We start from the raw sequence: 57671 nt of genomic DNA, 5'->3' as shown, positions 1-57671 counted from the left end.
TTCTCCACCTTGACCATGAAGGTGTCCTCCTCGCCGCGCCGCTCGGTCTGGGAGCAGGACCCGCCGATCCTCCACACCTGGCGGTAGAAGCTCAGCTCGGCCTCGTAGCGGCGTCGGATGTTCGCGGCCAGGCGGAAGCCGTGCCCCTCACCCTGGAAGACCTCCAGGGCCACCGGCGCGCCGGCCGCCTTGAGGGCCTCGTACATGGCGGTGGCCTGATCCACCGGGACGATCGGGTCCTCCGAGCCCTGGATGAGCAGCAGCGGGACACCGATGTCCTCGATGTGGTTGATGGGGCTGCGCTCGTCCAGAACCGGGTCGTCGATGTCCTGGGTGCCCATGAGCTGGCCGATGTAGTGCGACTCGAACTTGTGGGTCGTGCGCACCAGCCGCTTGAGGTCGGTCACCCCGAAGCAGGAGCTGGCCGCCGTGAACACCGTGGAGTGGGTGATGGCCGACAGCACCGTGAAGCCTCCGGCCGAGCCCCCGCGGATCGCGATGCGGCGCGGATCCACGAGCCCGGCGTCCACCAGGTGCTGGGCGCCGCTGACGCAGTCGTCGACGTCGTAGACGCCCCACTTGCCCTCCAGGGCCTTGCGGTAGCCGGTCCCGTAGCCCATGGAACCGCGGTAGTTGACGTCGAGGTAGGCGAAGCCCCGGCTGGTCCAGTACTGGATGCGCAGGTCGTATCCGGGCACGGCCGTCGCCGTCGGACCGCCGTGGACGTTGACGATCAGGGGCGGCAGCTCGTCCTCACCCCCCACGTGGGAGGCCGAGGTCGGCGGGTAGTAGAAGCCGTGGGCGGTCGCGCCGTCACTCGTGGGCCAGGAGACCGGGTCGGGGAAGGACACCCCGATGCCCTCGGGCTCGAACTCGCCCGAGCCGCGCAGCACCTGGACCGTGCCGTTCTTGACCTCCACGATGCTCGGCATCGCCATCTCGTTGGAGGCCAGCATGACGACGCGGCCGGCGCTGGAGGCCACGTTGCCGATCGGCTGCCATCCCACGTTCCACTCCTCGAGCTCACCGTTGGCGAGCCTGATGGTCCCCAGGTGCGACACCGCGTCCCGGGCCCAGGAGGTGATGATGTGGTCGGCGTCGAGCACGTCGAAGGAGTGCGGTCCCAGCTGCCAGGCGGGGTTGGTGAAGGTGGCCTCGGCCGGGTGCAGGGGCCGGGTGCGCAGGTTCTCGGACCAGCCGGGACGGTTGGTGCCCCGTACCGGGAAGCCCTCGGTGCGGTAGAGGTTCCAGAAGCCCGAGGCGTTGGAGCCGTGAACCAGGTCGCACTCCTCGGTCCAGCGCGGCTCGGAGACCGAGTGCCCGTCCCCGCCGTCGACCAGCGCCTGCTCGCCGAGCGTGCCGTCCGGGCCCAGGTCGCCCACGTGCAGGGCGGCATTGTCCCAGGGCATCCCCGGGTGGTCCCAGGTGATCCAGGCCAGGTGCTCGCCATCGGGCGACAGCGTCGGGGCCACCACGAAGTCCGTTCCCGACACCAGCGTGCGCACGCGCGAGTCGTCGCGTGCGGCCGAGCCGTCCAGGGGGATCGCCACCAGGGTGTTGACGGCCTCGCCCTGGCCGCGGTGGTCCTCGCGGACCGCGTAGACAAGGCCCCGCCCGGTGTCGATCTCCAGGTCGCCGTGACGCACGTCGCCGTAGATCGTCAGCGGGACCAGTCCACGCAGGCGGTGCGCCACGTCGTAGCGGTAGAGGCGCCCGTCCCCGGCGTGGGAGACCACGATGATCCCGCCGTCGACGGCGTAGGCCCTCCCGCCGTACTCATGCACCCGGGTCCGCACATCGACCAGCTCGTCGGCCGGCGTCAGCGGAAGCACCTCACCGGTCTGGCCGTCGCCGTCGCGGCGCAGCAGGACGTTACGCCCGGCCTGCGAGGCGCGCTGCTCCACCCAGTAGGTGTCACCACCGTCCACACGGACCTGGGACAGCAGGACCGTCCGGGTCGTGATCGTGCCTGGAGTGATGGGCGAGGGCCAGGTGCCGAAAGGGGCTGTGGTGCTCATGGTTCCTCCTGGAGGGCTGTCCTGAGGGCGGTCGGGCGATCGGGAACGATGCCGCGGACCGGCGGGGGCGAACGGTTCCGCCGGTCAAGGCATACAGTACGTGCTCATCCGTGACCCGCGTGACACGTGACCGCACGCCGATCAGGACGGCCCTATGCTGAGGGATGCCCCGGAGCGTCCTGGACCGCTATGAACCGCCGTCGAGCGGCGGTACCGGAGGAGGACCTCCACAGGAAACCTCCCCCGGGCCCAGCGGCTACCCTTTCCCGGGTGCCGCTTCGGCGCCTCGCCGCCCCAGGTCGTGATCGGGGCGTCCGGGGCGTCCGAGGCATCCGAGACATCACTGCATGAACGACTCGTCATCACCTTCACCCTCGACCACACCCTCAACAAGGAGGCGCACCGTGCCAGCAGCTGAGCACCCTGGGCGGCCCGCCGAGCAGACCGGCAGAGCGCTCCTGTCCTCTGTGCGAAAGCCCGCCGACCTCAACCGGCTCACCAGTGAGGAGCTGGTGGCGCTCGCGGCCGAGATCCGCCGACACCTCGTCGCCTCGGTGGCGCGCACCGGCGGTCACCTGGGGCCCAACCTCGGTGTCGTCGAGCTGACGATCGCCCTGCACCGGACCTTCCGCTCGCCGCGGGACACCATCGTGTTCGACACCGGCCACCAGGCCTACGTTCACAAGCTGCTCACCGGCCGCCAGGACTTCACCCACCTGCGCGAGCGGGGCGGGCTGTCCGGCTACCCGTCACGGGCCGAGTCCGTCCACGACGTCGTGGAGAACTCCCACGCCTCCACCTCGCTGTCCTGGGCCGACGGCATCGCCAGGGCCAACCATCTTCAGGGGCACGACGAGCGCCACGTCGTGGCCGTCATCGGTGACGGAGCCATGACCGGGGGCATGGCCTGGGAGGCCCTGGACAACATCGCCGACTCCTCCGACCGCCACCTGGTCATCGTCGTCAACGACAACGGCCGCTCCTACGCCCCGACCATCGGAGGCCTGGCCCATCATCTCGACGCGCTGCGCACCAACCCCGGCTACGAGCGCGTCCTGTCCGGGGTCAAGCGCACGCTCCTGTCCCAGGGCGCTCCCGGCCGGGCCGCCTTCGACGCCCTCCACGGCCTCAAACGGGGGCTCAAGGACGTCCTGGTGCCCTCGGTCTTCTTCGAGGACCTGGGGATCAAGTACACCGGACCGGTCGACGGTCACGACATCACCGCCATCGAGTTCGCCCTCACCCGGGCCCGTGAGTACGCCGAGCCGGTCATCGTCCACGTCATCACCGAGAAGGGGCGGGGCTACACCCCCGCCGAGGAGCACGTCCCCGACCGCTTCCACGCCGTGGGACGGATCCACCCCGAGACCGGGCTGCCGGTCGTGGCCGAGCGCTTCGGCTGGACGACCGTCTTCGCCGAGGAGATCCTCTCCCTGGCGCGTAGCGACGAGCGGGTCATCGGGGTCACCGCGGCCATGCAGGCGCCGGTGGGCCTCCAGCCACTGGCCGACGCCATGCCGGAGCGGGTCATCGACGTCGGCATCGCCGAGCAGCACGCGCTCACCTTCTCGGCCGGGCTCGCCTTCGCCGGCATGCACCCGGTGGTGGCGCTCTACGCCACCTTCCTCAACCGCGCCTTCGACCAGGTCCTCATGGATGTTGCCCTGCACCGTGCGGGTGTGACGATCGTGCTGGACCGGGCCGGGATCACCGGAACCGACGGAGCCAGCCACAACGGCATGTGGGACATGGCCCTGCTGGCTCATGTCCCGGGCCTGCGCCTGGCCGCGCCCCGGGACGAGGTGACGCTGCGCGAGAGCCTGCGCCTGGCCGTGGGCGTCGATGACGCCCCGACCGTCGTGCGCTACCCCAAGGGCGCCCTGCCCGAGCCATTGGCGGCGGTGCGCCGCCTCGGGGCGGCCCGGAAGGATGCCGGGCGCGGCGATGAGCGGACGGGGGAGGAGGCCTTGGCGGGGGAGTTGTCCGTCTTCGACGTCGTCGACGTGCTGCTCGAGAGCGACCGGCCGGCCGGCACCCCGCGGATCCTGCTGGTGGGCGTCGGAGCCATGGCCGCCGAGACCCGTCAGGCCGGCCGGATCCTCGAGCAGGAGGGGCGCCGTGTCACCGTGGTGCACCCGCACTGGGTCATCCCGCTGCCGGGTCCTCTCGTCGAGGACGCATCCCAGGCCGACGTCGTCGTCACGGTCGAGGACGGACTGGTCGACGGCGGCATCGGGTCCCAGCTGCGCGACGCCGTCGAGAGTAATCAGGCCGCCCGTCCCGGTGCAGCCGGCTCACCGGTCTTTCGTCGCATCGGCATCCCGCGTCAGTTCATCGACACGGCCACCAGGGCCCAGCTGCTGGAGGACTTCGGCATGCGGGCCGCCGATATCGCCGAAGCGGCTCGGACGGCGGTCGATGGACCTCCCGGCCTCCCCGGTCCTCCCGATGCCCCGACCGGCCGGGACCTTGGGGCCGACTAAGGGTGCAGCAGCATCGCTCCGAGCCGTCCGGCCCACCCGTTCCCGAGATCGCAGCCGGCCGTTGCTGGGACACCCGTCCTAATCGTTGCGATAGGTTCTCAGCCGGGAGCCGCGTTCCCGTTTGCTGATATTGCCGAAGGCAGGATGGTGTTGTTCCCGGGTGACGACCATCTTTCCGGGCGGTAACCATAGGGACTTATGTCCTAGTTTGGGGTGGTGTCGATCAGCCTGTGAGTCATCACACCGGCCCTTCTTGGGACCAGTGGCCCACAAGGCCTTCTCGGAGTTCTAGTCTGAGATCGACGGCGCGCCGATGTGCCGCCTCGCCTCGCAAGGGCGATAACAACCGGGTGGCCCTCCGGTCACCCACACGAGGAGGGCACGGATGACCACTGAGGTCACAACATCTGCCACCACGGTGAGCGGCAATGACGCCTGGGAGGGCTTCGTTACCGGCCCGTGGACCGAGGACATCGACGTCCGCGACTTCATCCAGCGTAACTACACCCCCTACGACGGTGACGCCTCGTTCCTCGCGGGCGCCACGGACAAGACCCTGCGCCTGTGGGACACCCTGGAGAAGGACTACCTCTCCGAGGAGCGCAAGGTCCGCATCCTCGACGTCGACACCCATATCCCCGCCGACATCGACGCGTTCCCGGCCGGGTACATCAGCGAGGACGATGACGTCATCGTTGGCCTGCAGACGGACTCCCCGCTGCGTCGCGCCATGATGCCCAACGGCGGCTGGCGCATGGTGGAGACCGCCATCAAGGAGGCGGGCAAGGAGGTCGACCCCGAGGTCAAGAAGATCTTCACCCGCTACCGCAAGACCCACAACGACGCGGTCTTCGACATCTACACCCCCCGCATCCGCGCGGCGCGCTCCAGCCACATCATCACCGGCCTGCCCGACGCCTACGGCCGCGGCCGCATCATCGGCGACTACCGCCGGGTGGCGCTCTACGGCGTCGACTTCCTCATCGAGGAGAAGCAGCGGGCCAAGGACGCAGTGGCGGACAAGCCCTTCTCCGAGCACTGGGCCCGCTACCGCGAGGAGCACTCCGAGCAGATCAAGGCGCTCAAGAAGCTCAAGGTGATGGCCGCCTCCTACGGCTACGACATCTCCGGCCCGGCCAGGAACGCCCACGAGGCCGTCCAGTGGACCTACTTCGCCTACCTGGCCTCCGTGAAGTCCCAGGACGGCGCCGCCATGAGCATCGGTCGCCTCTCCGGCTTCCTGGACATCTACTTCGAGCGCGACCTGCGCAACGGCGTCATCGACGAGACCCGTGCCCAGGAGCTCATCGACAACATCGTCATGAAGCTGCGCATCACGCGCTTCCTGCGCACCATCGACTACGACCAGATCTTCTCCGGCGACCCCTACTGGGCCACCTGGTCCGACGCCGGCTTCGGTGAGGACGGTCGGGCCCTGGTCACCAAGACCTCCTTCCGCCTGCTGCAGACGCTGCGCAACCTCGGTCCCGCCCCGGAGCCGAACATCACGATCTTCTGGGACGAGAACCTGCCGCAGGGATACAAGGACTTCTGCGCCCTGATCTCGATCACGACCTCCTCCATCCAGTACGAGGCCGACGAGCAGATCCGCGAGCACTGGGGCGACGACGCCGCCATCGCCTGCTGCGTGTCCCCGATGCGTGTGGGCAAGCAGATGCAGTTCTTCGGCGCCCGCGTCAACTCGGCCAAGGCCCTGCTCTACGCCATCAACGGTGGACGTGACGAGATGACCGGCAAGCAGGTCGTCACCGGGCTGCCCGGCGTCGAGGGCGACGGCCCCCTCGACTTCGACGAGGTGTGGGACAAGTACGAGAAGATGCTCGACTGGGTGGTGGCCACCTACGTCGAGGCGCTCAACATCATCCACTACTGCCACGACCGCTACGCCTATGAGTCCATCGAGATGGCGCTGCACGACTCCGACATCGTGCGCACCATGGGCTGCGGCATCGCCGGCCTGTCGATCGTGGCCGACTCCCTGGCTGCCATCAAGTACGCCAAGGTGACCCCGGTGCGTGACGAGACCGGCCTGGTGGTCGACTACATCACCGAGGGCGACTTCCCGATCTACGGCAACGACGACGACCGCGCCGACGACATCGCCGCCACCGTTGTCCACACCATCATGTCGAAGATCAAGGCCCAGCCCTTCTACCGGGACGCCATCCCGACCCAGTCGGTGCTGACGATCACCTCCAACGTCGTCTACGGCAAGGCCACTGGCTCCTTCCCCTCGGGGCACCAGAAGGGCACGCCCTTCTCTCCGGGCGCCAACCCGGAGAACGGGATGGATACCCACGGCATGGTCGCCTCGATGCTCAGCGTCGGCAAGCTCGACTACAACGACGCCCTCGACGGGATCTCGCTGACCAACACGATCACCCCGCAGGGTCTGGGCCGCACGCTCGACGAGCGCGTCGCCAACCTCGTGGGCATCCTCGACGCCGGCTTCGTCCCCGACGACTGCGCCGAGATCTGATCCAGCCGTCCATCCGGCTGATCGCACCGCAGCAATTTTTCTCACATCGATAACACCACCTCAGAAAGGGGCCACCATGGCCACGTACGAAGAGCGCCTCGCCTCCATGAAGGCACAGCGTCAGGACAATGGCGGCGTTAAGGGCCTGTACCACGCCAACATCAACGTTCTGGACCGCAACACCCTCGAGGACGCGATGGAGCACCCGGAGAACTACCCGAACCTCACGGTTCGCGTCTCCGGTTACGCCGTCAACTTCGTCAAGCTGACTCGCGAGCAGCAGCTTGACGTCCTCCACCGCACCTTCCACTCCCAGGCCTGAGCCGGGGAGCACGGCGAGCGGTCATGACGCAGACCACGACGACCGTGCGCGACGGCGGTCGGGACCAGGACTTCCTGGCCCCGGCCGCCCGCTTGCGCGGGGCGGGTATCGGCGGCCTCGAGGAGCTGACGGATCTTCAGCGCTCCGAGCGCCTGGCCCGGATGCGGGCCGGTGAGCTGGGCTCGATCCACTCCTGGGAGCTCGTCACCGCGGTGGACGGTCCCGGTACCCGCATGACCGTCTTCCTCAACGGATGCCCTCTGCGGTGCCTGTACTGCCACAACCCCGACACCTTCCTCATGAAGGACGGGGAGCCGGTCGAGGCCGCGGAGCTTCTTCGCCGCATGCGCCGCTACCGGGGAGTGTTCCGTGCGTCCAAGGGCGGAATCACGCTGTCGGGCGGTGAGGTCCTCATGCAACCCGCCTTCGCGGGCAGGCTTCTGGCCGGTGCCAAGAAGATGGGCATCCACACCTGCATCGACACCTCCGGGTTCCTGGGGGCCAATGCCAGCGATGAGATGCTCGACAACATCGACCTGGTCCTGCTCGACGTCAAGAGCGGTGACGAGGAGACCTACAAGAAGGTGACGGGGCGCTCCCTGGCTCCGACGATCACCTTCGGCGACCGGCTGGCGGCCAAGGGGATCGAGATCTGGGCCAGGTTCGTCCTGGTACCGGACCTGACGGATGACCCCGAGAACGTCCACAACGTGGCCCGGATCATCGAGCGCTGGGGCTCGGTCAGCCGCGTTGAGGTGCTGCCCTTCCACCAGATGGGCACCGACAAGTGGGACGCGCTGGGACTGACGTACCAGCTGCGCGACACCAGGCCTCCGGAGCCCGAGCTCGTGGAGTCCACGCGGGCGATCTTCCGTTCCTACGGTTTCGAGGTCCACTGAGGCTCTCTCAGGCTGCGGGTCCCCCGGATCCCGAGCCACGATGATGATGCGCCGGCCACCCTGGTGGTGGACGGCGCATCATCATGCGTGCTTGAAGTCCGTTCAGCTCAGTGCTGACGCCAGGGCTGGCGCGACCTGCTCGACCTGCCACGGCCTGGCACCCATGGCGGTCAGGCGCTCGCCGATCTCCTGGGCACTCACGGTGCCGGTGCGCCCGGCCTCGATCTCCTCACCGAGGTCCCAGGCCAGACGGCGCTGGCATCCCGGTGCCAGGAGCAGCTCCTGGGGGACGCGGATCTCCTCGGCGCGCTTCCGGACGGCCCCGCGTACGCGGTTGAGCTGGTCGGCGGCCTCGGCGTGGTGACGCTGCCAGGTGCGCGGGTGGGGGAGCTCATCGGGGCCCATCGGCGCACGGGTGGGAGGCAGCTCGTCGTCGGGCAGCTCCAGGGCGCGTTCGATGGCCCGCCACCAGCGCTCCTGGTTCTGGCGCGCCTGCCGGGAGGAGAACTCTCTGAGGCCGGTCATCTTGCGTCGTGAGCGGGGCCGGGCGACGGCGGCGGCGATGAGCGCCTGGTGGGAGAGGACCTTGGACGGGGTCCGGTCGAGCTCCGCGGCCAGCTCCTCGCGTGAGGTCCACAGCTCGCGCAGGATGGCGAGCGAGCGGGGGGAGCGCACGGCGCTTCCCGCTCGTGGGGTCTTGCGCCACGGGTCGATCTTGGCCGGCCTGGCCGGTCTGGTCCGCACGTGCTCGAACTCCTGGGCGGCCCACTGAGCCTTGCCCGCCGTCTCGAGCTCGGCGGTCAGGGCGTGCCTGAGGTCGATGAGCAGCTCGACGTCAAGGGCGGCGTAGATGAGCCAGGAAGCGGGCAGGGGCCGGGTGGACCAGTCCGCTGCCGCATGGTCCTTGGCCAGCCGCAGTCCCAGAGTCTCCTCGATGACGGCGCCCAGCCCGACGTGCTGGCGTCCCAGGAGGCGTGCGGCCAGCTCGGTGTCGAACAGGGAGGCGGCGGTCAGACCGAGTGCGCTCAGGCAGGGGATGTCCTGGTCGGCGGCGTGGAGGATCCACTCGGGGCCGTTGAGGGCGGTGGCCAGCTCGGTGAGGGGGCCGCAGGTGACCGGGTCGATGAGGAGGGTGCCGACGCCCTCGCGCCGGAGCTGGATGAGGTAGGCGTCCTGACCGTAGCGGAAGCCGGAGGCGCGTTCGGCGTCGACGGCCACGGGGCCCTGCCCGTCGGCCAGGATCCGGGCGGCCCGTCCCAGCTGGGCGGGGGTGGCGGTGATCTCCGGCAACCCGTCCCGGGGCCGCGGGTAGTCGACGACGTCGTGAGTGCTGATGGGGCGATCCGTCGTCCCGGGGGATACGGCTGGGCGGGGAACGGCCGAGGATGCAGCTGGGCGGGGTACGGCCGAGGATGCAGCTGGGCGGGGTACGGCCGAGGATGCAGCTGGGCGGGAGGTGCCGGTTGCGCGGGTGGTCACCTGGCGACCCCGGCGAGGGTGAGGGGGTGAACCGCGGCCGGCTCGTGACCGGAGGCGACCAGGAGGAGCTCGTGCCAGGCCGTCAGATGGGGGCCGAGCTGGGCGGTCGTGGGTGACCACGAGGCCCGGATCTCGGCGTGGGCGCAGGAGTCGGTGAGGGTCAGCCCGCCGAAGGTCTCGGACAGGACCCTGGTGACGGTTCCCACGAGCGCCCGGTAGCCGGCGCGGGAGTCCTCGAGCCCGTCGGTGAGCCAGCTCCAGGCCGCTGACTCGAAGACCGGGTCCATGCCGACCTCGTCGTCGATGCGGGCGCGTGCCTGGACAACGATGCGGAAGTCCCCGTCCCAGGCCTCCTGGCCGTTGGGGTCGTACAGGACGACGAAGCGCCCGGTGGCCAGGGGAGTGGCACCGACGGTCTCAACGGTCTCCGCGGTCAGTGCGGCGGAGTAGGGAGCCAGCTTCTTGGGAGCGGGAACCTCTTCCATGAGCAGACCCCGCGGGCGGGGCGCGTCACGCAGGGACAGGAGCGCTTCCTCGAATCGTTCGGGGATGGCACCTGCCTCGTTCTGGCGCGGCCTACCGTTGACAGTCACGGATGACACGCTAGTGCGCAACGGCGACGGGTAAATGAAGCCACGCCGCTGGGAGGGTTGCATTGTGTCAACGAGGTACCTGCCTTTGTGAACGGATGTGCGTCGGTTGCGTCTCGGTGCGGCGGCATGCCCTTCCTGGAGCCTCCCGGGGGAGGTGGTCAGCGCCTGGCGATGAGCGTCTGCCCTGGGGGCAGGGACGGTGGGGCGGTGGCCTCGACCGGGTCCCAGGACAGGAGCACGGTCGTCAAGGCGGGAGCGGGACGTGCCTGACCGGAGAGGTTGGCGGCCACGACGATGTCCTTGTAGGTGACCGTGAGCACGTCGTCGATCTCGTCGACCTGCGGCCAGGCGGTGCGCCGGGACCACTTCAGCTCGCGGCGCAGAGCGATCAGCGCCCGGTACCAGGTCAGCATGCGGGCGTGCTCGGTCTGGTCCAGCTCACTCCAGCGCAGGCGGGAGGCCTCGATGGTATCGGGGGCCTGGGGGTCGGGGATCTCGTCGGCGTCCCAGCCGAAGCCGGCGAACTCCCGCGCACGGCCCTCGCTGACGCTGCGGGCCAGGTCCTCCTCCTCGTGGTCGGTGAAGAACTGGAAGGGGGTGCGGGTGCCCCATTCCTCGCCCATGAAGAGCATCGGGGTGTAGGGCGACAGGAGGACCAGGGCGGCGGTGGCGGCCAGGGCGGCGTCGTCGAGGCTGGTGGAGGGGCGGTCGCCGACGGCGCGGTTGCCGACCTGGTCGTGGTCGGAGCCGAAGACGACGAAGCGCCGGGGGTCGGTGTTCTCGGGTACGGGAGCCCCCCAGTTCCTCTCCCGGAAGGTGGACCAGGTTCCGTTGTGGAGGAAGGCCCGTCCGTAGGCCTTGGCCCAGGCGCCCGCCTCGGCGAAGTCGCCGTAGTAGCCCTGAACCTCGCCCGTGAGCCGGGCGTGCAGGGCGTGGTGGACGTCGTCGGCCCATTGGGCGGTCATGCCCAGACTCGGCGCCTTGGCCGGCGGCCGCTGGTCGGTGGGGGTGATGACCCCGACGTCGTTGAGATCGGCCTCGGCCACCAGGCTCAGGGGGCGGCCGAGCTCGGTGGACAGCGCGGCCACGGCGTCCGAGAGCTCGGCCAGGACGTGCGCCTGGGGAGGGTCGGCGGCCTCGGCGTCGTCCTTGATCTCGTGAATGGCGTCCAGACGCAGGGCGTCGACGTGGAAGTCGCGCAGCCATCTCAGGGCGGAGTCGATGACGAAGGCGCGTACCTGCCGGCTGCCGTCGTGGTCGTAGTTGACGGCCTCGCCCCAGGGCGTGTGGTGGGCCCCGGTGAAGTAGGGGCCGAAGACACTGAGGTAGTTGCCCGACGGGCCCAGGTGGTTGTAGACGACGTCGAGGCACACGCCGATGCCGGCGTTGTGGGCGGCGTCGACGAATCGGGCCAGGGCGTCGGGGCCGCCGTAGGCCTCGTGGACGGCCCACAGGCCCACTCCGTCATAGCCCCAGCCGGCCTTGCCGGGGAAGGCCGCCAGCGGCATGAGCTCGACGATGTCGACACCCAGCTCGGCTAGGTGCCCCAGGCGGGAGACGGCCGCGTCCAGGGTGCCCTCGGGGGTGAAGGTGCCCACGTGGAGCTCGTAGATGACTGAGCCGCGCAGGTCCTTGCCCGCCCAGTCCTGGTCGGTCCACCGCCAGGCGGACGGATCCACGGTGCGCGAGGGGCCGTGGACGCCATCGGGCTGCAGGGCGCTGCGGGGGTCGGGGCGGTTCGGCGACCCGTCGACGCGGAAGGCGTAGTCGGTACCCGGCTCCAGGTCGAAGGGGGCGGTCCACCAGCCGTCCGGGGCGGGCGCCATGTCGACCAGTCGGTCCTCACCCGGCAGGTGCAGCTCGACCGTCCGGGCCGACGGCGCCCACACCGGTACCCGGGGTCCGACGGGAAGGGCGGGGGAGGTCCAGGTCTGGGGCGTCGGGCTCATGGGGCGACCTCCTCGGCGGGCCGGACGGACGGGGCGGGGGCCTGAGAGGCGACCTTGGCCAGGACGACCACCGGAGCGTCCCCGACCACCTCGGCCAGGGGCTGGTTGCCGCCCTCCACCGTGCCGCCGTGCAGGACGTGCTCCCATACGCCCTCGGGCAGGACGACGCTCTCCTCACGCCATCCGCCCAGCTGCTCGAGACGCTTGGACAGGCGCCTGACGATGACGACGACGTCGGGGACCTCATCGAGTAGGCGGGCGTAGGCGAAGGCGAAGGAGGTGGTCACCGGGATCGTCCGGTAGCCCGACCGGGGGCCGACGAAGGTGTGGGGTCGTGAGGCGCGCAGGCGCGCCAAACGGGAGGTCAGGAGAAGCTTGTCCTCGTCGAGGCTGCGTGGGGCGGCGCCGGAGTCGAGGCGCTCCAGGGTGCTGATGAGACCGCTGGGCCCGTTGTAGTCGACCGGGCGGCGGTTGTCGGGGTCCACCAGGGAGGTGCGGGTGGTCTCGCTGCCCTGGTAGATGTCGCTGACGCCCATCCAGGTCAGCGTCAGCGCCTTGTTGGCGAGAATGATGGTGCGCACGGCCTTGGCCGTCAGGGTCTCGAAGGCCTCGAGCTCACGGGTGACCTCCTCGTTGGTGAGCAGGTGGGTCGCGTAGTCCGTCAGGGCCTGCTCACGAGCCAGGTCCGGGGCGGTCCAGGTGGTCCAGACCTTCTGCTCCCGGGAGGCCTTGATGAGGTAGGCGCTCAGCCGTTCGGGGGTCATGGGATCGTCGCTGTCCGGGGCCCAGGTGCCCCACAGGGTCTGCCACAGGAGGTTCTCGCTGCGTCCGTCGAGGTCCAGGGGACGGGCCTGGGTGGTCAGAGCACGCAGACGGTGGACGAGGTCGCTCCACTCGTCGGCGTAGGAGGCCAGGACGTCCAGGCGGGCGCGCACGTCCTCGCCGCGCTTGGTGTCATGGGTCGTGGAGGTGACCATGGTGTCGGGCCAGGTGTTCTGGACCCGGTCTGCCCAGGCGTGGGCCTCGTCGGTGCTCAGCGCGAAGCCGGCCGGATTGCCGCCGACCTCGGTGAGACTGGTCAGGTGCGTCCAGCGGTAGAAGGCCGTGTCCTCCACGCCCTTGGCGGTGACGGCCCCGCACACCTGCTGGAAGCGGATGACGGCCTCGGCGCGCTCCGGGGACTCCGACAGGCCCTCGGACCCGACCGGCTCTCCCAGGAGGATCGCGACCACGAGGTCAAGGGTCTCACCCTGGTCCGGCTCGAGGCGCTGGCGGGCGCGCTCGGCGTCGGCGTGCAGGACGGCGGCCGTCTCCGGGCTGGGCGGTATGCCGGGGACCACGTAGACCCGGTACTGGTCCGCGGCCACGAGCAGCTCGACGACGCAGGCCCTCAGGTCGCGCAGCGTGTGGTCGCGCAGGCGGACGTCCTGGGAGGTCAGGGAGTCCAGGATGCGGGCCAGGCGGTCGACCTCCGCGGCCAGTGACCCGGTGATGACCTCCCGCTTGGCCTCCTCGACGATGCGGTCGTAGTCCACTGGTGCGTCCCCGGTGAGCTCCTGCATGAGGGCGCCCAGGCGGGCGGCGCCGGCGGGGTCGACCTGGAGCTGGTCGATCCTCCAGGAGGCGTCGTAGCCGGTGGTTCCGGCCACCGGCCAGGAGGTGGGCAGGGACTCGCTGGGGGCCAGGATCTTCTCCGCGGCGATCCACGATCCGCCGGTGGCGTCGGCCAGTTGGGTGAGGTAGCCGCCGGGGTCGGCCAGGCCGTCGGGATGGTCGACGCGCAGTGCTCCGATGACGCCTGCTCGCATGAGCTCCAGGATGAGAGCGTGGCTGCCGGTGAAGACGTCGGGATCCTCGACGCGGACCGCGGCCAGGGTGCCCACGTCGAAGAACCGCCGGTAGTTGATCTCCTCGTCGCCGACCTTCCAGTAGGCCAGGCGGTAGTGCTGACGCTCGACCAGCACGTGCATCGGCAGGGACTCGGTGCCCTGGGCGACGGGGAAGGCGTGGTCGTAGTAGCGCAGCACCCACTGCTCGCCCACGTCCTCCTGCCCGGGGACCACCATCTGCTCCAGGGTGAGCTCCTCGTCGGCTAGGACGGCGCCGATGCGCTTGCCCAGGATCGGCATGAGGACGGGCTCGTCCAGGGAGAGGTCGAACCAGGCGGCGTAGGGCGAATCAGGGCCCTCGCGCAGCACCGACCACAGGGGCAGGTTGTGCCAGCCCGGGGTCGGGACCGCCATGTGGTTGGGAACGATGTCCACCACGATGCCCATTCCGCGGGCCTCGGCCTCGGCGGCCAGGGACTCCAGCTGGGCGCGTCCGCCCATGACGGCGGAGATCCGTCGGTGGTCGACGACGTCGTAGCCGTGGGTGGAGCCCGGCGCGGCGGCCAGGACCGGGGAGAGGTAGAGATCGGTGACTCCGAGGTCGGCCAGGTAGGGGACCAGGGCCTCGACATCGGCGAAGGTGAGGTCCTGCCCCAGCTGGAGACGGTAGGTGGTCACCGGTGTGCGGCGCTCGGGCGCCGGGACGTGCCCCGACCAGGGGGCGTAGGCGGGCGTCTCCGCCGAGTCCACGGAAACGGGCGAATCCGCTGAATCCACTGCTGCGTCCACTGCGTCGGTCATGTGACTTCCTGAGATCGTCTGGTGTACGTCGGGCGGTGTGCTGTTGTCTGTCCGTCCCCGTTGCCCGCGTGGCTGCCCACGTGCGTTCGGTCGTGCCCGATCACGTGCCGGACGGCGCCGGTTCCTAGCGCTGGTGCCTCTCCGTCGTGGCGTCGGACTCGGGGGCGTCCATGAGGAAGAGCATCGAGCGGGCCTCCACCGTGACGGTGTCGTCCGCGGCCAGCACCGGGTCGGAGTCCCCGTCGACCGCGGGAGCCGTGTCCAGGGCGACCTTCCAGGTGGGGGAGTAGCCCTCACCCGGCAGGGTGAAGGTGATGTCCTCGTCCGAGGCGTTGATGAGCACCAGGAAGGAGTTGTCGACGATCCTCTGGCCCCGCTCGTCGGGCTCGGCAATGGCCTCCCCGTTGAGGAAGACCATCATGGCGCGGGCGTACCAGGTGGTCCAGTCCTGATCCGTCATCGACTCCCCGGCCGGGGTGAGCCACTCGATCTCGCCGAGCTCGCTCTCGCCGCCGTGACCGGCGTCGCCGGTGAAGAAGCGCCGACGCCGCAGCACCGGGTGGTCCCGGCGCAGCCACATCATGGTGCGGGTGAACTCCAGCAGGTCGTTGTCCTGCTCATCGAGCTCCCAGTCGATCCAGGAGATCTCGTTGTCCTGGCAGTAGGCGTTGTTGTTGCCTCCCTGGGTCCGCCCCAGCTCGTCTCCGTGACAGATCATGGGCACGCCCTGACTGAACAGGACGGTGGCCAGGAAGTTGCGGGTCTGACGATGACGCAGCTCGGTGACCGCCGGGTCCTCGGTGGGGCCCTCGGCCCCGCAGTTCCAGGAGCGGTTGTTGTTGTCGCCGTCGGCGTTGCCCTCGAGGTTGGCCTCGTTGTGCTTCTCGTTGTAGGAGACCAGGTCGTGCATCGTGAAGCCGTCGTGGGCGGTGACGAAGTTGATGCTGGCCACCGGGGTGCGTCCGGCGTGCTGATAGAGGTCGGAGGAGCCGGTGATGCGGGAGGCGAACTCACCCAGCGTGGAGGGCTCTCCGCGCCAGAAGTCGCGCACGGTGTCGCGGTACTTCCCGTTCCACTCGCTCCACAGGGCCGGGAAGCCGCCCACGTTGTATCCGCCGTCGCCCACGTCCCAGGGCTCGGCGATGAGCTTGACCTGGGAGAGCACCGGGTCCTGGTGGATGATGTCGAAGAAGGCGCTGAGCTTGTCGACCTCGTGGAACTGACGGGCCAGGGTGGAGGCCAGGTCGAAGCGGAACCCATCCACGTGCATCTCGGTGACCCAGTAGCGCAGCGAGTCCATGATGAGCTGGAGGACCGCCGGCGAGCGCATGAGCAGCGAGTTGCCGGTGCCGGTGGTGTCGAAGTAGTGGGTCGGGGAACCGTCGACGAGCCGGTAGTAGGAGCTGTTGTCGATGCCGCGGAAGGACAGGGTGGGACCCAGGTGGTTGCCCTCGGCCGTGTGGTTGTAGACGACGTCCAGGATGACCTCGATGCCGGCCTCGTGGAAGGCCTTGACCATGGACTTGAACTCCTGGACCTGCTCGCCCTCGGCTCCGTAGGCGGCGTAGGTGTTGTGCGGGGCGAAGAAGCCGATCGTGTTGTAGCCCCAGTAGTTCGACAGCCCCTTCTCCTGCAGGTGGGTGTCGTTGACGAACTGGTGGACCGGCATGAGCTCGATGGCGGTGACGCCCAGGCTCTTGAGGTGCTCGATGACGGCCGGCTGGGACAGACCGGCGTAGGTGCCCCGCAGGTTCTCAGGGACCAGTGGGTGCAGCTGGGTCATGCCCTTGACATGGGCCTCGTAGATGATCGTCTCGTGGTACTCGTGAGCCGGGGGACGGTCGTGGCCCCAGTCGAAGTAGGGGTTGATGACCACTGAGCGCATGGTGTGCTCGGCCGAGTCCTCCTCGTTGCGCACCTCCGGGTTGTCGAAGGAGTAGGAGTACAGGGTCTGCGAGGGCGTCACCTCGCCGGAGATCGCCTTGGCGTACGGGTCCAGCAGCAGCTTGGAGGGGTCGCAACGGTCACCGGAGGTCGGGTCGTAGGGGCCGGACACCCGGTAGCCGTACTTCTGCCCCGGTGAGATCCCGGGAAGGTAGGCGTGCCAGACGTCGCCGTCGACCTCCTTGAGGGCCACCCTCTCCTCGTTGCCCTCGTCGTCGAACAGGCACAGGTCGACGCCGCTGGCCGCCGAGGAGAAGAGGGCGAAGTTGGTTCCTGAGCCGTCGTAGGTCGCCCCGAGCGGGTAGGGGTGTCCCGGCCAGGTCTGGCGCTGCGGAGCTTCCTGAGAATCCTGAGTGGCCTGAGGCATCGGTGTCGTCGGCGTGGTCATAGGGACTACCCTGCCACGACTGAGGTGTGAAGGCAGGCGTGTGGGAGAAAGACATGTCACGTCGAACCACCACCGGCCGTGTTCTGCGTCTGTCCTCCGCCTGCTCCTCTGTCCGTCCTCTGTGATCCACCTGTGATCGCGAAACCGGCTCACTGGAGCGTGAGACACCTCATGAGGAATCGAGGTCGGGCCGGTTTTGCCTCCGACGGATACCTCTGCTACCTTTCTTCCCGCACCCCACAAGGGTGTCACGCGGATGTGGCTCAGTTGGTAGAGCATCACCTTGCCAAGGTGAGGGTCGCGGGTTCGAGTCCCGTCATCCGCTCGGGCGATTGGCGCAGCGGGAGCGCGCTTCCCTGACACGGAAGAGGTCACTGGTTCGATCCCAGTATCGCCCACCAGAACTGAGGATCGACGAGTCCGGAGCACGGCGCTCCGGACTTTTTCATGTCGGCGTTCGCGGTCGTGACTCTCCGGCCGTCTCCGTCGTCGTGGGTGCGCCAGGTGGTATGTGTCACCGGAGGATCTCGGCCTTGTCGCTGAGCAACGAGGGAATCGCCTGGAATCCTGCTGGATTCCAGAAGTCCTCCCGCAGTGTCCGGGCCCGGATGCGTGTCTGGATCGTGATGTCCCCGCAGTGGTCGGGAACGGGCCGTCCCGGCGTGCTCTACCATCTGGGGAGGAGTTGGTCCCTGCGGCAAGAAACGGATGGTTATGACGGAACGCTTCAGGCACCTGCTGCCCGTGGTCCTCGGTGGCGATATCGGCGCCTACGCCCTGGCGCGGCAGCTTCACGAGGTCACCGGCACGCCGGTGACGATCGTGGCCTCGGACCCGATCGTGGCGATCTCCGAGTCCGCCTACATCACCGTTGTCCACCAGGAGGCCGGTGCGCCGCCGGAGCGGACGATCGAGCTGCTGCGGCACCTGGTCCGCGGACGTGATCCCCGCAGCGCCGTCCTCATGGCCAACACCGACGCGGCAGCGGCCATGATCTCCGCCCACCGGGACGAGCTGGAGCCCACCTACGTGCTGCCCTTCCCGGACATCGACGTGCTCGACGCCGTCAGCGACAAGGCCTCCTTCTCCCGGCTGTGCGCCGAGGTGGGGGTGCTCACGCCCCGTGAGGTCGTCGTCGACCTGGCCGACCCCGACTGCGAGCCACCGGCCTCCGCCGCCGAGCTGGGGCTGGAGTTCCCGCTCGTGGCCAAGGCCGCCATCGGCGCCGACTACGACCGCGTCTCCTTCCCCGGAAAGCGCAAGATCTGGTTCATCGACGACGCCGCCGAGCTGGCCGGCATGTGGAGGAGCCTCAAGGACGCCGGCTACCGCTCGACCTTCCTGGTCCAGGAGTGCATCCCCGGCGACGACACCGCCATGCGCTCGGTGACCGCCTACATGGACTCCACCGGCGAGCTGCGCCTCATCGGCTCGGCACGTGTCCTCCTGCAGGACCACGCCCCCACCATGATCGGCAACCCGGTCGCCATGATCACCGAGGCCTTTCCCGACCTGTGGGACGCGACGAGCCGCCTGCTGCGCCACGCCGGCTACCGAGGATTCGCCAACCTCGACATCAAGGTGGACCCGCGTGACGGGCGCCGGCTCTTCTTCGAGGTCAACCCCCGCATCGGCCGCAACTCCTTCTACCTGACCGCAGCCGGTGCCAACCCCATGGCCGTCATGCTCAAGGACCTGGTCCTGGATCAGCGTGATGAGCCCATCGAGGTCACCCGGCAGGTCCTCTACTCCCTGGTTCCCGACGGCGTCATCGCACGCTACGTGTCCGACGAGGCCCTGCGCCGCAAGGCCAAGAGCCTGGGGCGGGGCATCGATCCGCTGCGCGATCCGGCCGAGCGCTCGCTCCGCCGGCGCGTGACGATCGAGCTCCAGCGCCTCAACCACTACCGCAAGTTCGCCCGCAACTATCCGCAACGAGTCGACAGGTCCCGCTGAATGTCCAAGAACGAGAACATGTCCGACAGCACCACTCCCGACGCCAGCCCCGACACCACCGCCCAGACCCCCGAGATTCCCCAGGACGTCGCTGACGTCACTGCCGTCACCGAAGGCACTGCGGGCGCCGCTCCTGAGGCCGGTTCTGACAAGCCTGAGAAAGCCGAGGAAGTCGGAGAAGCCGAGAAGACTGAGGGGTCTGAGAAGGCTCAGTCGGCAGAGCCGGCCAAGCCGAAGCCGACGACGGAGCAGAAGACACCGCTGGCTCAGAAGGCTGACAAGGCCGAGAAGGCAGAAAAACCTAAGGCGTCTCGCCCAACGCACCCCGAGCCGGTGCACTCCACCTCGGACCGCTCCGAGACCCTGCGCCGGGTCGACGGGCGCGAGATGCGTCTGGCCGTGGGCAACAGCCCCTTCCCGGTCGAGCAGACCGAGGCCTGGGAGCGCTTCGAGGAGGCCATGGGGCGCCCGCTGTGGGGGCGCTACCTGTATGAGGACGAGGGCAAGCCCGTGGCCGCCGTCGCCCTGTACCGCTACGAGATGGGCGGCCAGACCTTCTTGTGGGCCAAGCACGGTCCGGTCTGGCTCAAGGAGCAGTCGCCCGAGCGCGAGGCCCACCTGCGCCGACTGCTGCGCTCGGTGGTCAAGGAGCGCGACCGCTCCGTGCGCTTCATCCGCATGCACGCCCGCTACCGGGACACCGACCTGCGCGAGCTGCTGTCCACCATCACCTACGACCGCACCTACGTCATCGACCTGGTGCCCAAGACACCTGAGAAGATGGCCGCCGTCATGCCCAAGGACGGCCGTCGCGCCGTCAAGCGCGCCGAACGCGTGGCCCGGGAGGCCGGCTGCACCATCAGTGACGAGACCGGCCTGAGCCGCGAGGAGTTCGACAAGGTCTACGAGGTCCTGCGCGAGACCGCCGAGCGCGACGGCTTCAAGCCCCACGACGCCGAGGTCTACTGGACGATGCTGACGGCCCTGGGGGAGAAGAACGCCCGCCTGTTCGTCCTGCGCAAGGACGGCGTCCCTCACGCCTGGGACCTCATCCTCACCTCGGGCAAGGACTCCGTGGCCTACTACGGAGCCTCCTCCAACGAGTCCCGCACCTTCCGCGGGGCCGAGGCCCTGGACTGGTGGGCCGCCTGCACCCTGGCGCAGGAGGGCTACCGCGGCCTGGACCTCATGGGCGCCGGCTCCACCCGGGTCCCCTCGCTCTACACGGTGGGCCAGTACAAGAAGCGCTACGCCCAGCACGTCACCGAGGTCGACGGCGCCTGGGACGTCCCGGTCTCCCGGCTCATCTACTCGGGCATGTCCACCGCCAAGCGCCTGCGTGACGCACTGCGCGCGCGGCGTGGTTCACGGGAGCACTGAGTCCACGCGGTCAGGACGTAGACTCGCGGCCGAACCGGGGTGCACCAGTACAGCGCCCCACACCGATGCAAGAGGAGACGAGCCCGTGTCAGACCAGCCCACGATCGACATCACCCTCGACGGCGCACCGCGCACCATCGAGGCGGGCACCACGGGAACGCTCCTCCTGCAGGACGCCGTCAAGAAGGACGGCGTCGTCGCGATGCGCGTCAACGGTGAGCCCTGGGACCTGGACCGCCAGGTCCCGGCCGGCGCCGTCGTCGAGCCGATCACCCTGTCCAGCGAGGACGGCCTGAACATCCTGCGCCACAGCGCCACCCACGTCATGGCCCAGGCCGTCCAGGAGATGTTCCCGGAGGTCAACCTCGGCATCGGCCCCTTCATCACCGACGGCTTCTACTACGACTTCGGAGCCATCGACGCCGTCACCCCCGAGATGCTGCGCGAGATCGAGAAGCGCATGAAGCGGATCGTCAAGGAGGGCCAGCGCTTCGTGCGCCGCGACATCACCGAGGCCGAGGGGCGCGAGGAGCTGGCCGACCAGCCCTACAAGCTCGAGCTCATCACCACCAAGGGCGCCGGCGCCGAGGGCGCCTCGGTGGAGGTCGGCGCCGGCGGGCTCACCATGTACGACAACGTCCGGCGCGACGGCAGCGTCGCCTGGACCGACCTGTGCCGCGGCCCCCACCTGCCCTCGACCCGCCTCATCGGGCAGGGCTTCGCCCTGACCAAGTCATCCTCCGCCTACTGGAAGGGCGACCAGTCCGGCGACTCCCTCCAGCGCATCTACGGCACCGCGTGGGCCAGCAAGGACGACCTCAAGGCCTACCAGACCCGTCTGGCCGAGGCCGCCAAGCGCGACCACCGCAAGCTCGGCGCCGAGCTCGACCTGTACTCCTTCCCCGAGGAGATCGGGCCCGGCCTGGTGGTCTTCCACCCCAAGGGCGCCATGCTGCGCCATCAGATCGAGCAGTACGTCGTCGACCGCCACCTGGACTACGGCTTCGACTTCGTCCACACCCCCGAGATCTCCAAGGGCGGGCTCTTCCACACCTCCGGTCACCTGCCCTACTACGCCGACACCATGTTCCCGCCGATGCTCGCCGACGAGGAGCGCGACGCCGAGGGCAGCATCACCAAGGCAGGCCAGGAGTACTACCTCAAGGCCATGAACTGCCCGATGCACAACCTCATCTTCCGTTCCCGGGGACGGTCCTACCGCGAGCTGCCGCTGCGCTTCTTCGAGATGGGCCACGACTACCGCTACGAGAAGTCCGGCGTCGTCCACGGGCTGACCCGCATGCGCGGCTTCACCCAGGACGACTCGCACACCTACTGCACGCCCGAGCAGGCCGGCGAGGAGATCCGCGCCCAGATCGACTTCTTCCTGTCCATCCTCAAGGCCTTCGGACTGACCGACTTCCACCTCGAGCTGTCCACCCGCGACGAGGACGGCGCCAAGAAGGACAAGTTCATCGGCTCCGACGCCGACTGGGCCGCCGCCACGCAGGCCCTTCAGGACGCCTGCGACGCCTCCGGGCTGGAGGTCGTCCCCGATCCCGGCGGCGCCGCCTTCTACGGCCCCAAGGTCTCGGTGCAGGTCAAGGACGCCATCGGCCGGACCTGGCAGATGTCCACCATCCAGTACGACTTCAACCAGCCCGAGCGCTTCGACCTGGAGTACACGGCCGCCGACGGCACCCATCAGCGTCCCATCATGATCCACTCCGCCAAGCTGGGCAGCGTGGAGCGCTTCATCGGGGTACTCACCGAGCACTACGCGGGTGCCTTCCCCGCCTGGCTCTCCCCGGTGCAGGTGAGGCTCATTCCCGTGGCCGAGGCCTTCGACGCCTACGTCGACGACGTGGCCGCCCAGCTGCGCGCCCAGGGCGTGCGCGTCGAGGTGGACCACTCCGACGACCGCTTCGGCAAGAAGATCCGCAACGCCTCCAAGGACAAGGTCCCCTTCACCCTCATCGCCGGAGGGGAGGACGCCGAGGCCGGCGCCGTCTCCTTCCGGTTCCGTGACGGAGAGCAGACCAACGGCGTTCCGGTCAAGGAGGCCGTGGCGCACATCGTCAGCGTCATCGACGCCCGTATCAACGACCCGGCGGGGGAGAAGCTGCACAGTGAATGACACAGGGACTGAGGATGCGACTGAAGAGACCACGGAGGCGACCCAGGCAGCGGGTCACGCCGTGAGTGACGACCTGCCGACCGCGGACGGTGTCCGGATGGGTGACCAGGTGGAGGCGCCCTTCTACCACGAGGACGCCCCCCAGGCCTTCCAGCGCCTGTGGACCCCGCACCGCATGGTCTACATCGGAGGGCAGAACAAGCCCACCGATGACACCCCCGCCCAGTGCCCCTTCTGCACGGGGCCGGCCCGCAGCGATGAGGAGGCGCTCATCGTCCACCGGGGGCGGACCAGCTACGTCATCATGAACCTCTACCCCTACAACACCGGTCACCTGCTGGTGTGCCCCTACCGGCACATCTCCGACTGGACCGAGGCCACCGCCGTCGAGCGGGAGGAGATCGGTGAGCTGACCGCCACGGCCATGAGCGTCGTCCGCTCGGTGAGTCACCCTCACGGCTTCAACCTGGGCATGAACCAGGGCGAGGTCGCCGGCGCCGGGATCGCCGCCCACCTCCACCAGCACATCGTGCCGCGCTGGAAGGGGGACGCGAACTTCATGCCCATCATCGGTCGGACCAAGCCCGTGCCCCAACTGCTCGGGGAGCAGCGGGACATGCTCGCCGACGCCTGGGCCGTCCGCGCCCAGGAGCCCGGGGACTGATACCCCTTGCTACCGTTACCCCTGGCCGTCCGCAACGATCACCATGACGATCACCATGACGATCACCATGACGATCACCATGACGATCACAGTAACGATCACCGTCACGCCGGGTGCGCTCCTCCTCGTCGCAGCCCGTCTCGGCCCGTCACACTGATCGGCACCCCAGACTCCATCCGAGACCTAAGGACCCCATGCTCGGCAACCATGGCCGCGGTCTGACCAAGGCCCTGTTCACCCGCCCCGCCCTCGCGCTCGGGCGGCTCGGGGTGACGCCCAACATGCTCACCGTCACCGGGACGGTCCTGTCGGTGACGGCGGCGGTCACCCTGCTGCCCCGAGGACACTTCGTGGCCGGGCCACTCGTCCTGCTCGTGGTGCTGGTGGCCGACTCCTTCGACGGCATCCTGGCCCGCGCCACCGGGAGGAGCTCGGTCTTCGGAGCCTTCCTGGACTCCACGATGGATCGTCTGGCCGACGGCGCCGTCCTGGGTTCCCTGGCGGCCTGGGCCGCACTGTTCATGCCCGCCGGCACGCTCCGTACCGTGACGATCGTGGCCGCTCTGGCCACCATCGTCCTGGCGGCCACCGTCCCCTACGCCCGGGCCCGGGCCGAGTCCATCGGCGCCACCGCCAAGGTGGGGATCGCCGAGCGCACCGACCGGCTTCTCGTGGCGCTCGGAGCCACCCTCATCGTGGGCCTGGGCGCACCCCAGTGGGTCCTCACCACGGCACTCGTCTACGTGGCGATCGCCTCCTTCATCACCGTGGTCCAGCGCGTATGGACCGTCTACCGCCAGATCCAGCCGCAGGGAGAGCCCGCATGAGGATGCGTCCGCCCGCCGTCTCCGACGCCTATCGGCTGGCCTGGCGTGGGACCCGCCGACTGCCCGCGCCCCTGGGCTACGGCCTGGCACACACCGTCGCGGACGTCCTGTGGGCATGGCACCGCCTACGACGCACCACCACCGGCGTGGGACAGCTCGAGCGCAACCTGTCGCGCATCCTTCCTCCGGGGACACCGCCGCGCCTGCTGCGCCGGACCACCCGAGCAGGAGCGCGCTCCTACATGCGCTACTTCTACGAGGCCTTCGCCCTGCCCGGACTCACACCGGACCAGGTCCTCGCGCGCGTGCGGGCGGACCTCGACCCCCAGATCCATGACGACGTGCGCGCGGGCAGCATCGTCATGGCGCTGCCGCACATGGGCAACTGGGACCTCGTCGGCGCCTGGGCCTGCCGCGAGCTCGCGACCGTCCTGACCGTCGCCGAGCGCCTCAAGCCCGACGACCTCTTCGACCAGTTCGTCGCCTTCCGGGAGTCCCTGGGCATGCGGATCATCGGCCAGGCCCACGGGGAGAAGGTCTTCGACCGTCTCCTTGAGACGGCGCGCGGGGGACACTACGTCGTCGCTCTTCTGGCCGACCGGGACCTGTCCTCGGCCGGCATCACCGCCCGGCTCGGCGCCGCCACCGCCCGAGTGGCGGCAGGACCCGCCGCGATCGCCCAGCGCCTGGGCCGTCCCCTCTACGCGGTATCGATCCACTACGAGACACTGACCGGTGAGCGACGCCGTCGGGCGGGATCACCCTGGGGACTCGTCCTGACCGCCCGTAAGGTTCCACCGCCGCCGAACCTGGCGGGCAGGGAGCAGGTCGTTGCCCATACCCGTGCCTGGGTCGCCGAGCTGGAGCCGTTGATCACCGAGCACACCGAGGACTGGCACATGCTCCAGCCCGTCTTCGACGCCGACCTGGACCAGGAGCGCCTGGCCCGGAGCCACGCCCGCGAGCAGCAGAGTGACGACAGGCAGCAGGAGGATCTATGAGGATCGGTATTGTCTGCCCCTACTCCTTCGACGCGCACGGAGGCGTCCAGGTCCACGTCATGGACCTGGCCGGTGAGCTCTTCCGACGCGGCCATGAGGTCCAGGTCCTCGCACCGGCCTCTCAGGACACCGACCTGCCGCAGTGGGTCACCAGCGCCGGCGACTCCATCGCCATCCCCTACAACGGCTCGGTGGCGAGGCTGAACTTCGGTGCACTCGTGGCCAGACGGGCCCGGCGCTGGCTGGAGGCCGGGGACTTCGACATCCTGCACATCCACGAGCCCATCACCCCCAGTGTGGGGATGCTGACCCTCCAGGCCGCCACCGGTCCCGTCGTGGGCACCTTCCACGCGGCCATGGACCGCTCACTGGCGCGCGAGCTGCTGAGCCCGGCGACGGTACCGCTCATGGAGAAGCTCTCCGCCCGCATCGCCGTCTCGGAGGAGGCGCGCCGCACCCTCATCCAGTACCACGGCGGTGACGCCGTCGTCATCCCCAACGGGGTCAATGTCGCTCCCTTCAGCCGCGCGCCCAAGGACGACCCCCGCTTCCGGGGGACGGAAGATGCCCCCACCATCTCCTTCCTGGGACGCCTCGACGAGCCCCGCAAGGGGCTACGGGTCCTCGCCGACGCCATTCCCACGGTGCTGGAGTCCGTCCCGGATGCCCGCTTCCTCATCGCCGGTCGGGGGCAGGCCCAGGAGATCCGCGACGAGCTCGCCCGCTTCGGCGGCTCCGTGGACTTCCTGGGGGGAGTGAGCGATGAGGACAAGGCCGCCATGCTGGCCTCGGCCACCTGCTACGTGGCTCCGCAGACCGGCGGGGAGTCCTTCGGCATCGTCCTGGTGGAGGCCATGGCCGCAGGCACCCGGGTCGTCGCCTCCGACCTCAAGGCCTTCTCCGACGTGCTCGCCGAAGGGCGCTACGGGGCGCTGTTCCGCAACGAGGACGGCAAGGACCTGGCCCGGGTCATCATCGATACCTTGCAGGACGCCCCGGCGGCTCAGGCCCGTCAGGAGGCGGCATCCCAGGTGGTCGGGCGATACGACTGGTCCGCAGTCACCGATGAGGTTCTCGACGTCTACGACATGGCCCTGTCCACGGCTCACACCCGGGTGGCCCCCGCGCCCGGCTCACGGACGATGCTGGGGCGGCTGCGTGACGCGCTGGACGACTAGCATGCGATCGACGCACGATCAGAGCGTCACACAGCGCACGAGCCGAATCGGCGACGACCGACGCAGACCATCTCAGGAGTGATGAGGGACCGACCATGGCAACCATGACGACAGCCATGACTGAGGCGATCGGCCTTCCGGCAGGCACAGCCATCCCGACGCTGTCCTGGACGGCACCCGCCGCGATGGTGCCGGTGTGGAGCGTCGTCGTGCTGCTCGTCGGACTGGCCGTGGCCATCGGGTGGGCCCTGTACGCCAGGGCCGTCCGCGTGGACCGGCTGCACCGGCAGGTCCTGGGATCGCGGGCCACCCTCGAGGCCCAGCTCGTTCACCGGGCCGAGGCCGCGGCGGAGCTGGCCACCACCCGGGCCCTGGACCCGGCCTCCGGGCTTCTGCTCAGCCGAGCCGCCCGGGAGGCGCTGGATGCCGAGGGCCCCATCGTCGACGACGGCCTGGACACCTCGCCGCGCCTCGATGCCGCTGCGGATCCCGTCGGCGGTGCCGCAGCCGTGCGAGCCGCGCGCAGCCGGGCCCTCATCGAGTCCGATCTCAGCCGGGTCCTACGCACGGTGGTCTCCGAGTCCGCCCGCCGGGACCTGTCCGAGGACCCGCTGAGCGTGCCCGCGCTCAGCCGGTTGGACCGGGCCTGCTCCCGCCTGGTCCTGGCCCGAAGGTTCCACAACACCCATGTCAGCGAGGCTCAGGCGCTCAGGAGCCGGCTGCTCGTTCGGGTGTGCCACCTGGCCGGGCGCGCTCCCATGCCCCAGACCTTCGACGCCGACGACGACACCACCCCCGAGGTGCAGCCGGCCCATGACGACGAGGTGCAACCGAGGTGAACCGATGAGCACGACTCCCAGCCCCTGGGCGCCCCGCCCCGGGTACCAGCGCTCCAGCGCACTGCCCCAGACCTCCGCCGACCCCAGTCCGCTTCCCGGCACGGGTCGGCGCTACCAGGTTCACCGGGAGAGTGCTCCCTTCGCCCCGGCAGGGCAGCCCGGTCAGCAGGCTGCGCCGGCCTGGACCCGCCCCGGTCCCCACTCCGCGAGAAGGACGGGCGAGCTCATCGCTCGTCTGGTTCTCGCCTCCATCGGGGCTCTTCTCATGATCGTCGTCATCTGGGTCGCCTCCCAGTCGGCCTCGGACTCCTCCGTGCTGTCCGCGGCGATTCTCCTGGCACTGATCCCCCTGGGGCTCGTGCTCGTCGTCGTGTTCTGGATCGACCGTTGGGAGCCCGAGCCACTGCCGACCCTCGTCGTGGCCTTCCTGTGGGGAGCCGGTGTGGCCACCGCCATCTCCATGCTGGTCAACACCACCGTGCTCTATGCCGCGGCCGAGTCGACGCTCAGCCTGGAGGGGGCCTTCCAGATATCCGCGGTCGTCTCGGCGCCGCTCATCGAGGAGACCACCAAGGGTCTCGGTGTCCTCATCATCTTCCTCATCTGGAGGCGCACCTTCAACGGCGCCATTGACGGAATCGTCTACGCCTCCGTCGTCGCCGCGGGCTTCGCCTTCGCGGAGAACATCGGGTACTTCATCAACTACTGGGACTCCATCACCACCGTCTTCATCGTCAGAGGCGTGTTCTCCCCCTTTGCGCACGTGACCTTCACCGCCTGCACGGGCCTGGCCATCGGGATGTCCTCACGGCGCCGTTCACCGGCCGCCTGGGTCTGGATGACCCCCATCGGCCTGGTCTGCGCGATCATCCTCCACGCCATCTGGAACGGGGTCATTTCCTCCGCCGGAAGCCCTCTGGTCATGTTCTTCCTGGTGGATCTTCCGGTCTTCATCGTCTGCATCGGGATCGTGGCGTGGCTGCGGTGGGCCGAACGCATGACCATGCGCAACCGACTCGACGACTATGCCCGCGCAGGCTGGTTCGCACCGGCCGAGGTCCAGATGCTCACCACTGGCGGGGGACGCAAGGCGGGTAAGCGCTGGGCCGCCACCCGGGGCCCGCAGGCGGTGTACGCGATGAACGTCTTCCAGAAGAGTGCGGCGGAGCTCGCCCAGCTGCGCCAGCAGGCCGTGGACGGCCATGCCCAGGTCGACTTCTCCACCAAGGAGACCGAGCTGCTCGACCGCATCACCTCGGCGCGCCGCGCCTTCATCGGAGCGGCGTAGGAACCGGGCGGAAGCCACTGGGAGCCGGCGGGCCCGTGTCGACGCCTCGGGTCTCACGGCGTGAGCGCGTCGGGTCGCCCGCGGGCCGAGTAGTAGCATGCGTGGCGTCAGCATCTTTTCACGGAGCCGTCGATCCTGCCCCGGCACGGGCGCGGGTGACGGCCCATGGCCCGAGGACCACGATTGAGCACAGAGCAGACCACCCCCAGCACCGGCACCCTCACCGTCAAGCGCGGCATGGCGGACATGCTCAAGGGCGGCGTCATCATGGACGTCGTCACGCCCGAGCAGGCCCGCATCGCCCAGGACGCGGGAGCGGTCGCCGTCATGGCCCTCGAACGCGTCCCCGCGGACATCCGCGCCCAGGGAGGCGTGGCCCGTATGAGCGACCCCGACCTCATCACCGGCATCATCGAGGCGGTCTCCATCCCGGTCATGGCCAAGGCCCGCATCGGCCACTTCGTGGAGGCCCAGGTCCTCCAGAGCCTCGGCGTGGACTACATCGACGAGTCCGAGGTCCTCACCCCGGCCGACTACGCCCACCACATCGACAAGCAGGCCTTCACCGTCCCCTTCGTCTGCGGAGCCACCAACCTGGGTGAGGCGCTGCGCCGCATCACCGAGGGAGCGGCCATGATCCGCTCCAAGGGCGAGGCCGGCACGGGAGACGTCTCCAACGCGGTGACCCACATGCGCACGATCCGCGACGAGATCCGCCGCCTGACCTCGCTCCCCGAGGACGAGCTCTACGTGGCCGCCAAGGAGCTCGCCGCCCCCTATGAGCTCGTCGCCGAGGTCGCCCGCACCGGGCACCTGCCCGTCGTCCTGTTCACCGCCGGCGGCATCGCCACCCCGGCCGACGCCGCCATGATGATGCAGATGGGGGCCGAGGGCGTCTTCGTAGGATCAGGCATCTTCAAGTCCGGGGACCCGGCCAAGCGCGCCGCCGCAATCGTTCGGGCCACCGCCCAGTTCGACGACCCCGACGTCGTCGCCGAGGTCTCACGAGGCCTGGGAGAGGCCATGGTCGGCATCAACGTCGACGAGATCCCCGAACCCCACCGCCTGGCGGAACGCGGCTGGTGACTGAGTCTCCGGGCAAGGCCGCTTCCGCAGCCGGTTCCCAGGGCGACGGCTTCCCAGGGCTTGCGGGACGGCTGACCACCGATGGCCGACACCCGGTGCTCGTGCCTGAGGACTGGGGTCGATACCTCGATACCTCGGAGTGGGCTCTGGGCAGTGACGGTCTTCCCTTCAGGACCGCTGCCCGGGTCCTGGTCGTCACTCAGGACTCCGACGTCCTCCTCCTGGAGGGACACGACGCGGCCGACCCGGATCACAGCTGGGTCTTCACCCCGGGCGGAGGACTCCGCCCCGGCGAGGACCCACGGGAAGGCGCCGCGCGTGAGCTGGCCGAGGAGTCCGGGATCGGCGTCGTGCCCACTGATCTCGAGGGCCCCGTCGCCCACCGGGAGGCGATCTTCCGCTTCGCCACCGTCACCTGCCGCCAGGACGAGATCTTCTTCCTCCTGCGCCTTCCCGACAGATGCGCTGTCGGGAAGGAGGGCTGGACCGCGCTGGAGCGCGACGTCGTCGACTCCATCGCCTGGTGGAGCCCCCAGGAGCTGCACTCCGCCCAGGAACGAGGTCAGGAGATCTACCCGGTGCGCCTGCCTGCGCTGCTGGGGGAGCTCGCCGCCGGCTGGAGCGGCAAGATTCTCGACCTCACCGATCCGGTGGACGCCGAGGTCCTGGCCCAGCTGACGGCGCACCCTCGCCAACGTCCCGAACCGCTCAGCAAGGACCCCGATGACTAGCCCGAAGCACCCCTACCGCCGAGCCCAGACGATGGACACGCGTCACCCCCGGGCGCTCTTCCCCGCGATCGCTCCGGCCGACTCCCGTCCCACGATCGGCGTCCTGGCGCTCCAAGGCGACGTGCGTGAGCACTCCTTGGCCCTGGAGGCGGCAGGGGCGCGCCCCGTCGTCGTTCGCCGCTCGGCTGATCTGGGCGATGCCCCGGGAGACCGGCTCGATGGTCTGGTGGTCCCCGGCGGTGAGTCGACGACCATGAGCACGCTGCTGAGCTCCTTCGGCATGCTCGAGCCGCTACGCGAGCTGATCGCTCAGGGCCTGCCCGCCTACGGATCGTGCGCCGGGATGATCCTGCTGGCCGATCGCGTCGAAGGGGCGGAGGCAGGACAGGCCCTTCTGGGCGGCATCGATATGACCGTGCGCCGCAATGCCTTCGGTCGCCAGGTGGACTCCTACGAGGAGGACCTTGTCGCTCCGGCGCTGGGGGCCGGACAGGACCGGCCGCTGCACGCCGTCTTCATCCGGGCGCCATGGGTGGAGGAGGTGGGGTCCGGCGTCGAGATCCTCGCCACGACCCGCGCGGGACGCGCGGCTGGGGTCAGCGGGGCCGACGGCGGTAGGATCGTCGCGGTTCGTCAGGGGACCCTGCTCGCCACGTCCTTCCACCCAGAGGTCGGAGGCGACCACCGGGTCCACGACGTCTTCGTCTCCATGGTGACGCGCCGCGCCTGACCGCGCCGGCTGCGCCCTCATTCTCGACTCCCAAGGAGCACATATGTCGGGTCACTCCAAGTGGGCCACCACCAAGCACAAGAAGGCCGCGATCGACGCCAAGCGCGGCAAGCTCTTCGCGCGTCTCATCAAGAACATCGAGGTCGCCGCCCGCACCGGCGGAGGCGACCCGACCGGCAACCCCACCCTGTTCGACGCCATCCAGAAGGCCAAGAAGAACTCCGTGCCGGCCGACAACATCACCCGCGCCGTCAAGCGCGGCAGCGGCGAGGAGGCCGGCGGGGCCGACTGGCAGACCATCATGTACGAGGGCTATGGCCCCGGCGGCGTCGCCTTCCTCGTCGAGTGCCTCACCGACAACCGCAACCGGGCCGCCTCCGACGTGCGCGTGGCCTTCTCCCGCAACGGCGGCAACCTGGCCGACCCCGGCTCAGTGGCCTACAACTTCACCCGCAAGGGCGTCGTCGAGGTCGCCAAGGCCGACGGCGTGGACGAGGACTCCATCCTCATGGCCGTCCTGGACGCCGGTGCCGAGGAGGTCGAGGACATGGGGGAGTCCTTCGAGATCTACTCCGAGCCCGGTGACATCGTCGCCGTGCGCACCGCCCTGACGGAGGCCGGGATGGACTACGACTCCGCCGAGGTCCAGTTCGTCGCCGGCACCAAGGTCGAGGTCGACGTCGACGGCGCGCGCAAGGTCTTCCGTCTCATCGATGCCCTGGAGGACTCCGACGACGTCCAGAACGTCTACACCTCCGTGGATCTCAGCCCCGAGGTGGCCGCCGAGTTCGCCAGCGACGAGGACTGAGCCCCTGGGCGCCGCGGGCTCCCGGTCGCGCTCGGCTCGAGCAGTCGTCGCCCAGCAGCGGGTCCTCGGGATCGATCCCGGGCTGACCCGCTGCGGCCTGGGGTGCGTGGACATTGACCCCCGCCGCCAGGTCCGCCTGGTGGAGGTCGGGGTCGTGCGCACCCCACCGTCGCAGAGTCCCGAGCTGCGGCTGCTGACCATCACCGAGGCCATCGAGGACTGGATCGCCCGCCTGGGCCCCTCCGTGGTCTCCATCGAGCGGGTCTTCGCCCAGGACAACCTGCGCTCCGTCATCGGGGTCGCCCAGGTGATGGGCACCGCGATGGCCACCGCCGCCCGCGCGGGCCTGGAGGTCGCCCAGCACACGCCCAGCGAGGCCAAGGCCGCCGTCACCGGGTCGGGGATCGCGGACAAGACCCAGGTCCAGACCATGGTCACCCGCATCCTCGGACTTGACGCCCCGCCCCGACCGGCCGACGCCGCCGACGCCCTCGCCCAGGCGATCTGCCACGGCTGGCGCGGCGGCGGGACGGGGACCGACGACGCCACTGAGATGGTCTCGGCCGGGGGAGCGGTACGCGTCTCCGCCCGCACGCCTGCCCAGCGCCAGTGGGCCGCCGCCCAGGCCGCCGCTCGGCGCACCGGCGCCGTCGACCCGCGGCGGGTGCGGCGCTGACGGCGATGGCAACCACGGGCTGCTAGGATCCGAACAGCTGTTCGAGTCCGTCCGCGTCTATCTCAGTCTGCCTGAGTCCGTCCGACTCACCGAGAACGTCCAGGAGAAGCTGCCCATGATCGCCTCGCTGCGCGGCACTGTCCTCAGTGTCGGCCTGACCGGCGCCGTCATCGAGACCGGTGGTGTCGGCATGAGCATTCAGGCCACCCCCACCACGTTGTCCGGCCTCAGGGTCGGCCAGGAGACCCTCGTTCACACCGAGATGGTCGTTCGCGAGGACTCACTGACGCTGTTCGGATTCGCCGACGCCGACGAGCGGGACAGCTTCCGCACGCTCATGAGCGCCAAGGGAGTCGGAGCCAAGTTGGCGCTGGCGATGCTGGCGGTCCACACCCCCAACACGCTCCGGCGCGCCATCGCCTCCCAGGACGTCGCGGCCCTCACCCGGGTGCCCGGGCTCGGCCCCAAGGGCGCCCAGCGCGTCATCCTGGACGTGGCCGACAAGCTCGGTCCCGTCACCGGCGACGATCTCGACACCGCGTCGCCGGTCTCGCCGGATGCGGGGGGAGGGAATCCGCAGACCTCCTTGGACGGCGCGGTGCCCAACGCCGACGTCGTCGCCGCCCTGGTTCAGCTCGGCTGGAACGAGGCCAGCGCCGGCCAGGCCGTGGCCGCCGTCGAGGCCGACTACGCCGAGGCCGGTGAGAGCCCCGACATGGCGGTTCTGCTCCGGGCCTCCTTGAGATGGTTGGGGGGCGGGCACCGTGGCTGATGCGGGGCAGGACGGCCAGGAGCGCCTGGTCGGCGGCGGTGCCGACGCCACCGAGCGGGCCGCCGAGGCGGCTCTGCGGCCCAAGCGCCTGGAGGACTTCACCGGCCAGGAGGTGGTACGCGGTCAGCTCTCGGTGGTCCTGCGCTCCGCCCTGGCCCGCGGAGTGACGGCCGACCACGTCCTGCTGTCCGGTCCGCCCGGGCTGGGCAAGACCACCCTGGCGATGATCATCGCCGCCGAGGTGGACGGCTCCCTGCGCCTGACCTCCGGGCCGGCCATCCAGCACGCCGGAGACCTCGCGGCCATCCTGTCCTCCCTGGAGGAGGGCGACGTGCTGTTCATCGACGAGATCCACCGCCTGGCCCGCACCGCCGAGGAGATGCTCTACCTGGCGATGGAGGACTTCAGGGTTGACATCGTCGTGGGCAAGGGGCCCGGTGCCACCTCCATCCCCCTGTCGCTGCCGCCCTTCACCGTGGTCGGTGCCACGACCCGAGCGGGTCTGCTGCCCGCCCCGCTGCGTGACCGCTTCGGCTTCACCGGGCACCTCGACTACTACGGGCCGGGCGAGCTCACCCGGATCCTCACGCGCAGCGCGGGTCTGCTGGGGGTGAGCCTGGAGGCGGACGCCGCCAAGGAGCTGGCCTCGCGCTCGCGCGGCACCCCTCGCATCGCCAACCGGTTGCTGCGCCGGGTCCAGGACTGGGCGGAGGTCCACGGACGGCCCGGTCGGCTCGACCTGACGGCGGCCCGCGGCGCCTTGGACGTCTTCGAGGTCGACGCCCTGGGGCTGGACCGTCTTGACCGTCAGGTGCTCGAGGCCCTGTGCACCCGATTCGGGGGCGGCCCGGTGGGGCTGACGACGCTGGCGGTCAGCGTGGGGGAGGAGCCTGAGACGGTGGAGACCGTGGCCGAGCCCTACCTCGTGCGTGAGGGGCTGGTCGTGCGCACCCCGCGGGGAAGAGCGGCCACGTCGGCGGCCTACAGCCATCTGGGTCTTGAGCCCCCTGCGGACGGAGCACTGTTCTCCTGACGAACAACCGGGTAATGTGATCATTTCGTGACCGGTTGGTACCCAGTTGTGCCCGACCACTCGCCAGCGGTAGGTAACGCTCCTGCCCACGTGCCCTAGACTCACCAGTGCTGGCCTGTGACAGCCGTGGGTCCGCATCAGCCGAGACTGCCTAGTCGAAACGGAGAAGCCTCCATGCCGTCGTATTTCCTCTGGATCATGCTCATCGGGATGGTCCTGATGATGTGGTTCGTCAGCCGTAGGCAGCGCGCGATGCAGGAGGAGCAGCAGCGCCGTACGGAGAAGGGGCTGGTGCCCGGGAACTGGGTGCGCACCATTGGCGGCTTCTACGGGACGGTCGTGGAGGTCGACGGTGACGTGGTCACGCTGGCCACGCCCCTGGGCGATGAGACCCTGTGGAGCAAGCGGGCCATCGCCGCCATCGAGGAGCCTCCCTTCGGGTCCGCCGGTGCCCACGAGGAGCCTGAGGACCACGAGGAGCCGGAGGCCGAGCAGGCCGACGACGACGCCCGCGAGTCCGAGCAGGACACGACCGAGTCGCAGTCCTGACATCGTCCGGCTGCCACCTCGCTCACCGGTCCTCGGTCCGGTCGCGAACCAGGCACCCCACGACGTCGGGCGGCTGAGGCCCCGCTCCCCGAGAGGACCCCGGCCCGGTCGAGCAGATCTGCTCCGTCGCTCGGAGACCACCAGTCCAGGTTCGTTGCCCCACGGCGCCAACCCCGCACTCACCCCGCCATCGGGTCACCCCCGAACCCACCCCACCCAGGAAGGGACCACGTGTCCAGCAAGCAGCGAAAGCGCCCCGGGCGCCGCCTCCTGATGTTCATCCTCGTCCTCGTTATCGGCTTCGGTGCGCTGGTGGCGGGAACCATGAGGCACAAGGCGTCGCTGACGCCCGGCCTCGCCCTGGACCTCGAAGGCGGCACCCAGATCATCCTGACGCCCACGACCTCTGACGGCTCGTCGATCAGTGACAACGATGTCGAGCAGGCCATTGAGGTGATCCGCCAGCGCGTGGACGCCTCCGGCGTCTCCGAGGCCCAGATCTCCCGTCAGGGCGGACAGAACATCGTGGTCTCGCTCCCCGGAAAGCCCAGCCAGGCGACACTGGATCTGGTGCGGACCTCCGCCGTCATGTACTTCCGACCGGTCATCCGCATCCTGCCTGGCAGCGCCCAGCAGGCGGCCAAGAACATCGCCAGCCAGAACCCCTCCGCAGTGGCGACACCCGCTCCTACGGATCAGCCCACGGCTCAGGCCGAGGCCCAGCCCGACCCGGCTTCCGGTGATGAGGCCGCCCAGCCGGCCGAGGACTCGGCGAACAGCGAGAGCGGCTCGAGCGAGGGGGAGCAGGCCACCGGCCAGGAGGGGCAGGACGGCGCTTCGGCCGAGCAGCCCGCCGCCACCTCCCAGCCCACTGCCGAGTCCGCCGCGCAGCCCAGGACCCCCGAGGAGATCGCCAAGCAGCTGGCGGACGTCAACCAGGACGGCGTCATCTCCTCCGACCCGCTGCCCGCCACCTCCCAGGACAACTCCTCCGACTCCTGGATCACTGAGCAGCTCCTCTACGACGGCTACATGACGGACTGCTCCGACCCGAAGAACCTCACCGGTCAGACGCAGGACCCCAAGGTCGCCGTCATCTCCTGCTCCAAGGAGGCCGGCTCCCAGCAGCACGGCGCCTACATCCTCGGCCCGGCCGATATCACCGGCACCGAGCTCAAGAGCGCCAACTCGGGTCTGGAGACCGACTCCCGGGGGCAGACCACGAACAAGTGGGTCGTCTCACTGGCCTTCAACCCTGACGGCACCCAGAAGTTCTCCGACCTGTCCAAGCGCCTGCTGGCCTACCGGGACCAGGCCGGCGCCGCCGGCGCCCAGGGCGCTCAGTCCCAGCAGGCCCAGAACAACCAGGCCAAGGCCCAGTTCGCCATCGTCCTGGACGGACTGACGATCATGGCCTCAGGCTTCAACCAGGACGTCCACTCGCCGATCACCGACGGGCGGGTGCAGATCACCGGCGGCTTCAACCAGAACCAGGCCAACACGCTGGCCAACCAGCTCTCCTTCGGTTCGCTGCCGCTGAGCTTCACGGTCCAGTCCGAGCAGCAGATCTCCGCCACCCTGGGCACCGAGCAGCTGCGCAATGGTCTGATCGCCGGCCTCATCGGCTTCGGACTCATCATCCTCTACCTGGCCTGGCAGTACCGCGGTCTGGCGGTGGTGGCCGTGGCCTCGCTGGTGGTGGCCGCGGTCGGTACCTACCTGGTGATCGCCGCGCTGAGCGCCACCATGGGATACCGCCTGTCCCTGGCGGGCGTGGCCGGGCTCATCATCTCCATCGGCATCACGGTGGACTCCTTCATCATCTACTTCGAACGCGTGCGCGACGAGGTACGTCTGGGGAGAACCCTCAAGACGGCGATCGACGAGGGGTGGAAGCACGCCAGGCGCACGATCCTCGTCTCCGACGCCGTCAACCTCGTGGCCGCGATCGTCCTGTACTTCCTCGCCGTCGGCGGCGTCCAGGGATTCGCCTTCACCCTGGGCGTCACCACCTGCGTGGACCTGGCCATCATCGTCTTCTTCACCCACCCGTTCATGGAGTGGATCGTCCGCTTCCGCTTCTTCGGTGAGGGGCACCGGCTCTCCGGCCTCGACCCCGAGCACCTCGGGGCGACGTCGGCATCCACCTACGGCAAGGGACGCGAGGCCGTGGCTGACCGTGTGACCGGCTCCTTGGCACGTCGCAAGGCCGAGGCCCGCAGGGCCGCCGACAGTCCGGACAACGCCGCAGGCGAGTCCGCTGACGGAGCCCTCGACGACGCAGACGATGCGGACGACGCAGCTGAGCAGGAGGAGGATGACGCGGTCGATGTCACGGCCGGCGACGGAAAGGACGGTGAGACGAAGTGAAGTCTCTCGCCACGCTCGGTAACGAGCTCTACTCGGGCAAGACGTCCATTCCCTTCGTCGCAAGGCGGCGGATCTGGTACCTCATCGCCGTCGCCGTCATCGCCGGCTCGGCCACGCTCCTGGCCACCGTGGGACTCACCCCGGGAATCGACTTCAAGGGCGGTTCGGAGATCACGGTGACGGGTCTGTCCTCACCATCGGAGCGCCCCGCCAACGAGGTCCTGTCCAAGGACGACCTCACGGACGGCTCCTCGGTGACGACCATGGGCTCCTCCTCGGTGCGGGTGCAGACCAACCAGCTGAGCAAGGAGCGCCTCGAGTCGCTGGCCGGCGAGCTCGCCAGCGCCTACGAGACCGACGCCTCCAACGTCTCGGCCACGACCGTGGGGCCGACCTGGTCCTCCGACGTCACCAAGAAGGCGGCCCGCGGCCTGGTGCTGTTCTTCCTCTTCGTGGGGCTGCTCATCTGGGCCTATTTCCGCACCTGGAAGATGGCGGTGGCGGCTCTGCTGGCCCTGTGCCACGACATCGTCGTCACGGTGGGCATCTACGCCCTGTCCGGTTTCGAGGTCACCCCGGCCACGATCATCGGCGTGCTGACGATCCTGGGGTACTCCCTCTACGACACGGTGGTGGTCTTCGACAAGATCCGTGAGAACACCGAGGGCTTCGAGGCCCAGAGCCGATCGACCTACGCCGAGCTCGCCAACCTCGCGGTCAACCAGACCTTCATCCGCTCGATCAACACCTCGGTGGTCGGCGTGCTGCCGGTGGCCTCGCTCCTGGTCGTCGGCGCCTTCATCCTGGGGGCCGGGACCCTGCGCGACATCGCCCTGACCCTGTTCATCGGCATGATCGCGGGCACCCTGTCCTCGATCTTCCTGGCCACCCCCCTGCTGGTGGACCTTCGCTCGCGCGAGAAGCGCATCAAGGACCACGACGCCAAGGTGGCGGCGGCTCGCCAGCAGCGCCGTGAGGAGGCCGGCGACGACGTCGAGGAGCTGGCTAAGATCGATGCGGCCCCGGCCGCCTCTCCCGTCACCCCCGGTCACCACCTCGGTGTGGCGGCTCAGCCCAAGAGGAAGAAGAAGCGCAGATGACCACCTCAGTGGCCCACTCCGAGACGGTTCCCGAGTCCCTGACCAGGCTGGTGATGAGCCACCTGCGGGAGATTCCCGACTTTCCCGAGCCCGGGGTGCTCTTCCGGGACATCACCCCGCTCCTGGCAGACGGACAGGCGTTCTCCGAGCTCGTCGACGGACTGGCTGACCACTACCGCGGTCGTATCGACGCGGTGGCGGGCCTGGAGTCCCGCGGCTTCATCCTGGCGGCGCCCCTGGCGGTCAGGCTCGGCATCGGCATGATCACCGTGCGCAAGGGCGGCAAGCTGCCCGGACCGGTCATCGGTGTGGACTACTCCCTGGAGTACGGCACGGCCCGTATGGAGCTGCGCCCCGAGACCATCACCCAGGGCTCGCGCGTCCTCGTGATCGACGACGTCCTGGCCACCGGTGGGACCGCCGCGGCGTCCATCTCCCTCATCGAGCAGGCCGGTGCCACGGTGGAGGCCATCTGCATGCTTCTCGAGCTGGCCGATCTCGGCGGTCGGCACCAGCTTCAGGGGCGTGAGGTCGACTCGATCGTCATCTTCTGACGCGGTTCCGGCTCTCAGGGCGGCGGCTGGAGGCTTGCGACGGCTGATTCCGGTGCGGTGTCGCGGCCCTGACGGGCACGACACCGCAGGTGTACCGGCAGTGCCGGCGGGCCCCTGTGCGCAGGCCGCTATATGATGCGTCAATGACGGAGACGAAGAGCACCACAGGCACGGCAGGTGACAGTGTTGTCCCCGGCTCGCGCGTGCGCAGCCGCCTGGCGTGGTTCGGCTCGCGCGGACACTCCACCCCGGCCGCCATCGAGCCGCTGCTGCGCGCAGTGCGCGCCAATCACCCCAAGGCGGACACGAGCCTCATCGTGCGTGCCTACGAGGTCGCCGAGAAGGCCCACGCCGGCCAGCGGCGCAAGTCCGGGGAGCCGTACATCACCCACCCGGTCGCGGTGGCCACGATCCTCGCCGAGCTCGGCATGACGGCCCAGACCCTGGCTGCCGCCGTCCTGCACGACACGGTTGAGGACACCGACTACACCCTCGACCGTCTGCGCGCCGACTTCGGCGACGAGATCACCCTGCTCGTCGACGGCGTCACCAAGCTCGACAAGCTCCAGTACGGGGAGGCCGCCCAGGCCGAGACCGTGCGCAAGATGATCATCGCGATGTCCAAGGACATCCGCGTCCTGGTCATCAAGCTCGGCGACCGCCTGCACAACGCCCGTACCTGGAAGTACGTCTCCGCGGAGAACGCCGCCCGCAAGGCCAAGGAGACCCTGGAGATCTATGCGCCCCTGGCCCACCGCCTGGGAATGAACACGATCAAGTGGGAGCTGGAGGACCGTTCCTTCAAGGCGCTCTACCCCGGCGTGTACGAGGAGATCGAGCACATGGTGGCCGAGCGGGCCCCGGCTCGTGAGGAGTACCTGCGCCAGGTGCGCCTCCAGATCGAGGAGGACCTGCGGGTCAACAAGATCAAGGGGGCCGTCACCGGCCGGCCCAAGCACTACTACTCGATCTACCAGAAGATGATCGTTCGGGGTAAGGACTTCGACGACATCTACGATCTGGTGGCGGTGCGGGTCATCGTCGACACCGTCCAGGACTGCTACGCGGTGCTCGGTTCCCTGCACTCGCGCTGGACCCCCATGAGCGGGCGTTTCAAGGACTACATCGCCGTTCCCAAGTTCAACCTCTATCAGTCGCTGCACACGACGGTCGTGGGACCGGACGGAAAACCGGTGGAGATCCAGATCCGTACCCACGAGATGCACCGCATGGCCGAGTACGGCGTGGCCGCGCACTGGCGCTACAAGGAGGACCCCAACGCCTCGGGTCCCAGCGCCCTGGGGGGCAGACCCGGAGACTCCGACCAGGGCGACATGGGCTGGCTGCGTCAGCTCGTCGACTGGCAGAAGGAGACCCAGGACCCCTCCGAGTTCCTCGATGCCCTGCGTTACGAGATGGCCGGTGACCAGGTCTACGTCTTCACCCCCAAGGGCGATGTCCTGGCGCTGCCCGCCGGGGCCACCCCCGTGGACTTCGCCTACGCCGTCCACACCGAGGTCGGGCACCGCACGGTGGGCGCACGTGTCAACAGCCGCCTGGTGCCCCTGGACACCCGTCTGGAGAACGGCGACACGGTGGAGGTCTTCACCTCCAAGGCCATCAACGCCGGCCCCTCGCGCGACTGGCTCACCTTCGTCGGATCCACCCGTGCCCGCAACAAGATCCGCTCCTGGTTCTCCAAGGAGCGCCGTGAGGAGGCCATTGAGGAGGGCAAGGGCGCCATTGCCCGGACGCTGCGCAAGCAGAATCTGCCGATCCAGCGTCTCATGAGCCACGAGACCCTCCTGAACGTGGCCAAGACCCTCGACAAGGTCGACATCGACGGCCTCTACGCGGCCGTGGGCGAGGGGCACGTCTCCGCCCAGCACGTCGTCGACACCCTGGTGGCAACCATGGGCGGGGAGGACGGGGCCGAGGAGACCCTCGCCGAGGGAGTCCTACCCACTCGCGCGACGGCGCACCGTCGCCCGCGCACGGCCGATGCCGGTGTCGTCGTCGCCGGCATGGAGGAGGGCGACGTCTACGTCAAGCTGGCGCGTTGCTGCACCCCCATGCCGGGCGACCCCATCGTCGGCTTCATCACCAGGGGCTCAGGCGTCTCGGTGCACCGGGCGGACTGTCAGAACGTCGATCAGCTCCAGCGCGAGCCCGAGCGGCTCATCACCGTCTCCTGGGCGGACCACGCCCAGTCCGCCTACCTGGTCCAGGTGGAGGTCGAGGCCCTCGACCGCGGGGGTCTGCTCGCCGACGTCACCCGGGCGCTCGCCGACAGTCACGTCAACCTGGTCAGCGCCAACATCGCCACCAGCCGCGACCGGGTCGTCACCGGGCGCTTCGTCGTCGAGCTGGCCGAGGTCGGCCACCTGGACCACACGCTGGCGGCCCTGCGGCGCATCGACGGCGTCTTCGAGGCGCGCAGGAGCCTGTCCGCAGCGCGGCGCTCCAGCTGAGCCCCGGCACCGGGCGCTCACCCCCGACCACTTACGAACCGCTCGGCATGACCGCCTCGATGATGTGCTGCGCCCGCGGGCAGCCCCGGCTGGCGGCGCCACGACAGTGGTTGAGCGTGAGCAGCAGGCGGACCCGGCTGATTCCGTGGTCACGGGCCGTCATGATGGCCCGGACGGCGTCCACCGGAGGTCCCAGACGGGCGACGTCGACGGCGGCTCGGGCGATGGTCGCGCAGGTGACACCGTTGATCACGGTGGTGTCGGAGCGGGGCAGCCTGCCTCGCCTGGTCACCAGGTAGGACAGCCGGCTTCGACGCCCTCCCGGCAGACAGACCTCCAGGACGTCCGGCGGTGGCCCGCCGACGTGCACCCACAGGGCGGTGCTCGCCAGCAGCACTCCTCGGCAGGGCAGGGCGGCGGTGACGGCCCGCAGGCGCCCCTCGGCCGAGCGCAGGAGGTCAACCGGTTGCAGGTTGCCCAGGACACTGACCAGGAGTCGGGAGTCGAGGCCGGCGCACCGCAGCACCTGCATGTCCTGGGGCGGAAGCGTACCCAGAACGGGGGAGAGTGGACGGGCGGACAGATGGGCCACGGCGGCGTGACCCGGAACCGGGACGAAACGAGCCATACGCCATCGTGGACTTCTCCTCGCTCTCGTTGCCACAGTGAATCGACCGCCTGTGGATAACCTCGGTGCTAGCACGAGAACTTGACCCTCACCTAGCGTGAGGCGTCAAGGTACTCGGAACGCGCCGAGGAGCAGACTGAGCACCGAGCGATCACAGATCGAGCACTGCCCGTGCACTGACTGGGCAAGGCAGTGATGAATGAATGACTGAAGAATGATTGGGGTGAGGAGACATGGTGACGGGGTGGGAGCACGACGGACCCGGGCCAGGTGACGCGGTGCTGGACGATGATGACATGGCGATGACGGTCGGGGAGGTCTCAACCCTCCTGGGCGTCAGCGTCCGGGCGCTGCACCACTGGGACGCCTCCGGCCTGGTGCACCCCTCCCGGCGCAGTGACGCCGGTTACCGTCTCTACTGCGAGGCGGACCTCATGCGCATCCAGCAGGTGCTCGTCTACCGGCAGACCGGCATGAGCCTGACCGACATCAAGGGGGTCCTCGACGATCCGGACACGGACGCCGTCGCCCACCTGCGCCGTCAGCGCGAGATGCTTCAGGGGCAGATCTCCCACCTGCAGCGGATGCTCCGTTCCATCGACACGGTCATGGAGATACAGCTGTTGGGAGCAAGGATCTCCGTGGCCGAGATGGTGAAGATCTGGGGGACTGACTGGGATCCGGTGTACATCGAGGAGGCTCATGCCCGCTGGGGCGATACGGAGGAGTGGGCCGAGTCCGCCCGCCGCAAGGCCCGGATGTCGCGCGCCGACTGGCGGCGGGCCCACGAGGAGACGGTCGCCCTGGAGACCGCGCTGGTCGAGGCGATGCGCAGCGGTGTCGAACCGGGTAGCCCTGAGGCCAATGCTCTGGCCCAGTGGCACCGCCGGGAGCTCAACCGGTGGTTCGAGGTCTCCGTCTCCAAGCAGGTGCTCATTGCCCGCAGCTACGTCGCGGACGAACGCTACGCCCGGTACTACGACAAGCGCGCGCCGGGACTGGCCGCCTGGCTCAAGGACGTCATCGATGCCGGCGCCCGGTCCGAGGGTGTGGACCCGGCGACCGCCACCTGGGACTAGGAGCCCTTCCGGCTCGGGGCCGACGTGGGACACGAGGCGGGGGCCGACACCGGACATGGTGTCGGCCCCCGCAGTCGCAACGGCCTGCCTCAGGCTCTGCCGGCGCTGGCTGGTGACCTGATGGAGGGAGCGATCAGGCCTTGGCCGAGCGCAGCACCTGCTCGAGCCACGCCCGGCGGGCCGTCAGCGCGGCCTCGGCCTCGGCGATCTTCTTGGCGTCGCCGGCGGCCTGGGCCGCAGCCAGATCCTTCTCCAGACCGGCGATCGCATCCTGGAGCTGACCGGCCAGCCCCTCGGCACGCGCCTTGGTCTCCGGGTCGGTACGGCGCCACTCGGCGTTCTCGGCCTCTCGGATCGCGTCCTCGACGGCGCGCATGCGGCCCTCGATGCGACGCACGGCTCCGCGCGGGACCCGCCCGGCCTCCTCCCAGGCGTCCTGGATGGGGCGCAGGGCCTTCTTGGCGGCCTTGACGTCCTTGACCGGCAGGAGCGCCTCGGCCTTGGCCACCAGGGCCTCCTTGACCTTGAGGTTCTCGGCGAACTCGGCGTCGACGGCCTCGTCCTTGGCACGGCGGGCGTCGTAGAAGACCTGCTGGGCGGCCCGGAAGCGGGCCCACAGGGCGTCATCCTCCTTGCGGGAGGCGCGTCCGGCCTTCTTCCACTCGGCGAGCAGGTCGCGGTACTTGGCGGAGGTGCCGGCCCAGTCGGTGGAGTTCTGCATCTCCTCGGCGCGCTTGATGAGCGCCTCCTTGGCGGCACGTACCTGCGCCTGCTTGGCGTCCAGCTCGCTGAAGAACTGGCGGCGGTGGCGATCGAAGGTGGTGCGGGCGTGGGAGAAGCGCTTCCACAGGCCGTCCTCGGTGGGACGGTCCAGACGCGGACCGCGCCGCTGCGCCGTCTTCCAGGACTCCAGCAGCTCGCGCAGCTCGGCGCCGGAGTTCTTCCACTGCGTACGTGCCGGGTCCTGCTCGGAGATGGCCTCGGCGCGCTCGACGATCGCGGTGCGCTCCTTGAGAGCCTGCTCCTTGGCGGCGGCGCGCTCGGCGGCCACGGCCTCACGGCGCTCGGCGGCCACGGCCTTGAGAGCGGCGAAGCGGGCCCGCAGCCCCTCCAGGTCGCCGACGGCGGCCGGCTCGGTGAGGGACTCGGAGATCGAGGACAGGGTCGTATCGATCTCACGGACGCTGAGCTGGGGCAGGCGGGTGGCGAACAGGTCGATGGTCGCCTTGAGGTCCAGGTAGCGGCGCACGTAGAAGGCCATGGCCTCGGCGATGGGAGCATCGGGGAACTGGCCGACCTCACGCTCAGCGCCACCGTCCTGGACGTATACCCGGCCCTCGCCGTCCACGCGCCCCCACTTGGCGGCGTCCATCGCCTCCTGCGGGTCGACAGCGGGCTCCGCGGGTGCCGCAGGGGCCGCAGCCGGGGCGGGAACCTCGGCGGGAGTCGGCGTAGCGCCCTCCTGCTCGGTCTCGGCCGACTGCGCCGCCTCAGCCGGCTGCTCGGACGGGGCGGGGTCCTCGGAAGCGGCAGTAGCCGACTCGTCGGAGGAGGTTCGGGCGGGCACCTCGGCGGGCTTGCTCTCGGGCAAGCCGGGCTCGGACTCCTTTGGATCCTCAACGTCCGCCGTTGAGCTGGTGGCGGGAGAGGAACCAACTTCTGGTGCCTGCTCCGTCGGGGTGGGCGCTGCCGACTCACTCAAACCGGTCGGCTGGTCGGCCTGCTCGGTGTCGGGCTGGGTGTCGGGCTGGTTCCGCTCAGTCACGGGATGCTCCTTCATGGGTTGACGGGGAGGGAGCAGGATGACCGCTCCGTTCCGTTCGCGCCCGGCCTTCAGGCCGGGTGGTGGTGACGTGCCGTCGGAGGACGGCAGTGCCGAGAGTCTACGTTCCCGCGGGCGGCAATCACCATCCTTGACCCCGTCGATTTCAGTTGATTCGTTGATCTCTCATCTCCCCGGTAGGTGGCCTGGTGCCGAAGTCGTGCACCACTCCAGCAACCGGCGCTGCTAGTAGACTGTGGCCATGCTCGTCTGACTCGCCCCGGCCCGTTACCCCGGCTCATGTCAAGGACGAGTCATGCCTGCGATCAGCTTCTCCCGTGTCAGCTTCTCCCACACCTCTGAACCCTTGCTGGAGAACATCAGTCTCACGGTCTGCGACGGGGAGCGCGTCTGCGTCGTCGGCCCCAACGGATCGGGGAAGTCAACGCTTCTGCGTCTGGCGACCGGCGAGTTGTCTGCCGACCGGGGGATTGTCACCGTTCTCGAGAACTGCGTCCCACCGGTAGCCGACCCGTCGGAGTCGATCAATGCCTACCTCGACGCCGCCTGCGGTGAGCCCCTGAACGCGCTTGACCGCCTCGAGGTCCTGAACGAGGCCATTGCCAAGGCCGGGCCAGTACCCGGTTCCCTCGTCGAGGAGTACGACTCCTTGCTGGTCCGGCTTGAGACGCTGGACGCCTGGAACCTGCCGACCAGGCGAGCCGAGGCCCTGGCCGGGCTGGGGCTGAAGCGGGTATCCACCGACCGTCCTGTCTCCTCCCTGTCTCCGGGGCAGCGCGGGCGGCTGGAGATCGCCGCCCTGCTCCTTTCGGCGGGTCAGGCGCTGGTGCTTGACGAGCCGACCAACCACCTGGATGCCGACGGCTCCGACTATCTGGGCCGAATGATGACCCAGTGGCCGGGTCCGGTCCTGTTCACCTCACACGATCGCGCCTTCATCGACACCGTGGCCACCGCCGTCGTCGACCTGGACACGGCGCCCTGGCAGGCACTGGCTACCGCAGCCGGGGACGGGGAAGCCATCGGTGCCTACAGGTGCGCGGGACGATACAGCGACTACCTCGTGGACAAGGCGAACGCCCGGGCCTCCCACCGCAGTCTCCACCAACGCCAGCAGGCGCAACGACGCAGCCTCACACGTCACCGTCAGGAGTCCAAGACGGTCGGGCACAGGGGAGCGGCACCTCGGACAGAGGTCCGTATGGCCAGGAAGTTCTGTGCCGACCGGGCCCAGCGTGTCTCCACCCGACGCCAGGCCCAGGATGATCGACGGCTGGAGGCGCTCGCCGAGACCGAGGTGCGCAGACCTCGTTCCTACGGCCTGCAGCTGCGTCTGGCCGCACCGGTGTCGCCGCGTGGGATGGCGGTGTCGGCCAGGGCAGCCGCTGTACCGGGGCGCCTTGCGCCGGTCACGGTCGATGTCATGGCCGGTGAGCACCTGCTGATCACCGGCGCCAACGGGGCCGGCAAGTCCACGTTCCTGACCTGGCTGGCCACTGGCACGGCGCCCGCGGAGGGATCCTGTGGCACCCTGACGGTCTCCGGCTCAGTCTTCCGGGTACCCCAGCACCTGCCCGAGCCCGGAGACCCTGGGATCGATGAATCCGTCTGGACCGGAGGTGTGGGGGAACAGGGCAAAGGGATCCTGCACCCGCAGTTATGGAACCGCCCGATCAGTGAGCTCTCTGACGGCAACCAGCGCCGCGCCCAGCTGGCTCTGGCCGCTGCAGCCGTGCCCGAGGTGCTCGCCATCGACGAGCCCACGAACTATCTGGACCTGGACGCCCTGGAGATGCTCGAGACCGCCCTGAAGTCCTGGACGGGCACGCTCATCGTCGCCAGCCACGACCGCTGGCTGATCTCGCACTGGTGGGGGCGACGGCTTCACCTGGGGTGAAAGGCGGCAGATTCTCCCCGGTTCTCCCCGCTGCCTCTCGTCCACCGCCCGCGGCCCACCACCGATCCCAGTAGGCTGGGAGCATGATCCTGGAGCGCACCATCGCACCCGTGTTCGCAGCCAACTGCTACGTCCTGGCCGCAGGCCCCGGCGAGCCCGCCCTCGTCGTCGACCCGGGAGCCGGATCCGTCCGGGGCGCCCTGGCGCTCCTGCGATCCAACCGCCTCACCCTGGGAGCGATCCTGCTCACCCACGGTCACGCCGACCACGTGTGGGACACCCAGTCCCTCATCGAGGCCGCCCACGGTGAGGGGCTGCTCACCAGCGACGACGCCGTCGACGTGCCGGTCTACATCCCCGAGCCCGACCGGTACCGGCTTGATGACCCGGACGCCACCACCGGTATCAGCTCAGGCGGCATGACCTTCGCCGACATGGCCGGCACCCCGTGGCGGGCTCCCTCAGATGTTCGTCTTTTCCCCGGGGAGGGCTTCTCCCGCGCTGTCGAGCTCGTCCCCGGTATCGCCTTGCGGGCGGTTCCCGCGCCCGGCCACTCGGAGGGCTCGACCCTGTTCTTCCTCGAGGCCCGGCTGGCGGACAACTCCCTGCTCTACGAGGCCGAGGTCATCGAGGACGACCCCTCCACCGTCGACGAGGAGCGCACCTACCTCATGGCCCTCGACGGCGACGTCATCTTCAAGGGCTCCGTCGGCCGTACCGACCTCCCCGGCGGGGACCAGGTGCAGATGCTCGGCACCCTGCGGTTCCTGGCCAGCGCCATCGACCCGGCCACGGTCCTGCTGCCCGGGCACGGCGCGGTGACCACCATGGAGCACGAGCACCACGGCAACCCCTATCTCGCCGAGGCCAAGATTCGTGGGGGAGACCTCAAGGCCTGACGACGGTGCGCCAGCGCGCCGCCCGTCATGACACAATGCGGACCATGGCACAGGTACGACAAGCGCTCTCCTCACTGTCCGGTTTTCCCGAGTGGCTTCCCGCGGGCCACATCGTCGAGCAGCACTTCGTCGACATCCTGCGCCGCACCTTCGAGCTCCACGGCTTCAGCGGCATTCAGACCCGCGCCGTCGAGCCGCTCAGCGAGCTGACGAGGAAGGGCGAGACCTCCAAGGAGGTCTACCTCCTCAACCGCCTGCAGGAGGACCCCGGTGACTCCGACGCCGAGACGGACCCGCGCAAGCGGCTGGGTCTCCACTTCGACCTGACGGTTCCCTTCGCCCGCTACGTCGTCGACAACGCCGGGCTGCTCACCTTTCCGTTCAAGCGCTACCAGATCCAGAAGGTCTGGCGCGGCGAACGCCCCCAGGAGGGGCGCTTCCGCGAGTTCATCCAAGCGGACATCGACATCGTCGGCGACGGCGCCCTGCCGCTCCACCACGACGTCGAGGTCCCCCTCATCATGCACGAGGCGCTCAGCGCCCTGCCGGTGCCCGCAGTCACCATCCACGTCTCCAACCGCAAGGTGGCTCAGGGCTTCTACCAGTCCATCGGCATCGACTCGGGCCGGCTCATCGAGGTTCTGCGCGTCGTCGACAAGCTTGACAAGATCGGTCCCGAGAAGGTGGCCGCCGAGCTCACCCAGAGCGTCGGAGTGAGCGCGCAGCAGGCGGCTCAGGCCCTCAGGCTCGCCACCATCACCGGAACCGACGGCCAGGACGTCTCCGGTCAGGTCCTGCGGGCTCTGGCCGGGGCCGAGCCCGCCGAGCTCCTGGAGGAGGGACTGGCCGAGCTGACCGCCCTGCTCGAGGCCGCCGGCCGACGCCGCCCCGGCGCCGTCGTCGCCGACCTCAAGATCGCCCGTGGGCTGGACTACTACACCGGCACCGTCTATGAGTCCTTCATGGCGGGCCATGAGGACCTCGGCTCGGTGTGCTCCGGCGGCCGCTACGACTCACTGGCCACCAACGGCAAGCGCACCTTCCCCGGCGTGGGCATCTCCATCGGCCTGTCACGGCTCCTGGCGCGTGTCATCGGCGAGGGACTTGTGGAGGTCAGCCGTCCCGTGCCCACGGCGGTGCTCGTGGCGGTCTCCGACGAGGCTCACCGCTCCGCCTCCGACGCGATCGCCGACGCGCTGCGTGCCCGCGGTATCAGCGCCGACGTCGCCCCCAGCGCCGCCAAGTTCGGCAAGCAGATCAAGGCCGCGGACAAGCGCTCCATCCCCTTCGTGTGGTTCCCTGGTGCCGACGGGGCGCCGGACTCGGTCAAGGACATCCGCTCCGGCGAGCAGGTCGAGGCCGACACCTCCACCTGGCGGCCGCCAAGTGCCGACATCGCCCCGCAGGTCACGGTCAGCCTCAGTGGGGTTGATGCCGCGGCTGGTAGCGGGACCGGCTCACAGGCCGGCACCGAAGCTGACACAGAGGCCGACTCCGCCTCATGACCGAGAGTCGAGGCGAGTCCAGCAGCACCCAGAAGGTCCAGCAGGCGACCAGGGAGCTGTCCGCGTTGCGGGACAGCCTGACCGCCTTGTCGACGCCCTATGTCCTGCAGGGGACGGCCGCCGCCTCGGACAAGGCCACGCTCATCCGCGACCAGCTCGGCGACTACATCCTGCCGCGCCTGGCCAGCCTGGACGCGCCTCTGCTGGCCGTGGTCGGCGGCTCCACCGGAGCGGGCAAGTCGACCCTCGTCTCCTCGCTCGTGCGCCGACACGTGGCCAGGGCCTCTGCGATCCGTCCCACGACGCGTCGCCCCCTGCTCCTGCACGCGCCGATGGACGCCGCCTGGTTCGACACCGACCGGGTCCTGGGCTCCCTGTCGCGCCTGCGCGTGGCCCCCGACGCACCCGCGAGCCCGCCCACGGACCACACGCCCCGAGAGCTCGAGCTGCGCTCGTGTGATGGACTTCCCCAGGGGCTGGCGATCGTGGACGCCCCCGACGTCGACTCCGTGGTCGAGGACAACCGGGACCTGGCCGCCACCCTTCTGGCCGGCGCGGACCTGTGGATCTTCGTCACCACGGCGGCGCGCTATGCCGACGCCGTCCCCTGGGAGCACTTGAGGGCAGCCGCGCAGCGACACGTCACCATCGCCGTCATCCTGGACCGGGTACCGGACGGTGCGCAGAGTGAGGTGGAGGCCGACCTGCGGCATCGGCTCGTGAGGGCGAACCTCGGTGAGGCCCCGGTCTTCACGATTCCCGAGACCGCTCTTGACGACAACGGCTTCCTGCCCGAGTCCTGTGTCTCGCCGGTGCGCCAGTGGCTGGGCGCACTGGCCTCCGACGCGGCCGCCCGTCAGGACATCGCACACCGTAGCCTGACCGGGGCCATTGACGCGGTCCTGGCGCAGAGTGAGCTGCTCGCCGTCGAGCTGGAATCCCAGGAGGCCGAGTACGCCGAGCTCCGCCGCGCGGCCACCTCCGAGCACGACGACGCCCTGGAGCGCGTCATCGAGGCCACCGAGGACGGTTCCATGCTGCACGGTGAGGTGCTGGCCCGCTGGCAGGAGTTCGTCGGAACCGGTGACCTGTTCCGGTCGCTGGAGGTTCAGGTGGGCCGGGTGCGTGACCGTATTACCTCTCTTCTGCGCGGACGCCCGGCCCCGGCCAAGCGCGTGGAGCAGGCGATCGGCTCGTCTCTGGTCGAGCTCCTCGTCGCCGAGTCCCAGCGGGCCTGCCTGGCCACGGAACGCTCTTGGCGGCGCGCCGGAACCTCCCAGCAGGCTCTCAACCGCGCTCTGGCGGAGGTGCCGACCCAGACCGGGCTCGAGGTCATCGCCGCGGCCCTCGTCCACGACTGGCAGCGGGAGGTTCTCACGCTCATCCGCGCCGAGGGGGCCGACAAGCGGCTCACCGCCAGGCTGCTGTCCCTGGGGGTCAACGGTGCCGGCGTCGTTCTCATGATCCTCGTCTTCGCGCACACCGGTGGCCTGACCGGGGGAGAGGTGGGCATCGCGGGGGGCACGGCCATCCTGGCCCAGCGGGTCCTGGAGGCCGTCTTCGGCGACCAGGCGATGCGCGGCATGACCAAGCGGGCCCGGGAGGACCTCACCAAGCGCGCCACCGCCCTGTTCGCCAATCAGGTCAAGTGCTTCACCGACGCTCTCCCGGTTCCGGCGCCCAGCGCAGACACGCTGCGAGAGCAGCTTCAGGCCTGTCAGGAGGCGGCGACATCGCTGCGCACCACGCCCGCCCGCAGGAGTCGGCCGTCCGGGAGGAGAGTGCGGTGACGACCGACCACTCCGGTGCCGCTGGTCTTACCTCCGTTCTCGAGGACCTGGAGCGGACCATCGACCTGGGCGAACGGCTCGGCCTACGGGACGAGCTCACCCAGGTTCGGGATGTCCTCGCGCAGGCCTCTCATCGCCGGCGCCTGGCGCCTGAGAGCACGGTGGCAGCCCTCCTCGGGGCGACCGGGTCGGGCAAGTCCAGCCTCGCCAACGCTCTGACCGGCGCCGAGGTGTCCCGCACCGCTCGCACCCGCCCTACGACCACCCAGCCGCTCGCCGTCGTCCCGGATACCGTCCACGAGGCCACCGAGCTGCTGGACTGGCTCGACATCAGCCGGAGGGTGAGCATCGGTGGAGGCTGGGAGCTGGGTGAGGCCACGGTGCTGGTCGACCTGCCCGACATCGACTCCGATGAACCGGCGCACCGCGATATCGCTGAGCGCATGGCGGGCAAGGTCGATGTCCTGGTGTGGGTCCTCGATCCGGAGAAGTATGCCGACGGCGTCGTTCATCGCGACTTCCTCATTCCCATGGCGGCGCACGCCGAGGTCATGGTCGTCGCCCTCAACCAGGTGGACCGGCTCGACCTCGAGGGCCGAGACGCCGTAGCGGCCGATCTGAGACGGATCCTTGACCGAGAGGGGCTGAACAGTGTCCCGGTCGTCCCCGTCAGCGCCCGCACCGGCGAAGGCGTCGAGACCCTGGCCCGCACCGTGGCCTCGGTGGCCTCTGACCGCCTGGCCAGTGCCCGTAGCCTCGTTGCTCACGCTCGTCGCGCCGCCAAGGAGCTGGGAGACCGGACAGGGCTTGTCGTCCCTGCTCCTCCGGCCGCCGGTGGGCCGCGACCGCCTGCCCCCCAGGCACCGCAGCTGCAGCAGTCCGTGACCACCCTCAGACGGGCGGCGGCCGGCGTCGCCGGGATCGACGTCGTCGCACAGGCTGTGGAGGGATCCGACCGGCACCGGGCCCGCCCCCGGGTCGGCTGGTTCTGGCTGCGGTGGATCGAGCGCCTACGACGCGACCCGCTGCGAGCACTGCACCTGGGAGCCGGGCGCCGGTCGTCTGCGGCGGGTGAGTCTGACGATCACTCCGACGGCGCGGCGGTGCGGGCTGTGGTCGACATCAGCTCCTTGCCCCCCGCCGGACCAGCGGCGACGGGCAACCTGCGCAGTGCCGCTCACGTCTATGCCCAGGCGGCCTGCTCGGGGCTGCCGGACGATCTGGCGGCGCAGGCCGTTTTCCGTAGTGACGAGCGTGCGGATGGCCTCGCCGTACCCCTGGACCGGGCCGTGTCCGCGGTGGACTACGAGATATGGAGGCGCCCGGCCTGGTGGGCTGCGGCCAACCTGCTGCAATGGGTGACCGCGCTGACCGCGCTGGTCGGAGCGCTGTGGCTGGTGGCGATCCGCGTCCTGGAGGACTACCTCCTCCTGATCACTGTGGACGTGCCCCGCTGGGGGAGAGTCCCCTGGCCCACCATCCTCCTGCTCGGCGGCCTGATGATCGGCCTGCTACTGGCCGGCCTGGGGACGCTCCTGGCCCGCCTCCAGGCCAGACGTCACAGCAGGCGGATCGCCCGCCTTCTGCGTCGCGCGACCGATGAGGTCATCGACGCTGAGGTCATCGAGCCGCTTAGGGCTGAGGTACGCGGATGGGTGGAGCTCGCGCAGACTCTGGGGCGAATCACCCGACGTGACACCACCGCTCTCACGTTTTGATGTCATTTATGTGCGGTAGCAGAACCTGAGGGCGCGAACGTCGATCTGGTCCCCGTTCAGCCGCCGTGCGACTCACCGAGGCCGACGGCGGAGCCGGCCGGTGCGCCGCGCCCACAGCCCCAGGCCCGCCGCCAGGACGACGGCGTTGGGAATGACCCCCACCAGCGGGGAGACCAGCAGCTCCCGGCCCGGTGCGATCGGCAGGCCGCCCAGGCTGAGGGGGATCTGGCTGAGGTTCGCGATCGAGTGCGCGATGAGGCCCGGCCAGATACTGCCGCTGAGGATCCGAAGCTCGGTGAACAAGGGGGCCCAGCAGATCATGATGGGAACTGTGATGAGGGCGTAGACGAGCGGTGGGACGTCGTAGACCGAGCGGGTGAGGGACTCGTCCAGGAGCCACCCGTAGTAGGGGATGTGCCACAGGCTCCAGATCATTCCGGAGATGAGCCAGATCCAGGGGGCGGACAGCTGTCGGCCGATGAGCGCAGGTGCCAGGTAGCCGCGCCAGGCGCCCTCCTCGGCGACGTTCTTGAGCACGGTCCCCAGCACGCCTGCGGCCACCGCGCCCCCGAACGCTCCCAGCCCGGCGGGAGTGAGCCACCCCGCCGCCCAACCGACGACGATGGCCAAGGCGAAGGACAGCGGGAAGACGCCGAGCGCCACGCCATAGGCCCGCAGCCTGCCCGGCAGCCACGAGGCGGCGTAGGGCCGGCGCAGCGACGGGTCGCTCAGAGCCATGACGGCACCGGCCAGGAGCGGCGTCACGATCCAGATGAGGCTACCCAGTGAGTTCATGGAGTGGGGGACGCCGAGGGCGTTGTTGACGAGGAGTCCGATCCAGCCGGAGCTGAGAGTAATGATGCTGAAAATGACGAGACGGATGGTGGAGCTTGCGGCAGCGGCGCCGCTGGGGCGAGGTGTGCGTGCCATGGTCATACTATGCAATACAACTAGTGGACGTTGCAAGTATGGGTAGTTGGCGACCTCTCTCAGCGGGACTCCCCACCAGCGGTTTCGTCCTTCTCGGCGGTATCCGGCCGCGTCCTGGCGGCGTCGGCGGCAACGGCCCGCCGGGTCTGGGCGACCCACTCCAGCTGGGCCTTCGTGCCGTCGATCCCGAGACGGAGGACTGCGGCCTTCATGGCGGTGTCGAGGTCCACCACGTCGATGTCGATCGTCTCCAGGGCCTCAAGCTCACCGCGGAACCTCTCCTCGGCCTCGGTGAGGATCTCATCGACCTTCTCGTGGCCCAGGCGGGCGGCGAAGAAGACGCGCGCCAGCAGAGGATCCTTACCCGTTTGGGGCTCGAGCGGGCTCGCCAGCCAGGCATCGAGCTCGGCGCGGCCCGACTCCGTCAGGCTGTGCACTCGTCGGTCCGGTCGACCGTTCTGAGGAATGACCTGTGTCGATATTGCGCCATCGGCCTCAAGGCGGTCGAGGGTGCGATAGATCTGGGACTGGTCGGCGTACCAGAAGTAGACGATCGAGCTGTTGAATGCCCGGTTGAGGTCGTAGCCGCTCTGCGGGGCATGGGACAGCAGCCCGAGGATGGCGTGTCTGAGTCTCATGCAGCCACAGTATGCGAGGAACCCCTCCGGGGTGCTGATCGTCTCGCCCGGGAGACTGGTATGGGGTGACAGCGTGTGCTGCCACCCCATATCAGGTCAATGAGCTTTCAGGTGCTCAGCGATCGCCGCGTCCTCCTCGGAAGCCGCCTCGGTGGTCACCCCGGTTGCTGCCGAAGCGGTTCTGGTTGCGGTCGCCGTAGCCGCGGTTGTTTCCACGGTCGTTGCCGCGATCGCCCCGGTAACCGCCGCGGTCCTCGCGCCGGCCCCGGAAGCCGTCGCGGTCGCCGCGGTGGTCGTCCCACCGGCGGTTTTCACGACGGTCGCCGCGATCCGAACGGTCATGGCCGCCTCTGCTGCCACGTCCGTCACGGTCCTTCCAACCACGGTCACCGTCATCGCGGCGGTCGTCATGGCGGGGTCGGAATCCGCGGTCCGACCGTCCCGGCCTCTCGCCGCGCTCACCGCGGTTGTCCCAGTCGCGCCGCTTGGGACCACGCTCCCCGCCACCGGGGCCGGACCAGCCGTGGCCCGGTCCCTCGTCGGGGCGGATGCGCAGCTCACGGCCGGCGAAGGTCGCGCGGCCCATGACGGAGAGCTGCTCGGGGCTCAGGTCGGCATAGATGGTGACCAGGGAGAAGGACTGGAGGATGTCGATCTTGCCGATGTCCGAGCCCTCAATACCTCCCTCATTGGCCAGGGCGCCGACGATCGCGCCGGGAAGGACCCGGTCGCGGTGGCCCACCTCGATCCGGTACACGGTCCCGGGGCCCTCGTGCTCACGGCGCCCGGAGCGCGTGGCCGAGCGACGTCCCTCGCCCCGGTCCCCACGATCGGAGCGACGGTTCTTCTCACGCCCGCCCTCGAAGGAGGCCGACAGGAAGGTCCCCTCGGAGTCGAGGTTCTCCTCCCGGCGTGCGCGCTGGGGGCGCTCGCCGCGGTCTCGGTCCTCACGCCTGCGTGGTCCCTCGTCACCCACGGCCAGGGCCAGCAGCGTGGCCGCCAGCTCCTCGACGTCGATGTCCAGCTCCTGGGCGGAGCTGCTCACCAGCGGCAGGTACATGTCCAGACGGCCGCGCTCGTGGCGGGCGGCGGCCTTGGACAGCAGCTTGCGCGCTCGGTGCTCGGAGACATCGGCGGGGGAGGGCAGGGTGATCTCCTCCAGCCGGCTGCCGGTGAGGCGCTCGATCTGACGGAGCTTGCCCTTCTCCTTGGGAGTCAGGAAGGTGACGGCCTCGCCGTGGCGGCCTGCGCGGCCCGTGCGGCCGATGCGGTGCACGTAGGCCTCGGCCTCGCGAGGCACGTCGAAGTTGACGACCAGACCGATGCGGTCCACGTCCAGTCCTCGGGCGGCCACGTCGGTGGCCACGAGCACGTCGAGGGTGCCGGCGCGCAGACGCTCCACCAGACGCTCGCGCTCGCGCTGGGGTACGTCGCCGGAGATGGCGGCGGCCTGGATGCCCCGGCCGGCCAGCTCGATGGCGACGTCCTCGGCCGTGGACTTGGTGCGCACGAAGACGATGGCGGCCTCGGCGTCGGTGACGGCCAGGACGCGGGAGACGGCACCGATCTTGTGGCGGAAGGGAACCACCGCGTAGGTCTGGTGCACGGTGGCGACGGTGGAGGCGGGCCGGGAGACCTCGACCTGGACGGGCTCGTGGAGGTGCTGCCTGGCCACGGCCTGGATGGCCGGGGGCATCGTTGCGGAGAACAGGGCAGTGCGCCGCTCGGTGGGAAGGGACTCCGCAATCGTCTCGACGTCCTCGGCGAAGCCCATGCGCAGCATCTCGTCGGCCTCGTCCAGGACGAAGTAGCGCACGTCGTCGAGCTGGAGGGCGCCCTTGTCGATGAGGTCGATGACGCGTCCGGGGGTGCCGACCACCACCTGGGCGCCGCCCTTGAGCGCGCCGATCTGGGGGCCGTAGGGGGCTCCCCCGTAGACGGCCACCACGTCCAGGCCCCGGGAGCGGGCGGCCATGTCGGTGATGGCCTCGGCGCTCTGGAGGGCGAGCTCGCGGGTGGGGGCCAGGACGAGGGCCTGAACCACGCTGTCGCGGGAGTCGACGGCGTCCAGGAGCGGCAGCCCGAAGGCGGCTGTCTTGCCGGTCCCGGTCTGGGCCACGCCGACGACGTCGCGCCCGGCCAGCAGGACCGGAATCGCCTCCTTCTGGATGGCGGTGGGGGTCACGAAGCCCATGTCGGTGACGGCCTTGAGCAGGTCACCGGGAAGCCCCAGGTCGGCGAAGGTGATGTCGTCGTCCTGCTGGTCCTCCTTCACCTCCCGTCTGTCCTGACGGTCACCGGGGGCCTCGGAGTCCCGGGAGGAGCGGTCCTCCTGCTGGTGGTCATCGGAGTCGGTGTCGGAGTCGATGAAGGGCGTGTGACCGTCGACCTCGTCCTCGTCGATGTCGACGCCGTCGTCCTCATCGGATTCCTCGGCCACGTCCTCCGGGTCGACCTCGGGGCGGTCTCGGTCGACGTCGTCGGCCTCGTCCTCGTGGTCGACGTCCTCAGGGTCCTCCGGTGAGTCTGAGGAGGCTGGGGTGGCGAAGTCCTCGGGCGAGGAAGCGGCCTCATCGGAGTGGTGCGGCGCGGCCACGGTCTCGTCGGTGCTGTTGTCACTGTTGTCACCGCCTGAGTCGGCCGGTCGGCCACCGGAGAGCTCGGCGGAGAAGAGTGCGTCGAGGCTGAGCGGACCGCTGCTCTCACTGCCCTGAGCGTCGTCGGAGGTGCCGGGCGCAGTACTGCTGGAGGTAGTCATGAAGTTTTCCCATATCTGTCCCCTCACTAAGAAAACGGGGACTGCGGCGGAGTGTGGGGGAGGACCTTTTGTCCTCCACTCTTTGCCGTACCTGGCCCACCACACTCGCCCGCACCCGGACTGGCCGGGTGACTCACGGGCTAACACGCACAGACTCACGGGATGCTCTTGCCGCACACCAGGTGCTGCAGAACCCGAACGGGGTCAACAGGGCACGGATCGCTCCTGGGACCAGGTTACGGGAGGACCGGCGCCGCGCCGTCCCCTCGCGGGTCGGATCACAGGTGAGGTCCGTCTCGTGACTCGCTCAGCGGCCCAGCAGGGTGAGGATCCGGCGTCGCAGCTCGCGGTGCTCGTCGGCGGACTCGTCGCGCACGGGCACCTCGATGTCGGCGACGATGCGTGCGGGCCGCTCGGACAGGACGATCACCCGGCCGGACAGGCGCAGAGCCTCGTCGACGTCATGGGTGACCAGGACGGCGGTGAAGCGCTGTGACTCCCACAGCTTGATGATCTCGTCCTGGAGCTGGAGGCGGGTCAGCGCGTCGAGCTTGCCCATGAATCGCCCCGGGTTTGATGGAGGCAGTGATGACACGGAAGGATCACTGTCATGGGACAGAAGAAGTACCCCGATGAGCTGCGCGAGCGAGCCACGAGGATGACCTTGGAGGCACTGGCCGACCCGGCGCGG

Annotated in this window: 42 protein-coding genes, 2 tRNA genes and 1 pseudogene (1 of these 45 running past the window's edge); 33 read left to right on the top strand and 12 right to left on the bottom strand. The window is 69.5% G+C overall.

Annotated elements, in window-relative coordinates; translation table 11 throughout:
• Window positions 1-2018, bottom strand: the 5' portion of a protein-coding gene (locus HCR68_RS08910) for a prolyl oligopeptidase family serine peptidase (protein WP_167148693.1). The gene continues 10 nt to the left of window position 1, outside the view; only the first 2018 of its 2028 coding nucleotides appear in the window; the start codon lies at window positions 2016-2018; its stop codon lies off the left edge, out of view.
• 404 nt (window positions 2019-2422) lie between these two features.
• Between HCR68_RS08910 and dxs the strand changes: the two genes are divergently transcribed.
• From dxs to pflA, 4 genes are all read left to right on the top strand, one after another.
• Window positions 2423-4501, top strand: a complete 2079-nt coding sequence (dxs, locus tag HCR68_RS08905) for a 1-deoxy-D-xylulose-5-phosphate synthase (RefSeq protein WP_167148691.1) — start codon at window positions 2423-2425, stop codon at window positions 4499-4501.
• 385 nt (window positions 4502-4886) lie between these two features.
• Window positions 4887-7001: a formate C-acetyltransferase gene (gene pflB / locus HCR68_RS08900; protein WP_167148689.1), complete on the top strand. Its 2115-nt coding sequence runs from the start codon at window positions 4887-4889 to the stop codon at window positions 6999-7001.
• Between the two features lie 76 nt (window positions 7002-7077).
• The gene (grcA2, locus tag HCR68_RS08895; RefSeq protein WP_009406209.1) at window positions 7078-7323 is read left to right on the top strand and encodes an autonomous glycyl radical cofactor GrcA2; all 246 of its coding nucleotides are present in this window, start codon (window positions 7078-7080) and stop codon (window positions 7321-7323) included.
• 23 nt (window positions 7324-7346) lie between these two features.
• Window positions 7347-8222: a pyruvate formate-lyase-activating protein gene (gene pflA, locus HCR68_RS08890; protein WP_167148687.1), complete on the top strand. Its 876-nt coding sequence runs from the start codon at window positions 7347-7349 to the stop codon at window positions 8220-8222.
• 102 nt (window positions 8223-8324) lie between these two features.
• Here pflA and HCR68_RS08885 read toward each other — a convergent pair whose 3' ends face one another.
• From HCR68_RS08885 to glgX, 5 genes are all read right to left on the bottom strand, one after another.
• A complete protein-coding gene (locus HCR68_RS08885) occupies window positions 8325-9557 on the bottom strand; it encodes an HRDC domain-containing protein (protein ID WP_208320549.1) in 1233 nt (410 codons plus the stop codon).
• 140 nt (window positions 9558-9697) lie between these two features.
• On the bottom strand, window positions 9698-10303 hold the full coding sequence (locus HCR68_RS08880) for a DUF3000 domain-containing protein (RefSeq protein ID WP_167148685.1): 606 nt from the start codon (window positions 10301-10303) through the stop codon (window positions 9698-9700).
• A gap of 149 nt (window positions 10304-10452) precedes the next feature.
• The gene (gene treZ / locus HCR68_RS08875) at window positions 10453-12243 is read right to left on the bottom strand and encodes a malto-oligosyltrehalose trehalohydrolase (protein ID WP_167148683.1); all 1791 of its coding nucleotides are present in this window, start codon (window positions 12241-12243) and stop codon (window positions 10453-10455) included.
• Complete coding sequence (treY, locus tag HCR68_RS08870; protein WP_167148681.1) at window positions 12240-14873, bottom strand: malto-oligosyltrehalose synthase; 2634 nt, start codon at window positions 14871-14873, stop codon at window positions 12240-12242. Before treY ends, treZ begins: the two co-directional genes overlap by 4 nt.
• 124 nt (window positions 14874-14997) lie before the next feature.
• Window positions 14998-17205, bottom strand: a complete 2208-nt coding sequence (glgX, locus tag HCR68_RS08865) for a glycogen debranching protein GlgX (protein ID WP_167148679.1) — start codon at window positions 17203-17205, stop codon at window positions 14998-15000.
• A gap of 252 nt (window positions 17206-17457) precedes the next feature.
• Between glgX and HCR68_RS08860 the strand changes: the two genes are divergently transcribed.
• The 23 genes from HCR68_RS08860 to HCR68_RS08750 all read left to right on the top strand — a co-directional run bounded on the left by HCR68_RS08860 (window position 17458) and on the right by HCR68_RS08750 (window position 41355).
• A tRNA-Gly gene (locus HCR68_RS08860) sits at window positions 17458-17530 on the top strand.
• 1 nt (window position 17531) lies between these two features.
• Window positions 17532-17606, top strand: a tRNA-Val gene (locus HCR68_RS08855).
• Between the two features lie 313 nt (window positions 17607-17919).
• A complete protein-coding gene (locus HCR68_RS08850) occupies window positions 17920-19161 on the top strand; it encodes a carboxylate--amine ligase (RefSeq protein ID WP_167148677.1) in 1242 nt (413 codons plus the stop codon).
• Window positions 19162-20541, top strand: coding sequence for a peptidoglycan bridge formation glycyltransferase FemA/FemB family protein (locus HCR68_RS08845; RefSeq protein WP_167148675.1), 1380 nt, complete (start codon window positions 19162-19164; stop codon window positions 20539-20541).
• Window positions 20542-20626: 85 nt separating this feature from the next.
• The gene (gene thrS, locus HCR68_RS08840; RefSeq protein WP_167148673.1) at window positions 20627-22678 is read left to right on the top strand and encodes a threonine--tRNA ligase; all 2052 of its coding nucleotides are present in this window, start codon (window positions 20627-20629) and stop codon (window positions 22676-22678) included.
• Between the two features lie 97 nt (window positions 22679-22775).
• Window positions 22776-23342 carry an HIT domain-containing protein gene (locus HCR68_RS08835; protein WP_167148671.1) on the top strand — a complete coding sequence of 189 codons (567 nt, stop codon included), beginning with the start codon at window positions 22776-22778 and terminating at the stop codon, window positions 23340-23342.
• A 194-nt stretch (window positions 23343-23536) separates the two neighbouring features.
• Window positions 23537-24169, top strand: a complete 633-nt coding sequence (gene pgsA, locus HCR68_RS08830; protein WP_167148669.1) for a phosphatidylinositol phosphate synthase — start codon at window positions 23537-23539, stop codon at window positions 24167-24169.
• Window positions 24166-25170 (top strand): phosphatidylinositol mannoside acyltransferase, encoded by a 1005-nt coding sequence (locus HCR68_RS08825; protein WP_167148667.1) that lies wholly within the window; start codon window positions 24166-24168, stop codon window positions 25168-25170. The genes pgsA and HCR68_RS08825 overlap by 4 nt, the downstream gene beginning before the upstream one ends.
• Window positions 25167-26348 (top strand): glycosyltransferase family 4 protein, encoded by a 1182-nt coding sequence (locus HCR68_RS08820; RefSeq protein ID WP_167148665.1) that lies wholly within the window; start codon window positions 25167-25169, stop codon window positions 26346-26348. Before HCR68_RS08825 ends, HCR68_RS08820 begins: the two co-directional genes overlap by 4 nt.
• A gap of 95 nt (window positions 26349-26443) precedes the next feature.
• On the top strand, window positions 26444-27187 hold the full coding sequence (locus HCR68_RS08815) for a hypothetical protein (RefSeq protein ID WP_167148663.1): 744 nt from the start codon (window positions 26444-26446) through the stop codon (window positions 27185-27187).
• Between the two features lie 4 nt (window positions 27188-27191).
• Window positions 27192-28475 carry a PrsW family intramembrane metalloprotease gene (locus tag HCR68_RS08810; protein WP_208320545.1) on the top strand — a complete coding sequence of 428 codons (1284 nt, stop codon included), beginning with the start codon at window positions 27192-27194 and terminating at the stop codon, window positions 28473-28475.
• Window positions 28476-28658: 183 nt separating this feature from the next.
• Window positions 28659-29561 (top strand): pyridoxal 5'-phosphate synthase lyase subunit PdxS, encoded by a 903-nt coding sequence (pdxS, locus tag HCR68_RS08805; RefSeq protein ID WP_279586981.1) that lies wholly within the window; start codon window positions 28659-28661, stop codon window positions 29559-29561.
• A gap of 95 nt (window positions 29562-29656) precedes the next feature.
• On the top strand, window positions 29657-30292 hold the full coding sequence (locus HCR68_RS08800; RefSeq protein ID WP_167148705.1) for an NUDIX domain-containing protein: 636 nt from the start codon (window positions 29657-29659) through the stop codon (window positions 30290-30292).
• A gap of 31 nt (window positions 30293-30323) precedes the next feature.
• Window positions 30324-31022: a pyridoxal 5'-phosphate synthase glutaminase subunit PdxT gene (pdxT, locus tag HCR68_RS08795; RefSeq protein WP_208320547.1), complete on the top strand. Its 699-nt coding sequence runs from the start codon at window positions 30324-30326 to the stop codon at window positions 31020-31022.
• 43 nt (window positions 31023-31065) lie between these two features.
• Window positions 31066-31830: a YebC/PmpR family DNA-binding transcriptional regulator gene (locus HCR68_RS08790; protein ID WP_167148657.1), complete on the top strand. Its 765-nt coding sequence runs from the start codon at window positions 31066-31068 to the stop codon at window positions 31828-31830.
• 70 nt (window positions 31831-31900) lie between these two features.
• Window positions 31901-32506 carry a crossover junction endodeoxyribonuclease RuvC gene (locus HCR68_RS08785; protein WP_279586982.1) on the top strand — a complete coding sequence of 202 codons (606 nt, stop codon included), beginning with the start codon at window positions 31901-31903 and terminating at the stop codon, window positions 32504-32506.
• A gap of 115 nt (window positions 32507-32621) precedes the next feature.
• Window positions 32622-33278, top strand: a complete 657-nt coding sequence (gene ruvA / locus HCR68_RS08780; RefSeq protein WP_167148655.1) for a Holliday junction branch migration protein RuvA — start codon at window positions 32622-32624, stop codon at window positions 33276-33278.
• The gene (gene ruvB / locus HCR68_RS08775; protein ID WP_167148653.1) at window positions 33271-34311 is read left to right on the top strand and encodes a Holliday junction branch migration DNA helicase RuvB; all 1041 of its coding nucleotides are present in this window, start codon (window positions 33271-33273) and stop codon (window positions 34309-34311) included. Before ruvA ends, ruvB begins: the two co-directional genes overlap by 8 nt.
• Before the next feature lie 174 nt (window positions 34312-34485).
• Window positions 34486-34860 carry a preprotein translocase subunit YajC gene (gene yajC, locus HCR68_RS08770; RefSeq protein WP_167148651.1) on the top strand — a complete coding sequence of 125 codons (375 nt, stop codon included), beginning with the start codon at window positions 34486-34488 and terminating at the stop codon, window positions 34858-34860.
• 231 nt (window positions 34861-35091) lie between these two features.
• Window positions 35092-37230 (top strand): protein translocase subunit SecD, encoded by a 2139-nt coding sequence (secD, locus tag HCR68_RS08765; protein ID WP_167148649.1) that lies wholly within the window; start codon window positions 35092-35094, stop codon window positions 37228-37230.
• Window positions 37227-38330: a protein translocase subunit SecF gene (secF, locus tag HCR68_RS08760; protein ID WP_167148647.1), complete on the top strand. Its 1104-nt coding sequence runs from the start codon at window positions 37227-37229 to the stop codon at window positions 38328-38330. Before secD ends, secF begins: the two co-directional genes overlap by 4 nt.
• Window positions 38327-38884 carry an adenine phosphoribosyltransferase gene (locus HCR68_RS08755; RefSeq protein WP_208320544.1) on the top strand — a complete coding sequence of 186 codons (558 nt, stop codon included), beginning with the start codon at window positions 38327-38329 and terminating at the stop codon, window positions 38882-38884. The genes secF and HCR68_RS08755 overlap by 4 nt, the downstream gene beginning before the upstream one ends.
• A gap of 143 nt (window positions 38885-39027) precedes the next feature.
• Window positions 39028-41355, top strand: coding sequence for a bifunctional (p)ppGpp synthetase/guanosine-3',5'-bis(diphosphate) 3'-pyrophosphohydrolase (locus HCR68_RS08750; protein ID WP_167148645.1), 2328 nt, complete (start codon window positions 39028-39030; stop codon window positions 41353-41355).
• Window positions 41356-41386: 31 nt separating this feature from the next.
• On the opposite strand, the gene HCR68_RS08745 is transcribed toward HCR68_RS08750, so the two are convergent.
• Entirely contained in the window at window positions 41387-41983 is a 597-nt protein-coding gene (locus HCR68_RS08745; RefSeq protein ID WP_167148644.1) for a hypothetical protein, read from the bottom strand.
• Between the two features lie 233 nt (window positions 41984-42216).
• Between HCR68_RS08745 and HCR68_RS08740 the strand changes: the two genes are divergently transcribed.
• Window positions 42217-43062 (top strand): MerR family transcriptional regulator, encoded by an 846-nt coding sequence (locus HCR68_RS08740; protein WP_167148641.1) that lies wholly within the window; start codon window positions 42217-42219, stop codon window positions 43060-43062.
• A 133-nt stretch (window positions 43063-43195) separates the two neighbouring features.
• On the opposite strand, the gene HCR68_RS08735 is transcribed toward HCR68_RS08740, so the two are convergent.
• Window positions 43196-44842, bottom strand: a complete 1647-nt coding sequence (locus tag HCR68_RS08735) for a DUF349 domain-containing protein (protein ID WP_167148639.1) — start codon at window positions 44840-44842, stop codon at window positions 43196-43198.
• A 298-nt stretch (window positions 44843-45140) separates the two neighbouring features.
• Between HCR68_RS08735 and HCR68_RS08730 the strand changes: the two genes are divergently transcribed.
• From HCR68_RS08730 to HCR68_RS08710, 5 genes are all read left to right on the top strand, one after another.
• Entirely contained in the window at window positions 45141-46742 is a 1602-nt protein-coding gene (locus HCR68_RS08730; protein WP_167148637.1) for an ATP-binding cassette domain-containing protein, read from the top strand.
• An 83-nt stretch (window positions 46743-46825) separates the two neighbouring features.
• A complete protein-coding gene (locus tag HCR68_RS08725; RefSeq protein ID WP_167148635.1) occupies window positions 46826-47641 on the top strand; it encodes an MBL fold metallo-hydrolase in 816 nt (271 codons plus the stop codon).
• Between the two features lie 35 nt (window positions 47642-47676).
• A complete protein-coding gene (gene hisS, locus HCR68_RS08720; protein WP_167148633.1) occupies window positions 47677-49146 on the top strand; it encodes a histidine--tRNA ligase in 1470 nt (489 codons plus the stop codon).
• On the top strand, window positions 49143-50936 hold the full coding sequence (locus tag HCR68_RS08715; RefSeq protein WP_167148631.1) for a dynamin family protein: 1794 nt from the start codon (window positions 49143-49145) through the stop codon (window positions 50934-50936). Before hisS ends, HCR68_RS08715 begins: the two co-directional genes overlap by 4 nt.
• Complete coding sequence (locus tag HCR68_RS08710) at window positions 50933-52654, top strand: GTPase (RefSeq protein ID WP_167148629.1); 1722 nt, start codon at window positions 50933-50935, stop codon at window positions 52652-52654. The genes HCR68_RS08715 and HCR68_RS08710 overlap by 4 nt, the downstream gene beginning before the upstream one ends.
• 72 nt (window positions 52655-52726) lie before the next feature.
• Here the strand turns inward: HCR68_RS08710 and HCR68_RS08705 are convergent, their stop codons facing one another.
• From HCR68_RS08705 to HCR68_RS08690, 4 genes and pseudogenes are all read right to left on the bottom strand, one after another.
• Window positions 52727-53584, bottom strand: coding sequence for a CPBP family intramembrane glutamic endopeptidase (locus tag HCR68_RS08705; protein ID WP_167148627.1), 858 nt, complete (start codon window positions 53582-53584; stop codon window positions 52727-52729).
• A 59-nt stretch (window positions 53585-53643) separates the two neighbouring features.
• A complete protein-coding gene (locus HCR68_RS08700) occupies window positions 53644-54222 on the bottom strand; it encodes a PadR family transcriptional regulator (protein WP_167148625.1) in 579 nt (192 codons plus the stop codon).
• 115 nt (window positions 54223-54337) lie between these two features.
• Window positions 54338-56980, bottom strand: coding sequence for a DEAD/DEAH box helicase (locus tag HCR68_RS08695; protein WP_167148623.1), 2643 nt, complete (start codon window positions 56978-56980; stop codon window positions 54338-54340).
• 307 nt (window positions 56981-57287) lie between these two features.
• Window positions 57288-57671: pseudogene (locus HCR68_RS08690) on the bottom strand (hypothetical protein); the annotation flags it as partial.

This window comes from Actinomyces sp. ZJ308 (genome assembly GCF_011752065.1).
GTDB lineage: Bacteria > Actinomycetota > Actinomycetes > Actinomycetales > Actinomycetaceae > Actinomyces.
This window is presented reverse-complemented; position numbering and strand designations above follow the sequence as displayed.

Coding starts and splice junctions, on each gene's coding strand:
- HCR68_RS08735 (WP_167148639.1), bottom strand. CDS start 44,842: ATGAAGGAGCATCCCGTGACTGAGCGGAACCAGCCCGACACCCAGCCC.
- HCR68_RS08850 (WP_167148677.1), top strand. CDS start 17,920: ATGACGGAACGCTTCAGGCACCTGCTGCCCGTGGTCCTCGGTGGCGAT.
- glgX (WP_167148679.1), bottom strand. CDS start 17,205: ATGACCACGCCGACGACACCGATGCCTCAGGCCACTCAGGATTCTCAG.
- grcA2 (WP_009406209.1), top strand. CDS start 7,078: ATGGCCACGTACGAAGAGCGCCTCGCCTCCATGAAGGCACAGCGTCAG.
- treY (WP_167148681.1), bottom strand. CDS start 14,873: ATGACCGACGCAGTGGACGCAGCAGTGGATTCAGCGGATTCGCCCGTT.
- hisS (WP_167148633.1), top strand. CDS start 47,677: ATGCGGACCATGGCACAGGTACGACAAGCGCTCTCCTCACTGTCCGGT.
- HCR68_RS08835 (WP_167148671.1), top strand. CDS start 22,776: ATGGGTGACCAGGTGGAGGCGCCCTTCTACCACGAGGACGCCCCCCAG.
- treZ (WP_167148683.1), bottom strand. CDS start 12,243: ATGAGCCCGACGCCCCAGACCTGGACCTCCCCCGCCCTTCCCGTCGGA.
- HCR68_RS08695 (WP_167148623.1), bottom strand. CDS start 56,980: ATGACTACCTCCAGCAGTACTGCGCCCGGCACCTCCGACGACGCTCAG.
- HCR68_RS08750 (WP_167148645.1), top strand. CDS start 39,028: ATGACGGAGACGAAGAGCACCACAGGCACGGCAGGTGACAGTGTTGTC.
- HCR68_RS08745 (WP_167148644.1), bottom strand. CDS start 41,983: ATGGCTCGTTTCGTCCCGGTTCCGGGTCACGCCGCCGTGGCCCATCTG.
- HCR68_RS08755 (WP_208320544.1), top strand. CDS start 38,327: ATGACCACCTCAGTGGCCCACTCCGAGACGGTTCCCGAGTCCCTGACC.
- HCR68_RS08715 (WP_167148631.1), top strand. CDS start 49,143: ATGACCGAGAGTCGAGGCGAGTCCAGCAGCACCCAGAAGGTCCAGCAG.
- HCR68_RS08730 (WP_167148637.1), top strand. CDS start 45,141: ATGCCTGCGATCAGCTTCTCCCGTGTCAGCTTCTCCCACACCTCTGAA.
- pgsA (WP_167148669.1), top strand. CDS start 23,537: ATGCTCGGCAACCATGGCCGCGGTCTGACCAAGGCCCTGTTCACCCGC.
- HCR68_RS08845 (WP_167148675.1), top strand. CDS start 19,162: ATGTCCAAGAACGAGAACATGTCCGACAGCACCACTCCCGACGCCAGC.
- HCR68_RS08725 (WP_167148635.1), top strand. CDS start 46,826: ATGATCCTGGAGCGCACCATCGCACCCGTGTTCGCAGCCAACTGCTAC.
- pflA (WP_167148687.1), top strand. CDS start 7,347: ATGACGCAGACCACGACGACCGTGCGCGACGGCGGTCGGGACCAGGAC.
- HCR68_RS08810 (WP_208320545.1), top strand. CDS start 27,192: ATGAGCACGACTCCCAGCCCCTGGGCGCCCCGCCCCGGGTACCAGCGC.
- ruvA (WP_167148655.1), top strand. CDS start 32,622: ATGATCGCCTCGCTGCGCGGCACTGTCCTCAGTGTCGGCCTGACCGGC.
- HCR68_RS08825 (WP_167148667.1), top strand. CDS start 24,166: ATGAGGATGCGTCCGCCCGCCGTCTCCGACGCCTATCGGCTGGCCTGG.
- pdxT (WP_208320547.1), top strand. CDS start 30,324: ATGGACACGCGTCACCCCCGGGCGCTCTTCCCCGCGATCGCTCCGGCC.
- HCR68_RS08815 (WP_167148663.1), top strand. CDS start 26,444: ATGGCAACCATGACGACAGCCATGACTGAGGCGATCGGCCTTCCGGCA.
- HCR68_RS08700 (WP_167148625.1), bottom strand. CDS start 54,222: ATGAGACTCAGACACGCCATCCTCGGGCTGCTGTCCCATGCCCCGCAG.
- yajC (WP_167148651.1), top strand. CDS start 34,486: ATGCCGTCGTATTTCCTCTGGATCATGCTCATCGGGATGGTCCTGATG.
- HCR68_RS08820 (WP_167148665.1), top strand. CDS start 25,167: ATGAGGATCGGTATTGTCTGCCCCTACTCCTTCGACGCGCACGGAGGC.
- HCR68_RS08740 (WP_167148641.1), top strand. CDS start 42,217: ATGGTGACGGGGTGGGAGCACGACGGACCCGGGCCAGGTGACGCGGTG.
- pflB (WP_167148689.1), top strand. CDS start 4,887: ATGACCACTGAGGTCACAACATCTGCCACCACGGTGAGCGGCAATGAC.
- HCR68_RS08790 (WP_167148657.1), top strand. CDS start 31,066: ATGTCGGGTCACTCCAAGTGGGCCACCACCAAGCACAAGAAGGCCGCG.
- HCR68_RS08705 (WP_167148627.1), bottom strand. CDS start 53,584: ATGGCACGCACACCTCGCCCCAGCGGCGCCGCTGCCGCAAGCTCCACC.